Raw genomic sequence first — 57,284 nt, 5'->3', positions numbered from 1 at the left:
ATGGAGTCCTTGCCCGTGCCGAGCCAGGAACCGGACGACATCAGGTCCCAGAAGCCGGTCGAGTTGTCGCCGCCACCGGAGGTGTCGTAGTGGTCCGGCAGACCGAGGTCGTGGCCGTACTCGTGGGCGAAGACGCCGAGGCCGCCGTTCTCCGGCTGCATCGTGTAGTCGCCGACCCAGATGCCGGTGTCACCGATCTGCGTGCCGCCGGCCTTGTTGTCGGCCGGGCCGGTCTTGCCGGCGTCGGTGCCGTAGGCGTACCAGCGGTGGGCCCACAGGGCGTTCTTGCCCTGGACGCCGCCGCCGGCCGACTCGTCCTCGCCCGCGTGGACGATCTGGAAGTGGTCGATGTAGCCGTCGGGCTCGTTGAAGTTGCCGTCGCCGTCGTGGTCGTAACGGTCCCACTGGTCGTACTTCGACAGGTCCGCCTTGATCTCGGCGTCCGTCTTGCCCTTGGCCTTCTGGTCGGCGACCCAGGCGTTGACGCCGTCGCGGACGGTGTCCCACACGTTGGCGCAGTTGGTCTGGCCGCAGTAGTTGGAGCCGTAGCGGGCCTCGTTGTACGGGACCTTGACCCAGTCCGAGACCTCGCCGTCGACCGAGTAACGGCCGGACGAGGTGCGCTCGTAGAAGGTCTTCATGGAGTGCTTCGGCTTGCCGGCCTTGTCCTTGCCGGTGCCGAAGTACAGGTCCTGGAAGTGCTGCTGGTTGTAGTCCGCCTGCCAGGCCGTCGAGTTGTCCTTCGCACGGTCGGGCTGGGCGATCTTGTTGTGCAGCGGGCCGGGCTCGCCACCGTACTTCGGCTTGAGGTCGGTGGTGTCGTCGTCCTTGCGGTCGACCAGGGTGGTGTTGTCCACCTTGTCGCCGAACTCGACGAGGATCGTGAAGATCTTGTCGGTCTTCTCACGGCCGAGCTCGACGTACTTCTTGTTGTCGAGCTTGACGACCTGGGAGCCGTTGCGCTTCTCGACCTTGGTCTCGCCGTTGAGCACCTGCTCCACGGCGGCCTTGCGAGCCTGCTCCTGCTGCTTGCTGAACGGACCGTCGAGGTCGTGGTCGACCGCGGTCTTGTCAATCGCGTTGGCCCGGGCCGCGGCGCTGGCCGCCGGCTCCGGGGTGTGCGAGTCGGCCCAGGCGGTGCCGAACGTCGAGGCGGTGGCGGCGGTGGCCGCGAGCACTACGACGACGGCGGACGCGCTGATCGCCCGTCGCTTGTTGGTCACTTGTTTCGTCCTCCCCAGGGCGCGCTCGACACCGGTCGGATCTATGTGGGGTGTCCGCCCGGGCGGAAGCGCGCGTCACAAGTGACGACATTCGACCGGAGTTGAAGAAGAAAAGACAGATCTTGACTTGGGCAGGTCAACTGCACTATGCGGGAGCGGATTTCCGATAGTCGAACATCGAACGAATTCGGGGTGAGCGCCGACAAGGTCCGGGCGAGGCGCGGAAGGGGCGCACGCCAGGCCCGGCGCTGGGCCGTGCGCCCCTGCGCCCCCTGTGCACCGGCTCGCGCGACCCGTGGGTTAGGTCACGCTTACTTACGGTTCCGCTCGGGCATCCACCGTCATAGAGTCGTCCGTTGCCACGATCGCTCCGAGGGACGGTACCCGTCATGCGCCCGAACGTCGTGAACGTCACCCAGGTCGCCTACGGTTCGGCCACCGTCGTGCTGTCGACGGCCGCCCTGCTGCTGCTCTCCGGCACGACCACGACACTCGGCATCGCGGCGGTCTGCGCCGCGGGGCTGATGCTGGGACTGCTGGTGGCGGTGACGATGCCGGTACGGGCGCGCGCCGTCAAGACTCCCGGCGCGGCCGGATCCCCGCACGAGGAGATCCGGGTGCCGGCCGCACCGGTGGGCGCGGGGGCGGACACCCGGATCGGTTCGTAGTCCGGCGCTACTGCGGTACGGACACGACGACCGTCTTGGCGGCCTTGTCGTGCAGCCCCTGCTTGTACGGCTTGTCCACGAGGATCAGGATGAGCAGGAGCAGCGGCCACAGACAGGCGCAGCAGATCAGCGCGGGCAGCCAGAGCACGAGCGCGCGGACGAGCGAGGTGCTCATCGGCGGCGTCGACCCGTCGTTGAGCATCGCGACGCGCAGCTTCATCCACTTCTTGCCGAGGGTCTGACCGTGCTGCGTCGCGACCATGACGGTGTCGTACGCGACGTACGCGACGATCGTGAGCAGCTGGAACGCCAACTGACCGCCGCCGTTCAGGCTGTTGACGGTGGCGTCGAAGTTGTCGCTGTTGGTGGCGCGCTTGTAGACGTCGAACGGGATGCCGATGAGCGCGAGCGGCACGGCGATGATCAGCCAGTCGATGATCCGGGCGACGATCCGGCGCCCGGAGTCGGCGAGCGGGGGCATGCCGGCGAGCGGGTCCGGACCGCCGTAACCGTAACCGCCGTCGCCGCCGTACGGGGGCGGGGGCGGGGGCATGTTGTCGTACGGGTTGCCGGGCGGTGGCGGGCCGCCGGGCGGTGTGCCACCCGGTGGTGGACCGCCCAGTGGTGGACCGCCCGGCGGTGGGCCTGGCGGCCCCGAGGGCCGCTTGCTGAACGGGTCGTCCTCGGGCGGCGGACCCGGGGGCGGAGGCGGCGGCTGATCGTTGCTCATGGGGGCAGTGCATCCCGCCCCCATGGCCCCCGCAAGGAATCGCCGCCCGTTCGGGGGACGGTGCCCGGGCAGCCGCTACCGGGCCACGAAGGTCCTGGCCGCCTTGTCGTGCCAGCACTGCCGCCACGGCCGGTCGAACAGGCACCACAGCACGTTCAGCACCCCGACCCCGAGCAGCCCGAGCACCCCGTACACCAGCCACCGCCGCAGCGCGGCGCCGAACGTGGGCGGCTCGTGCGCCTCGATGTCCCGCACCTGGATCCCGCACACCTTCTTCCCCAGCGTGCGCCCCCACTTCGCGGTCGGCACCACCTCGTACACGACCCCGAGCACGAAGAACGCGGCCAGCACGATCCCGAACTGCACCGCCGTCGTCGAGTCGACCAGCCACACCTGCACGGTCACCCCGGACTGCCGCGCCGCCTCGATCTTCTCCTCGATGTGCGCGAGCGCCGCACTGACGAAGGGATACGCCACGGCCCCCACGGCCGCGCCGAAGACCACCCCGTCAACGACACGCGCAAGCAACCGCCGCCCCATCCCGGCAGGCCGCGCGGCCGCCTGCTCGCGAGCGGCGGAGGTGAAGACGTCGTCGACGGGGGGCTTCCAGGGGACGACGGGGGGCGCAGCGGAGTCGGGAACTTGACCGGACGGCCCTTGGGGGGTCCAGGGGGCGGGGGCGTGCGGGGCGGGGGCGTGCGGGGCGGCGGACTGCGGGGCGGCGGCGTGGGGGGCGGCGGCGTGGGGGGCTGCCGCCTGCGGGGCGGCGGCGGGCAGGGCCGCGCCCTGCGGGGCAGTGGCCGGATTTATGGGCATCCCGCCGAGCCGCGCGGACGCGGCGGCGGGGCCCGCGGGCTGCGAGCCGGCGGAGGGCCAGGCGGGCGCCGCCGGGGCGGCGTTCGCCTCGGAGCGCGGCGAGGCGGTGCCGGACCAGGGCGCGGGGTGCCCCGGCCCACTGCCTTGGCCAGGCACGGAAGCCGCGCCTTCGGCCGCGGGGCCTCCCGGCGTCGCGGCCGGGGTGTCGCCGGAGCCCTGGACGCCGTTGCCGGCTGCGGAGGCCGCACCGGGCCCCCGGCCGCCGAAGTCGGCGGAGCCGCCACGTACCGCCGCCGAGTCGGCGCCGGCGGACGATTCCGGGGCCGCGGAACCGGTGACGGCGGGGCCTGACGCCTGCCCGCCGGGCGGAGTCGCGCCACGCGCGCCGTCGGTGCCGGCGCCGGGCGCAGGCCAAGCAGGGGACCCGGCAGCGCCGCCGGGCGTACGACCGTCTGAAGGCGTCCCGGCCCCGGCGTCGTGGACCGAGCCCGCCCCACGGGCGCTGCCCGTGCCGGCGGTTGCCTGCTCGGCGCCACTCCCGGCGGCAGGCCAAGCAGGCGCCCCGGCCGCGCCGGTGGCGGCAGCGCCGCCGGGCGTACGGTCGCCGGAAGGCCCGCCCGCGCCGGTCTGCGCGTCGGCCGCGGGCCAAGCCGAAGCAGCGTCAGCAGAAGCACCCGATCGGGTGTCGGTCGACCCACCGGCAGCAGGCCAGTCAGGCGCAGCGCCGGCCGCCTGGCCCAGCACGGCCGGGTGTGCCGCGTCGGTGTCGGCAGGCGCGGCCGGCTGTCCGGCACCGCCGCCGGCCGAAGGCCAGCCCGCGCTCGCCGCGCGCGGGTCCGTCGCGTCCGGGCGTCCCCAGGAGACGCGTTGGTCGCGGTCGCCGCCGAAGCCCGTCTGCTGGGAGGTGGAGGCCTGCCAGGCCGAGGCCGCGGGGGCCTCGTCCAGGAACATGGGGCCCGTTTCCTCGACCGAGGGGACCGAGGGGGCCGGCTGGGGGGCGGCGGCGGAGCGCGGCGCGCCGGGGAGGGCTTCGCCCTCCTTGGGGGCCGGGCGGCTGGTGCCGGGGACCCACGCGTTGCCGTTCCAGAAGCGGATGTACCCCGGAATGGACGGGTCCGGGTAGTAGCCCGCCTGCGGTACGTCTCCGCCGCCTCCTGGAGGAGTAGCCACTGCCCCGACTCCGTTCCGTCACAACGCCTTGATCCGCGCGGGCCGCGCCCGCGGCCCAGGGAGGACAGTAACGAAGAACGACCCCGCTGGGACAAGGAGCCCACCAGAAAGCCCGCCTTCGGGGGACACCCTCACGAAATCGTCACCCAGAGTGATCCTCGGGCCCCCGCCTACCCCCGTAGACCGGCCCCACACTCACGCCGGAGCCGCTCCAAAAAATTTCCCAGAAACTTTTCCGAAGTCGCGTAATGGATCCGCCCGACGCCCCTCTCTCCCAGTGAAGGCCCACCCATGGGCCCCACCCAGAGAGGCCACCCGCCATGCAGAACACCGACAACAACAACGTCGTCGAGCGCGAGCTCGAGCTCAAGCTCGTCCTGTCCCCCGAGCGCTCCGTCCCCGTCCCCGCCCGCCTCGCCTACCGCACCGACGACCCGTACGCCGTCCACATCACCTTCCACATCGGCTCGGACCACCCGGTCAACTGGACGTTCGCGCGCGAACTGCTGGTGGAGGGCGTGTTCCGGGCGTGCGGGCACGGGGACGTGCGGATCTGGCCGACGAAGGTCGACGGGCGGAACGTCATCCTGATGGCCCTGTCCTCCCCCGACGGCGACGCCCTCCTGGAGGCCCCGTCCGCGCAGGTGTCCGCGTGGCTGGAGCGGACCCTGCGCGTGGTGCCGCCGGGCACCGAGACCGAGCAGCTCGGCATCGACGACGGTCTGGCCGAGCTGCTCGCCACCACCGTCCTGGCGGACGAGCTGTGGCTGCGCGACCCGTGGCCGTCGGACGAGTCCGCGGACGGCGACCTGTGAGCAGGGACTCAGAAGAGCTTGCCCGGGTTCAGCAGACCCAGCGGGTCGAACGTCTTCTTGATCCCGCGCTGCAGCTCCACGCCCACCGGCCCGAGCTCCCGCGCCAGCCACTCCTTCTTCAGCACGCCCACCCCGTGCTCGCCGGTGATCGTGCCGCCGAGTGCGAGGCCGAGCGCCATGATCTCGTCGAAGGACTCCCGCGCCCGCCGCGACTCGTCCTCGTCGGCGTGGTCGAAGCAGACGACGGGATGGGTGTTGCCGTCGCCGGCGTGCGCGCAGACGCCGATGGTCAGCGCGTACTTCTCGGCGATCGCCGCCGTGCCCGTGAGCATCGCGGCGAGCTTCGTACGCGGCACGCACACGTCGTCGATCATCGTCGCGGGCTTGATGGTCTCCAGGGCGGTGAGCGAGAGCCGCCGGGCCTGCAGGAGGAGTTCGGACTCGGCGACGGAGTCCGCCGGCACGACCTCCGTCGCGCCCGCGGCCCGGCACAGCTCCCCCACGGCGGCGAGGTCGGCGGCCGGGTCCGGGGTGTCGAAGGCGCACAGGAGCAGCGCCTCGGTGGTGTCGGGCAGGCCCATGTGGGCGAGCTTGTTGACGGCCCGGACGGTGGTGCCGTCCATCAGTTCGAGGAGCGACGGGGTGTGGCCGCGCTCCATGATCGTGCAGACGGCCGCGCACGCCGCCTCCGCCGACGGGAACTCGGCGGCGAGCGCGAGCTGGGCCGGCGGCTGCGGCTTGAGCGCGAGCACGGCCCCGACGACGATGCCGAGGCTGCCCTCGGAGCCGACGAAGAGCCGGGTCAGGTCGTATCCGGCGACGCCCTTCGCCGTGCGCCGGCCGGTGCGCAGCAGCCGCCCGTCGGCGAGGACGACGTCGAGACCGAGCACGTACTCGGCGGTGACCCCGTACTTCACGCAGCACAGCCCGCCGGAGGCCGTCCCGATGTTGCCGCCGATGGTGCATGTCTCCCAGCTGGAGGGGTCGGGCGGGTAGGAGAGGCCGTGTTCGGCGACGGCCCGCGAGAGCACGGCGTTGACGACGCCCGGTTCGACGACGGCGATCCGGTCGACGGGGTCGATCTCCAGGATGCGGTCCATCCTGACGAGCGAGAGCACGATGCAGCCGTCGGAGGCGTTGGCGGCACCGGACAGGCCGGTGCGGGCGCCTTGCGGGACGACGGGGACGCGCAGTTCGGTCGCGGTGCGCATCACGTGCTGGACCTGTTCGACGGTGCGCGGGAGCACGACGGCCGCGGGGGTGCCGGCCGTGCAGAAGCTCGCCATGTCGTTGGCGTAGGAGGCGGTGACGTCGGGGTCGGTGAGCACGGCCTCGGCGGGGAGCCCGGCCAGGAGCAGTTCGTGGAGCCTCTCGTGAAGATCGTCCATGCGTCCAGCCTGGCACCCGGGGCCATCGGTGTGAACCCGCCGTCGCCCGTGGCTCGTGTGCTCTTCGTACAGCGGCGTACGGGCGCACAGTGTGCGCCATGAGACCCGAGAACGTGTCGCGGACGGTCCTCGCCTCCGGCGTGGGCGCGGTGCTCGCGGCGACGGCGCTGCTGTACGTGCCCGAGCTGGTCGGCCGGACCCCGGAGCGGCCGCCCGGAGCGGCCGAGCGCGCGACACACGCGGCGAACGCGGGGGCCCAGGCGGCGCTGCCCGATCTGGTCGCGCTGATCGGCGACCGGGAGACGTGGCTGCGGGCCCATCCGGATGACGCGGCGTCATGGGCGCTGCTCGGCGCGGCCTATACGGAGCGGGGGCTGCGGCGCGCGGACCCGGCGGACCTGCCGCGGGCCGAGCGGGCCCTGGAGCGCTCCCTGAAGACGAAGAGCGCCGGGAAGGCCGGGAACGCGGGGAACCTGGACGCGCAGGTGGGCATGGCGGCCCTCGCGAACGCGCGCGGCGACTGGAAGTCGGGCAAGGAGTGGGGCGAGCGGGCCCGGAACGCGGACCCGAAGCGCTGGGCCGCGTACCCGGTCCTCATCGACGCGTACGACGGTCTCGGCGACTACGCGGCGGCCCAGAAGGCGACCGAGGCGCTGGCCGAGCTGCACTCGGGCTCGGCGGTCAGCGCGCGTTCGGCGCAGCTCTACCGCAACCTCGGCTGGCGCGAGGACGCCGGCGCGGCGGCCCTGGACGCGGTGGCGCTGGCGGAGACGGCCCCGGAGAAGGCGGCGGCGCTGTCCCGGGCCGGCGATCTGGCGTGGGAGCGGGGCGAGCCGAAGGAGGCCCTCGCGCAGTACGCGGCCGCGCTCGGTCTCGTAAAGGATCACGGGCCGTCGCTCGCGGGCCGGGCGCGGGCGCGGGCGGCGCTCGGCCGGACGCAGGAGGCGGTACGGGACTGGCGGGCGGCCCTGGAGCGGCTGCCGCTGCCGGAATACCTCCTGGAGGCGGCCGAGCTGGACGAGTCGCTCGGCCTGGACGGGGACGCGCGGGCGCTGTACGAGCGGCTGCGGACCACGGCGTGGCCGGGGGCGGAGGTCACGCTCGGTCTGCTGGACGCGGACCACGGCGGCGCGGCGCGGACGGCGGACGCGGTACGGCGGCTGCGGGCCGCGTGGGCGGGCGGGCACCGTTCCGTACAGGTGGCGGACGCCCTCGGCTGGGCGCTCTTCCGGTCGGGCGAGCCGAAGGAGGCGCTGGCGTACGCGAAGAAGGCCACCGACGAGGGGCTGCGCAGCGCGCTGTTCGCCTACCACCGCGGGGAGATCGAGCGGGCCCTTGAGGACTACGGCCCGGCCCGCCGCCACCTCGCGGAGGCGCTGCGGATCAACCCGTACTTCTCGCCGCTGCTCGCGCCGCGCGCTAAGGAGTCCCTGGCGGCGCTCGGCGATCCGCCGGACGAGCTGCCCAAGGACGTACGCCCCGAGAAGGACGTGCAACCGGAGAAGGACGCCCAGCCGGAGACGAACGCGGAGCCGGAGCGTCCCGGGAAGCCTGGCGTTCCGAAGAAGCCCGGCATGTAGGGCATGCAGGCGGCGTCCAGGTGGTGGGTGCCCCGGGCGGGCCCCCCGTACCCGCCCGGGGCGTGGCAGGGGCCCGGCCCGGTGCTGTCACCCGGGTCGGGCCCCTGCCGTGCGAGGTGGCTGGGAAGCGGCAGCCGTCAGAGGTTGCCGCGCTTCTCCTGCTCGCGCTCGATCGCCTCGAACAGGGCCTTGAAGTTGCCCTTGCCGAAGCCCATGGAGCCGTGGCGCTCGATCATCTCGAAGAAGACGGTCGGGCGGTCCTGGACCGGCTTGGTGAAGATCTGCAGCAGGTAGCCGTCCTCGTCGCGGTCGGCGAGGATCTTCAGCTCGCGCAGGGTGTCGATCGGGACGCGGGTGTCACCGACCCACTCGCCGAGCGTGTCGTAGTACGAGTCCGGGGTGTCCAGGAACTGCACGCCGGCGGCGCGCATCGCGCGCACCGAGGCGACGATGTCGTTGGTGGCGAGGGCGATGTGCTGGACGCCGGGGCCGCCGTAGAACTCCAGGTACTCGTCGATCTGCGACTTCTTCTTCGCGATCGCCGGCTCGTTGATCGGGAACTTCACCTTGAGGGTGCCGTCCGCGACGACCTTCGACATCAGCGCCGAGTACTCGGTCGCGATGTCGTCGCCCACGAACTCCTTCATGTTCGTGAAGCCCATGACCTTGTTGTAGAAGCCGACCCACTCGTTCATCTTGCCGAGCTCGACGTTGCCGACGCAGTGGTCGATGGCCTGGAAGGTCCGCTTGGCCGGCGGCTCGACCATCGGCTGGGCGGCGACGTAACCGGGGAGGTACGGGCCGTCGTAGCCGGAGCGGTCGACGAGGGTGTGGCGGGTCTTGCCGTACGTGGCGATGGCGGCGAGGACGACGGTGCCGTGCTCGTCCTTGAGCTCGTACGGCTCGACGAGGCCGGTGGCGCCCTGCTCGACGGCGTGGGCGTAGGCGGCGCGCGCGTCCGGCACCTCGATCGCCAGGTCGATCACGCCGTCGCCGTGCTCGGTGACGTGGTCGGCGATGAAGCGGCCCCACTCGGTGGTGGCCTTGATGACGGAGGTGAACACGAAACGGGCGGAGCCGTTGGTGAGGACGTAGTTGGCGGTCTCGCGGCTGCCGTTCTCCGGTCCGGAGTACGCGACCAGCTTCATGCCGAAGGCCGTGGAGTAGTAGTGCGCGGCCTGCTTGGCGTTGCCGACGGCGAAGACGACCGCGTCCATACCCTTCACCGGGAAGGGATCGGCCTCACGCGCGGTGGAAGTGGTGTGATCGATGGTCTCAGTCATGTGATGAGCGTCCCGCCGGTCTGCAGGCTGCGCAATAGTTTCTTGTTCCCCTGGTCAATCTGCCCAGCGACCGGCCAGTATGAGCGGGCGTCTTGTACATGCTGACCATCGGGAGGCCGCCGTGGCGATCGATCATCTGGACGGACGGCTCATCGTCCTCCTCGCGAAGGAGCCCCGGATCGGGGTCCTGGAGGCGTCACGACGGCTCGGCGTGGCGCGCGGCACGGTCCAGGCACGGCTCGACCGGCTCCAGTCGAACGGAGTCATCCGCGGCTTCGGCCCCCAGGTCGATCCGGCGGCCCTCGGCTATCCGGTCACGGCCTTCGCGACCCTGGAGATCAAGCAGGGCCAGGGCGCCGACGTGCGCGGACATCTGGCGACCGTGCCCGAGGTCCTGGAGCTGCACACGACGACCGGCCACGGGGACATGCTGTGCCGGCTCGTGGCCCGCTCCAACGCCGATCTCCAGCGCGTGATCGACCGCGTGGTCGGCTTCGAGGGCATCGTCCGGGCCTCGACGGCGATCGTCATGGAGAACCCGGTCCCGCTGCGGATCATCCCGCTGGTGGAACAGGCGGCGGAGGACCAGCCGCCGCGGTGAGGCCGCGGTGGCCGGGCGGGCACCGCTCCCGGAAGTTGCAAAGAAGTCTCTGCAAAAAACCCTTGCAGAGGGTTCTTTGCAACTCTACTGTGGAGTCATGCCCGAGAAGCCCGAACCCGAAGTCGGTCCCGTAGCCGGACACGAAGAGCGGCAGCCCGACCCCCGCGTGCTGGACCCGCGCTCCCTGCGCGGGCTCGCCCACCCGCTGCGCATCCAGCTGCTGCGCGCCCTGCGCCACCACGGCCCCGCCACCGCCTCCCAACTGGCCGAGCGGCTCGGCGAGTCCAGCGGCGCCACCAGCTACCACCTGCGCCAGCTCGCCGCCCACGGCTTCATCGAGGACGCCCCGGACCGCGGCAAGGGGCGGGAGCGCTGGTGGCAGGCGGTGGCGGGCGGCACGAGCTTCGACGAGGCGCTGTACAAGAACCCCGACCCCGAGGTCCAGGGCGCCATCGAGGTCTATCTCCACGAGATCGCGAACATCCACACGCAGGAGCTGAACACCTACCTCGGCACCCGCCACCAGTGGGCCGACATCTGGGTGGGCGCCTCGGACATGAGCGACTTCACGCTCCACCTGACGCCCGAGCGGCAGAGCGAGCTCAACGAGAAGATCCACGACCTGATCAAGGAGTACAGCACGGCCGCCGACCCGGACGCCGCCGACGTGCAGCGGGTCCGCATGCACCTGCACGCCTTCCCCCAGCACGGCGCGAACTGACCGCCCGACCGCCACCACGACCGGAAAGGCCACATCCATGCACGCCGACGTCCACCTCGCACTGCACCGCCTGACCGCCACCGAACTCCAGCAGTCCGCGGCCACCGCCGCGCCGACCACTCCCGTGCGCGTCCAACTGGGGTGGAGGCTCGTCGAGTTCGGCCTCAGGCTCGCCGTCGCCGAGCCGCAGGGCATAACCGTCCGCGCTGCCTGACCGCGCCGAACAAGCCGAACAAGCCGAACGAGCCGACGAGCCGACGAGCCGACGAGCGAACGAAACCGGGGGGACTTCACCGTGCGCTCACGCACCCGATCACACACCCGCACAGACACCCGCGAAGACACCCGCACAGACACCCACTCACGCACTCCACTGGCGAGCGTCCTCGCCGCCAACGCCATCTCCATCAGCGGCAATTCGCTCACCCTCATCGGCGTCCCGTGGTTCGCCCTGGAGACCACGGGAAGCCCCGGCAAGGCCGGTCTCGTCGCCTTCTGCGCCGCCGTGCCCGTCGTCGTCTCCGCGATCGCCGGCGGGCCCGTGCTCGACCGGATCGGCCGCCGCCGGGTCTCCGTCGTCTCCGACCTGGTCTGCGCGCTCGCGCTCGCCGCCATCCCGCTGCTCAACGGGGCCGGGCTGCTGCGGTTCTGGATGCTGTGCGCGCTGATGGGCGTCACCGGCCTCTTCCACGCGCCCGGCGAGACCGCCCGTCATGTCCTCGTCCCCGACCTCGCCGAGCGGGCCGGCACTCCGCTGTCCCGCGCCGCCAGCCTCTACGACGCCGTGTCACGCGGCGCGAGGATGACCGGCGCCGCCGTCGGCGGCCTGCTCGTGGCGCTGATAGGCGCCGACACGGTGCTGTACGTGGACGGTGCCACCTTCCTGGTCTCCGCGCTGCTCGTCCTGGCGGGCCTGCGGGGCGTCCCGGCGGCCGAACCCCTGCGCGACGCACCCGCGTTGAACCTCGCCGCCTACCGTGCCGACCTGCGCGAGGGCTACTCCTTCCTGCTGCGCACCCGGCTGCTGCTCGCCGTCGACCTGATGGTGATGGTCACCAACGGGCTCGCCCTGAGCTGGAGCGCGGTGCTCCTGCCGATCCACGCCCGCGAGGAGCTGGGCGGCTCGGCCGCGCAGGGCCTGCTGGTCGCCGTCTTCGGCGGCAGCGCCCTCGCCGGTGCGCTGCTCTACGGCGCGCTGGGCCACCGCCTCCCGCGCCGGCCGGTCTTCACCGCGGGTTTCCTGATATCCGGCGCGCCGATCATCACGGCCGCGTTCACCCACACCGTCGCGCCGATGGTGGTGGCGGCGGTGCTCGGCGGGCTCGGTGCCGGGGTGCTCAACCCGATCCTCACCACGGCCTTCTACGAGGTGGTGCCAGAGGAACTGCGCAGCCGCGTCGGCGGCGCCAGCACGGCCGCCGTGCTGCTCACGACCCCGCTCGGCGGGCTGGCGGCCGGCTTCCTGGTCGAGAGCGTGGGCATCACGGGGGCGCTGCTCACGGTCGGCGGGGCGTTCGTCCTGGCCACCCTGTCGCCGCTGCTGTTCCCGGTCTGGCGCGAGCTGGACGCCCCCGCCTCGGCCGCCGCCTCGGCCCGCGCTTCCGGCCCGGCCTCCGGCCCCGCCAAGGCCTCCGGCCCTAGCAGCTCGGGACCTTCGACTCCTGGCCCTGCTCCAGAGCCCGCAGGGACGACACCGCGTCGCTGAGCTCGGTGACCGGGACGAGCCGCAGCCCCTTCGGCAGCTCCGACTGCGCCTGGGAGCACTCGTCCTTCGGCACCAGGAAGACGGTGGCGCCGTCGCGCGCGGCGGCCTGCGTCTTCAGGGACACCCCGCCGACGGCGCCGACCTTCCCGTCCGGCTCGATCGTGCCCGTACCGGCCACGGTCCGGCCGCCGGTGAGGTCACCGCCGTCACCGTCACCGTCGATCTTGTCGACGATGCCGAGGGAGAAGAGCAGTCCGGCGCTGGGGCCGCCGACGTCGGCGAGGTGGAGGTTCACCTTCACCTTCTTCGGGTCCAGCTTCAGATAGCCGAGGGCGGCGAGGGTGGCCGCGTCCTGCGACTCCTTCATCTGGCCGAGGTTGTGCTGCTCGATCTCCTTGTCGGACTGCCCCGGCGGGTAGACGGAGGCCTTCGGCAGCACGGCCCGGTCGGTGCGGAACCAGGCGTCGGTCACGTCCCCGAGATCGATGGACGCGGACGGCCCGGTCGCCAGGATCGTGGTCATCCGCAGCTGTCCCTCGGTCGGCCGGACCGGGGCACCGGAGACCGTGATCACCTCACGGCCCTGGTCCTTGCCGAGCACGTCGGCGGTCGAGCCGGGCTGCGCGATCGAGAACGGCAGCGGCGCGAGCCCGGCGACGGCGAGCAGCGCGACGACGGGCACGGCACAGAACGCGAGGGCACGGGTGCGCGGGATACCTGCGAGACGGGAGAGCACGCCCCCAATCTACTGGGCGCCCGCCCGGTGGCCCGCTAGGCCGCCGGGCGGGCCCTGGGGCAGCCGGGCGGGCCGGGGCAGCCGGTGGGCGAAGAAGGCGCCGACCCGGTTCCGCAGCGCCGCGACGGTCACGGCCGGGTCGGCGGTGCCGACGAGCGCGGCGCGGGTGGCGGGGGTCACCAGGCCGGCGCTCTGGAGCTGGGGCACGAGGGCCGCGTAGTCGGTGAGCGCCCAGTGGCCGGCGCCCGTCAGCAGGGCGCGGGTGCCGGGGATGCCGGCCCAGGAGCGTTCGATGCGGGCGGCGCCGTCGAAGCCGTCGGTGCGGAGGAGCAGCAGGGGCCGGTCGAAGTCGTGGAGGGAGCCCTGGGGGTCGAGGCCGTCCAGGTCGAGATAGCCCTCCAGGTTGGCGACGGCGCGGACGCGGCGGTCGCGGAGGGCGGTGTGGACGGCGGCGGTGCCGCCGGCGGAGTGCCCGTAGATCCCGACGGCGGGGGCGTCGGGGAAGTGGCGAGAGAGGAGGTCGGGGCGGTGCCCGGGAAGGAGGCCGGAGAGGAGGCCGGGGAGGTGGTCGAGGACGAGGCGGAGGTCGGCGACCCGGGTGTCGATCATGGTGCGGAAGGTCGCCGGGTCCGGTTCCCCGCGCAGCGCGGTGACCCGGATCCCGCTCGGCAGCTCCACCTGGCTGGCGTCGCCCGGGTGGTCGACGAGGACGACGATCCGGCCGTGGCCGGCCAGGTCCTCGGCGAGAAGGGTGCCGAGGGTGCGGGAGTCGCCGCCGCCCGGGCTGTAGAGCAGCACGGGCCAGGGCCCGGGCAGCGGGGGCGCGTCCAGGTGCCCGTGGGTGAGGACGGCGCCCCAGTCGACCGCGCCAGCCGCGGGCAGGCCGGGGTGGACGAGCGGTGCCAGTTCGGCGAAGACCTGGGCGGCGGCCGGGGTCAGCTGCGGGACGCGCGGGCAGCCGCGGACGGTGCGGGCCGGGTAGAGGACGGTGAGCATCACCTCGCGCGGGCCGCCGGCCCAGGGGTCGGTGCGCGAGGGGTCGGTGAGGTGGACGGTGCGCAGGCCGACGGGGTGCGGGCCGGTCGGCGCGGGCAGCCGGAGCTCGGGAAGCCGGGGCGCGGGGGCGGCCTGCGCGATCCCGGGCAGGAGGGCGGCGGCGGTGCCGAGCAGGGCGCCGGTGAGGACGGTGCGCCGGGAAGCCATGTGCCGGGAAGCCACCCGCCGAGAGTTCGTGCGTCGAGAAGTCATGCAAACATCGTCGGAGCGGGGCCCTTGCGGCGCGAAGGTTCAGGGCCTGCCCGAAAGGCTGGCGGAAGACGGGGAGTTGTGCCGGTGCTGCGCATCCACTTCACGGCGGACGACTTCGCCCGGGTCCGCTTCGCGCCCCGCCCTGCCCCGCTCCAGGAACTGCACGCGGCCCTCGCGACGGCCGTCGCGCCCCGCCCGGACCCGCTGTTCGGCCGCTGGCGCGGCCGGGTCCTGCGCACCCTGCCGGCCGCCGCCGAACCGCTCGCCGACCTGGTGCCGGCGGGCCGCCCGCCGTCCTTCCTCGACGTCCTCGGCGACACACTCGGCGACGGCTTCGACCGCATCCGCGCGACGGGCCCGGAGGTCGTCCGCGCCGAGCTGGCGCGGGTGTACGGGGCGGGGCCCGGCTCCCTGCCCGTACCGCGCTGGGTCCGGGGCCTGTACGCGGGCGAGGAGGCGTCCTGGCAGACCGTGCGCCGGGCCCAGCGGGCCGCGTACGAGACGGTCCTCGCCCCGGTCTGGCCGCTGATCCAGGACCTGCACCGCGAGGAGTTCGCCCGGCATGCCCTCACGGTCGCCGAGCACGGCCTGGCCGCCGCCCTGACGGCCCTCGCGCCGGACGCCCGGCTGGACGGCGCCGTCTGGGAGTGGCCGGCCTCCCCCGGACCTCGTCCGGGCGGACCCCCGCCGACCCGCGACGTCCACCTCGCAGGCCGGGGCCTGGTCCTCCTCCCGACCTTCCACCACCCGGCGGGCCCGCTCCTCCAGGACCTCCCGGCCCGCCCCGTGGTCCTCACCTACCCGGCGGGCCCCGGCCTCCCACCCGTACCGGAAGCCGAGGGCGACCCCGACGAGCCCCTGGCGGCGGTCCTGGGCCGCACCCGCGCGCACCTCCTCCGCCTGCTCACCGAGCCCCACACCACGTCGGCGTTGGCACGGGCACTCGGGGTGAGCAATGCGACGGCATCGGCGCATGCGGGGGCGCTGCGGGCGGCGGGCTTGGTGACGACGAGGAGGACCGGCAGGTCGGTGACCCACGAGCGGACGTCGCTCGGCGCCCTCGTTGTGGGCATACGTTCCGCAGGGGCGGAACGGGTGGGCACAACGCCACGGCGGACGTCGGCCGTGACAACTCGCCCCGCCCCGACCACGTAACCCTGGCAGCCGCGCGCTCTAGCGCAACGCGTCGGCGACCTCCCGGGCCGCGTCCACGACCCGCGGCCCCACCCGCTCCGGCACCGCGTCCGCGAGCATCACCACGCCCACGCTGCCTTCTATGCCGGTGACGCCGACGAGGGGCGCGGCGGCGCCGCTGGCGCCGGCTTCCAGCTCGCCGTGGGTGAGGGTGAAGCCGGGTTCGATGAGTTCGCCGGCGCGGGCCGCGAGTATGGCGCGGCCGGCGGCGCCGCGGTCGAGCGGGTGGCGGAAGCCGGCCCGGTAGGCCACGTGGTAGTCGGTCCAGGTGGGTTCGACGACGGCGACGGCGAGCGCCTCGGCGCCGTCGACGAGGGTGAGGTGGGCGGTCGCCCCGATGTCCTCGGCGAGGGAGCGCAGCGCGGGCAGCGCGGCCTCCCGCACGAGCGGGTGCACCTGCCGGCCGAGCCGCAGCACGCCGAGCCCGACCCTGGCGCGGCCGCCGAGGTCGCGGCGTACGAGGGCATGCTGTTCGAGCGTGGCGAGCAGACGGTAGACGACGGTCCGGTTCACCCCGAGTCGGTTGGACAACTCGGTGACGGTCAGGCCGTGGTCGGTGTCGGCTAGCAGTTTGAGGACCTTGAGTCCCCGGTCGAGCGTCTGGGAGGTTTCCGCGGTCACGACGCCCTCTCCTTCGGAGTGAGTGACAGCGGACTCGTACGAAAGCTGCGGCACCGGTCCCATCGGCGACGCACGTCAGAGGCCGCCGGCAGGACGGGGCACACCGGCTGCGCTCCGCGGCGGCGCTGCCACGGGGCGTTTGCTTGAGCCGGGACAGTAGCGACCTGTCCCGCTCAGCGGAAGACCTCGTCCAGAATCCGGGCGCGTGCGACCGGATACGGGCGGTTCGGGACCTAAGTCGGCTGAACACGGGACTTTGGCGGACAAGGGCGCCCGGTTCGTCCCCGTAGCGTGGGAGGTGTGCCCGGTTCCGACCGTGGGGGCCGGTTCCGGACATGGCCGAGGCCCGTACGCCGCCTGCGTACGGGCCTCGATTCCGTTATGCGCCTTGTGTCCGGGGGTGGTTCGGGAGCAGCTCGGGAGCGGTTCCGAAGCGGCTCGGGAGCGGCTCAGGGACGGCTCGGGAAGGGTTCCGGAGCAGCCCTGGAGCGGCTCGGGAGCGGCTCGGGAGCGGCTCGAGGACGCCTTGGGAGCGGCTCGAGAACGCCTTGGGAGCGGTTCACCGCATGCGGGTGGCCCACTCCTGGACCTTCTTGATCCGCTCGCGGATCTGTCCGGCGGTCGCCTCGGCGCTCGGCGGTCCGCCGCACACCCGGCGCAGCTCGGTGTGGATCACGCCGTGCGGCTTGCCGCTCTGGTGAACGTACGCACCGACCATCGTGTTGAGCTGTTTCCTCAGCTCGAGGAGCTCCTTGTGGGAAACGACGGGGCGCCGTTCCGCGGGAAGCTCCAACAGATCGGCCTCGGTGTCCGGCTTCTTGCGGCTGTGCGCGATCTGCCGGGCCTGCCGTTTCTGCAGCAGGAGCTGCACCTGGTCGGGTTCGAGGAGACCGGGAATGCCCAGGTAGTCCTGCTCCTCCTCGCTGCCGGGGTGGGCCTGCATGCCGAACTCGGCGGCGTTGTAGAGCACGCGGTCGAAGACGGCGTCGGACTCGAGGGCCTCGAAGGGCAGCATGTCCTGCTCGCCGGTGTCCTCGTCCTGCTGCTTCTCCGCCTCGGCCAGCTCCTTCTCGGACTCGGCGTACGGGTCCTCCTCGCCCTCCTTCTTCGGCCGGTCGAGGACGTGGTCGCGCTCGACCTCCATCTCGCTGGCGAAGGAGAGGAGGGTGGGGATGGTGGGAAGGAACACGGAGGCGGTCTCGCCGCGCCTGCGGGATCGCACGAAGCGGCCGACGGCCTGCGCGAAGAAGAGCGGAGTCGAGATCGTCGTCGCGTACACGCCGACGGCGAGCCGCGGCACGTCGACGCCCTCGGACACCATGCGGACGGCGACCATCCAGCGGTCGGTGCTCTCGCTGAACTCGTCGATCCGCCCGGAGGCGCCGGCGTCGTCGGAGAGCACGACGGTCGCCTTGGTGCCGGTGATCTCGCGGATCAGCTTGGCGTACGCGCGGGCCGAGTCCTGGTCGGAGGCGATGACCAGACCGCCGGCGTCCGGAATGGACTTCCGGACCTCGGTGAGCCGCTGGTCGGCGGCGCGCAGCACGTTCGGCATCCAGTCGCCGCGCGGGTCGAGCGCGGTGCGCCACGCCTGCGAGATCGCGTCCTTGGTCATCGGCTCGCCGAGCCTGGCGGCGATCTCGTCGCCGGCCTTGGTGCGCCAGCGCATGTTGCCGCTGTAGGAGAGGAAGATGACCGGCCGGACGACGTTGTCGTTGAGGGCGTTGCCGTAGCCGTAGGTGTAGTCGGCCGACGACCGCCGGATGCCGTCGTTCCCCTCCTCGTACGTGACGAAGGGGATCGGGTTGGTGTCGGAGCGGAAGGGCGTGCCGGTGAGCGCGAGCCGGCGGGTCGCCGGCTCGAAGGCCTCCAGGCACGCCTCGCCCCAGGACTTGGAGTCTCCGGCGTGGTGGATCTCGTCGAGGATGACGAGGGTCTTGCGCTGCTCGCTGCGGTTGCGGTGGAGCATGGGCCGCACGCCGACACCGGCGTACGTGATCGCGATGCCGTGGTACTCCTTGCTGAGCGGCCCGGCGCTGTAGTCGGGATCGAGCTTGATCCCTATCCGCGCCGCGGCGGCCGCCCACTGCTTCTTCAGGTGCTCGGTGGGTGCCACGACCGTGACCTGCTGCACCACGTGGTGGTGCAGCAGCCAGGACGCGAGGGTCAGCGCGAAGGTGGTCTTGCCGGCGCCCGGCGTGGCGACCGCGAGGAAGTCACGGGGCTGCTCCTGGATGTACTTCTCCATCGCGCCCTGCTGCCAGGCTCGCAGCTTGTTGGCGGTGCCCCAGGGGGCGCGGCCGGGGAAGGCGGGAGAGAGGTGATGGGAGGAGGTAGCGGTAGTAGTCACGATCTCCGGTTCGACGCTCGTCCAGATATGACAACCGGGCCACCTTACCGGTGCGACTGCCGCGAGCGGCTATGGAAAAGCCCGTGCCGCGGCACCGTGAGAGAGTCCTCACACTGCTCGGGAACCGTCTCCCGGACCGTCTTCCGAACTCTCTTCGGGTCCCCTTCCTGGCCGTCTTCCGGACTCTCCTCGGGTCCCCTCCCGGACCGTCTTCCGGACTCTTCTCGGGTCCCCTCCCGGACCCCCTTCCGGACTACCGCCCGGACCCCGTTCCGACCCCCTTCCGGACTCCCGCCCGGACCCCGTTCCGGCCCCCTCGCGCCCCCTGGTGAATCCCTCCCGAAAGCCCTCCTTACAGCCCTCCCGACAGCCCTCTCAAGCCCTCCGCGATGGCCGGGATGTCCGCCACTTCGCCACTCGCCACGCCCACGACCAGCGCATACGCCCGCTCCTGGCCACTGCCGCCGAGATGCCCGAGATCGACTCCGTTGACGGCGAGGAAGGTCGCCGCCGAGAGCCAGGCGGCGCGCTTGTTGCCGTCGACGAAGGGATGGTTCGAGGCGATGGCGTGGAGGAGGACGGCGGCCTGCTCGTGGAGGTCGCGGTACGCGCTCTCGCCGTACATGCGCGCCCGGGGCCGGTGCACGGCTGATTCCAGGAGCCCGGGCGCGCGGAGCTCGGGCACGCCGTCGCCGGTGAAGGCGATACGGGCGATGTCGGCCACCTCGGCGACGGTGAGGAAGCGGGTGGTGTCGCGGGACGTGCTCATTCGCCGAGCCTCCTCAGCAGCGGGGCGTGCCGGAGGGCGAGCCGCATGGCCTCGTGCCGTACGAGCGTGGCTTCGAGGTCCAGGTAACGCTGGACGGCCTCGCCGACGAGCTCTTCGGCGGAGAGGCCGCGGGCGTCGGCGAGGTCGGCGAGGGCGGCGGTGTCGTAGGACTGGACCATGCGCCGACGGTAGGCGGGGGCGCGGGGCCGGGGCGAAGGATTTTCGACGGGAGCAGTCGCGGCGGCTGGGATCCCCCCGGATTGAGCCGCGGGGGCGCCTGGCATCACCCGGGGTCAGGGGCTCGGGATGCGTCCGCTCCGCAGCCGCGTCGCGACCCACGCGCCGGCCGCCGCGACGACCGCCATCGGTACGAAGACGGCGGCGAAGGCCGCCGGGTGCGCGCCGCCCCCGGCTCCGGCTCCGGCCGCCGCGCCGTCGACGGCGTGCCCGACCGCTCCCCCGCCGAGCGCGGCGAAGGCGGCTCCGCCTGCCGCGAGCAGCAGGACGTTGGACAGGCCGTCGGAAATCTGGAGGGCGGCGGAGTTCGCGCCGGTCTCCTCCGGCGTGGAGAGCTTCAGGAGCAGCACGCTCGTGGAGGCGATCGCGATGCCCATCCCGAAGCACCCGAAGGCCCAGGCCACGGCCACCACCCACACCGGCACGGCCTCGATCAGCACGCTCGGCGCGGCGAGGATGCTCAGCGCGACGAGCACCATGCTGCCCGCCACGAGCCGCTCGCGGTACGGCTCGGTGCGCGGCCGGGACTGCACCCACGAACCGAACGCCCAGGTCAGACCACCGACGGCGAGCGAGAACCCGGCGAGCGTGGGGCTGAGGCCACGCTGGGTGACGAGCATCAGCGGGACGAAGGACTCGGCGGCGATGAAGGATCCGGCGGCGACCCCGCGCAGCAGGATCACGGACGGCAGCCCGCGGGCCGCGCGGTACGTGCCGCGCGGCAGCAGCCCCCGTACCGCCGGCACGAGCAGCGCCGCGCCGGCCGCGGCCGGCAGCAGCGAAAGCCAGCGCAGCTCCTGCCCGGCGTACTGCAGCAGCGCCGCGCCGAGCGAGATCCCGAGCGCGAGCCGGATGCGCCGCGCGTCCCACCCGGGCACGGGCGCGCCGGGGTCGGCGGGCCCGGAGGCGGTCCGCCGTATCGCGGGCAGCGCGAGCGCCAGCGGGAACACGACCAGGACCGGGATGCCGACGAACACCCACCGCCACCCCAGCTGCTCGGTGATCGTCCCGGCGGCCAGCGGCCCGACGACGGACGGCACGACCCACCCGGCGGCGATCGCCGCCATCATCGCGGGCCTCAGGTGCTCCTCGTACGCCCGGCTGATCACCACGTACAACGCCACGATCACCAGGCCGCCACCGAACCCCTGCACGGCCCGCCCCAGGATGAACATCCACATCGCCCCGGCCGTCCCGGACAGCAGCAGCCCCGCCGCGAAACAGCTCATCCCGACCGCGAGCGGCGCGAGCGGCCCGCTCCAGTCCGACCACTGCCCCGCCAGCACCATCCCGAACAGACTCGTCGTGAAGTACGCCGAGAACGCGAACGCGTACAGCGACACCCCGTCCAGCTCCCGCGCCGCCACCGGCATCGCCGTCCCGACCGCCGTCGCCTCGAACGCGATCAGCAGGACGACGGAGACGATCCCGATACTGAGCGCCCGATGAGCCCGGTCGAGCACGGATCCGCCGCCGGTGGGGGCGGGCGGCGCGGCGGCGGGGGCGGCGGTCGGCGCGACATCGGTGTCGCGCGGTTCGAGGGCGCTCATACGCCCCAGAGTAAGGGCCGAACGCGTCAATGACCCCTGTCCGTGGTCGCAGCCCCGCTCCCCCGATGGTCGTAGGACCGGGACGCCGCCCCGCCCCCCTGTGAACGCCGTATGGCAGTCGCATTGCAGCCCGAGCGAAACCGTTGAGCCGCCGGGCGCCCCCCTCGTAACGTCTTTCTCGTCACCACAACGACCGTGTGCCCGAATGGTCAGGGGCTCGCCTGCAAAGCGAGTTACGTCGGTTCGATTCCGATCACGGTCTCGCGAGACGGGGGCGGCTCTCCAGAGGAGAGCCGCCCCCGTTCGTTGTCTTTCCTTGCTACTTGGGTGTGAGGACGGGGCGGTCGAGGAGGCCGGCGTTGTTCCGGCAACCGAGCTTCTTGACGACGGCGAGGGTGACGGAGTGGAGGATGGTGAGGTTGGCTTCGCGGACAGCGGGGGTGTCGGGAAGCTTGGACCGGTTGAAACGGAGCATCCCGATGATTCGGGCGTGTTCGTCCTCGGATCCCTTGAGCTGGGGGCTGGAACATTCGACGAACAGGTAGGCCGCCTTCGGTCCGGACTGCGCCTCCTTGCCCATGACGTAGGGATGCAGGTTGATGGCCTGGGTGTCGCCGAACAGTTCGTTGTCGCGATAGCGACCGAAGGAGATGTCGATCCGGTCCTGGTTGCCGGGAACCTGAACGTTGCACATCGCCCGACTCGGTGTCCGTCTCCATCCTTCGGCGTGGTCCTCGGTGAGTTGCTGCACCACTCGGTCCAGACCACCTCTGGGATCATGGACGAACTTCGCGGTCCCCAGCACCCTCTGAAGGGCACGGGCCCCATCGGGTGAGAGCGTGTCGTCGCACTGCTGCGCGGCTGTCGTACGCCACTCCTCAGGTTGCTCGCCACCGCCGCAGGCCGTGGCGAGGAGGCCCACGGCCAGCATCGAGGCGATGCGCTTGATCATTCGCCGTGTGGAAGTCCTCGCCATCGCCGCGTGATCAACTTGTCTGCGGAGCATTGCCGACCTTTCCGGCGAACGAATTGCCATCCGAATAGCCAATGCTCACGGACTCGATGAGGTCCTGCTCGAGGTCGCCGCTCACATGCGAACGGTGCTCCTCGATGAAGCGCGACATCGGCGAGTCGGCGCTGTGCCTGCCACCCAGGTAGACAGCCCTCTTGTCCTCGTGGAGCTTGTCCTCCGAGGACTCCTTGTGGTCGTCCACGGACTTGTCGGACCAGTCTCCGATGACCTGCCCCGCCAGCGTTTCCATGGCGCCGGAGCCAGTGTCGACCGCGAGCGGGACGACGATCGCCGCGGCCCCCGCCGCAGCGGCTGTGGCCGGCAGGAAGGCCACACCCGCTGCGATGGCGGCCGTGGTGCCGAACTCCACCCAGGCCGCCTTCTTCTCCTGCTCCTTCTGGTAGTCCTCGAGGGCCTTCGCGCCCTCGGCCTCGATCTGCTTCGCACGAGAATCGTCCAGCAGCCCTTGCAGGTAGCCGCCAGTGCGCACGGACTCTCGGGCATTCGCTTCGTTGATACGTCCGTCAGCCCCGACCTGGTCCTCCAGCACGCTGGTGGTGTAGAGGCGCTCAGCCGTGGAGATCGTGGCGTAGGCGTCCGGATGTTGGCCCAACGCGCTCAGGAAGTTGATCGCACCCTGCTGCCCGAACCCCGGGTGAAGCGCCAAGTCCGCGTGTGGCGCATAAACGCTTGATGGTTTGTTGTCCGTCAGAGCCCAGTTGAGGTCGTCGACATAGCCGGCAGCCATGTTGCCCAGGCTGTCCGCCATCGAGGACTGGTATTTCTTGAGGAGCCCTGCGTCACCGCCGTACTTGTCGACGACACTGGCCATGATCTGAGCCGTTGTCGCGTCCCTATTGAGCTCGGGCCTCGGGTCGTCCCACGCGTGCCCCAGCGTCGCCGCCTCCAACGCGTGACCCAGGGCATCGGGCGTGTAGTCCGCCGATTTCTTCATGGCATCTGGGTCGTGGCCGTCGATGTCGGGGAAGAACTCGTACTTCTCGTTGGCGAAGAAGTCGAGGTAGTTCCCGATGTCCTTGCCATCCTTGTCGTGGCCGAGGCTGAGCGTGCCGCCGACACTGCCGTCCCTCTCGTACGCCGTCGGCTCGGCCGAGAAGAACTCCTTCGCCGCCTCCGGGCTGTGCCCCAGCGCCTCCAGCATCGGAATCACCGGGTCGAACCCGGCGCCGTTCACCCCCGACGGGTTGAACGGGTCCGGGACCCAGCCGAAGTTCATCTTCTGGCTGCTGTCGAAGAGATGCGGCTCCTTCGCGTGCAGCTGCGTCACATGCTCGGCAATCGGTACCAGGAACTTCGGGTCGTAGTCCCCGTACCGCATGATCCCGCCGAGCAGCTGGTAGCCGTACGGCGGGCAGCTGTCGTACTTGGCGAGCGGGATGCGCTCCGCGCCGAGCCTCCGCATCTCGGTGGACCAGTGCTCGGTCCACCGGTCGCCGCCCTGCGTCGCCGTGGCGAGGTTGAGGCCCAGGTTCTTCTGCAGCGCCTGGACGTCCGCCAGGCGCTGCTTGTCCAACCGGCCCGTGTCGTCGTCGCACGTGTCGGTGGACAGCTGGCCGAAAAACGCCAGCGCGCCCTTGGGGCCGAGGCCGCCGTAGAACGCCCGGGAGAACTCCTTCGAGCCCTTGTTGTCGCCGAGCAGCTCGTTGAGCCGCACCAGCTCCTCGTGGGAGAGGTCGCGGCCCTTTCCGGCCAGGTCGACCGCGCGCTGGGCCTCCTCGGCGTCCAGGCTGGTGTACTTCGGCGCGCTGAAGTCGTGCTTGTCACGGGTGATGTCGGCGCGGAGGGCGTTCGCGCAGGCGACGTCGGCGTCGTCGCAGTTCTCGAGGATGGCGTCGATGCGGTGGCGCAGCGCCGCGATGTCGGCGCGCTGCTTGCGCAAGGCTTCGGCATGGACCTCGTCGTAGTCCGCGACCGCGTCCTTCGCCAGCGCATACGCCGCTTCGACGGTCCCGTCGCTCTTCACCACCAGGCCCTGGTGCGGCGCATCCGTCTCGACGATCTTCGTGAGGTCGTCCTTTGCTTTCCTGAAGGTCTGGTAGCCGTCCTGGAGGACCTTGTGGATGCCGTCGGCCGCCTTTGCCGCGTCCGCGAACTCCTTGGCCATCTTGGCGATGAAGGGCTTCGTCACCTCGGCGTTCACGCCGCGCCAGTCGTCGTCCCGGGCCTTGGCGGCCATCGTCGTGCGGGCGTCCTCGGCGAGCGTGTCCAGCTTGGCCTTTATCTCGGACCAGCGGTCGGCGGCGGCCTTCATCTTGTCGAGCGGCGCCTGGTACACGTTGTCAAAGGTCAGCACGGTGTGCCCCTCCCCGCCGGCTTACTTGAAGTACTCGCTGATCTTGGACACGGCGAGGGCCGTTCTGATCTCGTCGTCGTCCTTGGCGTGCGCCGCCGCGCTGTAGTCCAGGTGGTTGGAGATGTGCGCGCACGCGTCGAGCAGGGTGCTGAGCTGGGAGGACCAGGTCTCCTGGACCTCCGCCATCGCCGAACCCGTCCGGAAACCGTTCCTGGACAGCCCGCCCGCGGCCTCCGCCGTGTCGCTGCCCGCGTGCTTCCCGTCCTTCAGCAGCCGCCCGTGCAGCTCGTACGCGGCATGCCCGATCGCGCCCAGATGGTCCTGCCGCACCTTGAGGTCGGCCCCGCCGCCGCCCACGGGACCCGCGGGCGCCTGGTTCAGCCGCATGCTCACGCGGGCCGCGGCGGCGCTGCGCTCAGCGGCCCATTCCTCGTCGAACGACACGATTCCCCCCGGCGGTTACGCGCGTGGCTCGGTGGCTCGGTGGAGTCTTCCCTTCCGAAGGGCCGGAGTTTACTCATGCACACGAGGTGGGCGAGTCACCGACGTCAAGAACCGGCCTGCCAGGAGAGGACGTTCACCAAACCATCGACGGTCAGCCGTGATGCAACGCAGTCGCGGTGGGCACCGGCGGTGCGTCGTCGTAGCCGCAGTCGGAATCGTTACTGCGGCGCCCGTCAAACACAGCCGGCGGTGGTCGACCACCGCCGCGGCAACACACCTGACCGCATCGTCCAGGCGAGAAGGCGTGTACTCCGGACGTGTACCTGGTCGTCGCAAGACAGGCGCTTCAGCTTCGTCATGAGCCCGCCGCCGGCGTCGGCTCTGTGGGCTTGTCCTCGCCGCCGGAACAGGCGGTCGCAGACAGCAGCACGAGAGCGAGCGACGCGAACGCCTGTACCCCGGACTTGTACCAGGCAACCTTCGCAGCGGCTGTGCCCTCCGGTACGGGCTCCCCAGCGCCGCTCGAACACCCGACGAGCAGCACCACCGCGCAAGCCACACCGACGACACACCACCTGAGCGCCTGCCTCACCTCAGCGCTTCACTGCGGCCGGGACGCCGTCGACCAGTTCGGTGTTCTGGCAGCCGAGCTTCGCGGCCATGGCGCGGGCGGCGGCGTTCAGCACCGTGATCTGGTGGACGGCCGTGTCCTGGCTGCCCGCAGAGGTCTCATTCAACCGCTCCAGCTCGGCGGCGACAATGAGGTCTCTAGCCGGCCCAGGCGTACGGCAGTTGAAGAGGATCTTGGCGTAGCGGTTCGAGGACTCCGCCTCGGCGCCGGTGGCGAAGGACCGAAACGTCTGGTCATCGCGGGAGTGCGGGATGACCAGGGCCTCCCGGAAGACGATGTCGAGGGCGGACTCGCTGTCCCCCGCCTTCCGCAGGCGACAGAACGGGCTTCCGCTCGCCATCTCCTGCGGTGACAGCTTGCCGTCCGCCTCTTGCAATGCCTTCAGCGTGGCTTCCGGCTCCGACCGGTCGTCCGAGAGACCATCGCCGCCGACCAGTGCGGTGAGCGCCGCCAGCGTCGGCCCGCTCTTCGCGAAGCCGCCGCAGACCTCGGTGGCCGAGCGCCCTTCGGCCGCGGTGTCGTGCCCACCGGGGCCGGCGCCGTCGCCGCTGGAGCACGCCGTCAGCGACACGAGCGCAAGGCCGAGGATGAGGGCTGGCCTCAGCCGCCCGCTCAGGGGAGACCTCATGTCACCTTGCCGTCCTTCTTCTCGTCGTACGGGTCGGGCAGGGAGTCGTCCCTGACGTGCCCACGGCTGTCCTTCACGTACTTGGTCAGCTCTTCTTCAAGGTAATTGGCGTCCGCCGTACTCCACCCGTCAGCTCGCGCGTACGCCTGGCCGGGCATCAGCGCGTTCTGCTTACCCGTGTTCAGGGCCTCGTCCTTGAGGTCGTCCGACTTCTTCTTGAGGAGGTCGTCTTCCTCGTACTTCTCCGCGATGTCGTCGGCTTCCATGCCGATCAGCGTCGTCACGGCACCGCCCACGGTCTCGGCGGCCAGCGGCACCAGCGCGCCACCCGCTCCTCCGGTGAGCGCCGCCACGCCGCCCGCCGTGACGGCGCCGACGCCGAACTTGACCCATTCGGTGGTACGGCCGACGGCCTTCTTGTGCTCGTCGGAGTCGATCGCGTACTGCTGGTCGATCTGGTCCATCCGCGCCTTGTCGAGGATCGCGTGCGTCTCTGCACCGATCCTGAGGTTGGTCTTGGCATCGGTGAGATCGAGCTCTCGGGCCGGCCCTGAACCGGGCTTCGGTGCAACTTCGTCCATGACACTCGTGGTGTAGAGGGACTGCGCAGCAGACAGCGTCGCGTGTCCGTTCTCGCTCTGCGCGACAGTCCCCAGGAAGCTGACTGCGTCCTTCCGGTTCCAGAGCAGCGAGTCCTCGAACTCCTTGCCGAACCGCGGCTCACCCTTCTCGTTGTCCCGCGCGCCAAACGGCGAGTGCGGCATCTCCTGGGTCGACGTCTCGTTCTCCTGCTCCAGCGAGCGGTTGAACTCGTCGATGTACGCCGCGCCCATCTTCCCCAGGCTGTCGTCGATCCCCGGCTGCCGGTGCATGTACTTCGGGTCGCTTCCGTACCGCTCCACGACCTTCTGCATGACCTCCGCGTTGTCCTTCGTCCGTACGTCCTTCAGGCCCTCAGGGTCCGCGTCGTACGCGTGGCCGGTCGTCGCCGACTCCAGGGCGTGGCCGAGGGCGTTGTAGCCCGGCTCCTTCGACATGTCGCCCTTGTCGGTGAGCTCGTCGGGCCACTTGCGGTCCTTGGAGAAGTAGTCGAAGGCGTTGAGCTTCTTGTCGTCGGAGGTGTTGTCGGGCGTGAGGTCGATGTCGCTGTTGAAGAAGTCCGTCGAGGCCTTGGGGTTGTGGCCGAGGGCCTCCATCAAGCCGATCATGGGGTCCTGGCCCATGTCGCCGCCCTGCCAGTTGACGTGGTTCATCATGCCGCCGGTGGTGGCCCAGGCGCGGTCGGCGGGGAGGCGGCCGTCGTAGGTCATCTTGCGTTCGGTGGCGACGAGGCTGTTGCCGTAGTCCTTGAGGAACTTGTCGTCGAACTCGCCGACGCGCATCAGGCTGCTCATCACCTGGAAGCCGTACGGGTGGGTGCCGCGGGTCTGGATGGGCTCGGCGCCGGCCTTGATCAGGTCGGCCTTCCACTGCTCCATCTCCGGGCTGTGGGAGTGGGTCGCGGAGGCGAGCGTGAGGCTCCAGTTCTTCTGGAGTTCGGCCAGCTTGTCGCGGTGGTCGATGCCGAGGCGGGAGCCGTCGCTGGGGTCGCCCATGTCGGCCCAGTACTGCATGCTGCCCTTCGGCCCGACCTCCAGGGCGAACCGCTCGGCGAAGTACGGGTCGTCCGCGTTCGCCTTGAAGAGCGCGTTGAGCTTGTCGATGTCCGCCGGGGAGGCGTCGTCGCCCTTCTTGTAGATCTCGTACGCGGCCTTGGCGTCCTCCGCGTCCTGCGCCTTCGACGCCGCCTTGAGCGAGTCGTAGCTCGTGTCGGAGAAGTTGTTCTTGTCGCCGCCGACCAGGCCGCGCAGGGCGCGCGAGGCGACGTCGTCGGCGTCGTTGGCCTTGTCGAGGGCGGACTTGATCTCCGCGCGCGTCGCGTCGAAGTCGGCCTCGGTGGGCTTGGGGCCGTCGTAGTGCTCCGAGCGCCTGTCGGGGTGGATGAGATAGCCGACGGTGCCGTCGGCGTCGATGCGGATGCCCTTGGCCGGCGCGCCCTCGACCACCTTCTCCAGCGCGCTCTTCGCCGCCTTGAACTCGCTGCTCGCGTCCCGCAGGACGTTGCGGATGCTGGTGGCCTCGGTGAGGGCGTCGCCGAACTCCTTGGCGGTCTTGCGTACGAACGCCTGCGTGACGCCCGCGTTCTCGCCCTTCCAGTTCGCCTTGTCGGCCTTCACCCGCAGGCCGTTCTCCGCCTTCTCCTTCGTCTTCTCCAGCTTGGTCACCGTCTCCGACCAGGCCGTGACGGCCTCGTCGAGACCGCCGAACGTGGCGTGCAGCAACTGATCGAACTTCAGCATCTGAATCCCTCACCAAGGGCCGGGCGGGCGGCCGCGGCTTACTTGAAGTGGTCGTTGATCAAGGACACGGAGAAGTTGGTGACCAGCTGCTCCTCGTGGTTCACGTGCGTGATCACGGTGTCTTCGAGGTGGTTGTGGATGTGCGCGCACGCGCTCAGCAGCGTCTCCGCCTGCGTGCGCCACGTGTCCCACATGGTCCACATCGCCGACCCGGTCAGGAACCCGTCCTTGTCCAGGGCCTTCGCCGCCGTGTCCGTCTGCGCGCCGGCGTGGAACGCGTCGGCCTCGAACCAGTGGAACAGCTCCTGTGCCTCGTTGCCGACCGCCTTCAGGTCGGGGGCCGTCACGACGTAGTCGTCGCCACCGCCGCTTCCGCCACCGGGACCGTCCGGCACGCTGTTCAGCCGCATGGCCGCGGCCTCGCGCAACTGGCGCCACTCTTCGTCGAACGACATGCTTCCCCCGCGTGTGCTTCAGCTTCACATCAGCAAGCGTGTTGGGCTACGGAACGCGGCAATCCTAGTGCAGCAGGCCCCAAGTGGAAGCGCCTTCACGATCACCGGCCGATCACAACCAGTCCCGCTCGCAAATCCGGCAACTGCGCACATACGGAAGGGAGGTGGGCCGGCCGGTGGCAGGCAGACGGGTTCGTCGCACCGCGACCGCAGCCCGCGCACAGACGGATACAGCGTGAACCGTCCCCTCGTCAGGGCTTGGATAGGCTCCCTCTGCTCGGGGCGCACTACAGGGGGATCGCACATGGAACAGCCGTATCGTCTCGTCACCCGCCTGGATCCGCCCCACACCCCCTCACCGCCCCCCTGCCGACGCTTCGTCGCGCGGTCCACGGATCAGGGCACGGACCGTACGGTGCTTCTCACGGTCTCCCTCCCCGGCACCGACCCGACCCTGTTCCGGGCGGAGGCCGAGGCGGCACAGCGCCTGTCTGCCCCATGGACCTTGCCGGTGACGGAGATCGGAAGCGCTGGCGCCGGCGGAGGCGCGTGGTACGCCACCCCCTACGTCCCCGCGCTTCCCCTCCCCGTCGCCCTGGCCGTGCACGGTGGCCCCTTGCCGGAGAGGACGGTCCGGGTCATCGGCGCGGCCCTCGCCGAGACCCTCGTCGCGCTGCACGCCCACGGCGTCACGCACGCGGGAGTGTCCCCGGCGGCCGTGCTGCTCACGGCGGACGGCCCGCGGCTCACCTGTTTCGGCGCGGCGCGGACGACGGACCGCAGTGAGACGGCCGACCGCATCGAGACGACTGGCCGCGTCGAAGCCACCGACCCCATCGATCGGGAGGCGCAGGCCCCGGAGCGGGCGACGGGCGGGCTGCCGCGGCCGCCGGGCGACATCCACGGACTCGGGACGGTGCTCGCGTACGCCGCGACCGGCCACGCCGTCCCGGAGCGCGACGAACTCCCGCCCGCCCTGCGCCCCACGATCAGCGCCTGCCTGACCCGCGACCCGGCACACCGGCCGGACGCCGCCGCGCTGTTCCCGGCGCTCGCGCCGCCGACCCCGCACGGGACGGTGCTCGGGTCGGCGTCGTCGCTGCTCGCACCGGGCTGGCTGCCGGCCCGCGTCGTGGCGGCGCTGGCCCACCAGTCCGCGGCGCTGCTCTCGGCCGAGCTGACCGAACCCCACCGGACCTCGACCCCGAACTCGACCCCGAGCTCCACCTCGAACTCCACCCCGAGCCACACCCCGAACTCCACCCCGAACTCCCCCCGGAACTGACCCGGAACTGACGATGCTCTCGCCTCTCACGCACGACGACCCGTCGGCCATCGCCGCGTACCACCTGCTCGCCCGGCTCGGCTCGGGAGGCATGGGCACGGTCTACCTCGCCCGGTCGCCGGGCGGTCGTACGGTCGCCCTGAAGACCCTGCACGCCCGCCTGGCCGCCGACCCGGCGTCCCGCACCCGCTTCCGCCTGGAGACGGACGCGGCCCGCGTCATCGGTGACCGGCACGGTGCGGCCGTCTTCGACGCGGACCCGCTCGGCGAGACGCCGTGGCTGGCCACGGAGTACGTCCTCGGCCCGCCCCTCGACGAGGCGGTGGCTCTCGCGGGCCCGCTCCCCGAGCCGACGGTCCGCGCCGTGGGCGCCGCACTCGCCGGGGCGCTGCGGCAGCTGCACTCCTCCGACGTGGTGCACCGCGACCTGAAGCCGTCCAACATCCTCGTCACGGCCCACGGCCCGAAGCTGATCGACTTCGGCATCGCCCGTGCGGCCGGCGACGACCGTCTCACCAGCACGGGCACGGCGGCCGGCACCCCCGCGTACATGTCGCCGGAGCAGGCCTCGGGCCAGGAACACACCCCGGCGGGAGACGTGTTCGCCCTGGCCGGTGTCCTGCTCTTCGCGGCAACCGGCCGCGCGCCCTTCGGTACGGGCGCCCCGGCGGACCTGCTCTACCGCGTCCGCTACGCCGACCCCGACCCCGAGGCCCTGGCCGCCCTCCCACCATCCCTCCGCCCTCTCCTCACCTCCTGCCTGGCCAAGGACCCGGCGGCACGCCCGACCACCGACGCGCTCGTCGCCGAACTCCACGACGGCCACGGTGAGTTCGCCGACCATCTGCCGGCCCCCGTGCTCACCGCCATCGCCCGTCGCGCCACCGACGTATGGCACCCCCTCCCGGCCCGGCTGCCCGCCCCGGCGGAGGATCCGTACGCACGGACGGCGGCCGCGTCGCCAGCGCCTTCCGCGTCCCGCACGGCGCGTCTCTCCCGCCCGGCGCGTCTCTCCCGCCGCGGTTTCCTCGCTCTGGGCGGGGGCGCCGTGCTCGCCGCCGGCACCGGAGCGGGCGTCTGGGCCTGGCAGCGCGAAGAGCCCCGCCCCCAGCCCGAGCTGCCGACCGCTCCCCCGCTCGGCCCGGCCCCGGCCTCGCTGTGGAGCTCGAACATGGCCACCCCGAGCGAGGACGAGCGCGCCTTCCCGATGGTCGTCGGCGACCAGGTCGCACTGGTCGCCGGGGTGGGCGTCGTGTTCAACGACGTGGCATCCGGCCAGACCAACGGGGTCTGCTCGGTGGAGACGACCCCCTGGACCGCCGTCTCCGACGGCGACGCCGTACTCGTCGTCCCCCGCAAGACGGAGGCCGTCCACCACGACCTGGTCGTGCACACCGCCGACGCACAGCGGTACCGGCTGCGGCAGCCTGGCATCAAGGTCAGCGGCCTCAACGCCAACATGGCCGCGACCCAACTGCTGTGTGCCGCCGACGGGGTGCTCTACCTGGCCGGCGCGACCGGCACCCGGACGGCCCCGGGCTCCCATGTCCTCCTGGCCGTCGACACCCGCACGGGCAAGGAGTTGTGGCGCACGGCGTTCGGCACCCCCACGAAGGACGACCGCCGGATGGTCGCGGCCGCGGCGGTCCGCGGGAACCGGCTGCTCACGTTCGAGGTGGACAACGAGTTCGGCGACACGACCCGGCTCGCGGCCCGCGACACGCGGACCGGGGCGGTCCGCTGGCAGAAGGACCTCCAACTGCCCCACAAGGCGGCCGCATCCAGCCTGCCCTGCCTGGACGAGACCCATGTCTACGTGGGCGGCGCCGACCTCTCGGCGTACCGGCTCGACGACGGCACCGCGACCTGGCAGCAGCGGATCGCCGGGACGATGCCGTTCTCCGCGCCCGCGCTCCGGGACGGGACGGTGTACTCCGTCGCCGAGGGTGGTGCGTACGCCGTGGCGGCGGACTCCGGGACGAAGCTCTGGCAGGAGCGCGCCGCCGCGACCGACCCCGCCCTCCCCACCACCGATCAGTGCCTCGCGGTGGGCCCGGGGCAGCTGTTCTACCGGTCGGAACTCGGCCTCACGGCAGTGGACCTGAAGAGCCGGCGCCGGTCCTGGGTCTATCGGACGGATGCCGACCACCTCGTGGAACTGCGGGGCAAGGGGCGGATGTTCGGAGTCGGACAGGGCTTTCTGATCGCCCTGCCGCTGAAGTGACGACGACCATGACAGGACGTGACACCCCGTGAATCCCCTCGGCTTCGGCGACCCGCTCCGGCTCGGTCCGTACCGGCTCATCGGCGTGCTGGGCGAGGGCGGCATGGGCAAGGTGTACCTCGCCGCCGGAGCGGACGGCCGCCCCGCCGCGGTCAAGGTCCTGCGCCCCGAACTCGCCCACGACCACCACCTGGCCCAGCGTTTCGTACGGGAGGCGCGCACCGCCCAGGCGGTCACGAGCCCCGGCGTGGCGCAGGTCCTCGGCTCGGAGATGGACGGCGGGCGGCCCTGGATCGCCACCGAGTTCCTGGCCGGCCCCACCCTCGACCAGGCCGTCGACCGGCACGGTCCGCTCGACGAGCCGACCGTACGGGCGCTGGCCGCGGCGCTCGGCACGACCTTGCGGGACATCCACGCGGCGGGACTGATCCACCGCGACATCAAACCGGCCAACATCGTGCTCACCTCGGACGGCCCCCGGGTGATCGACTTCGGCATCGCCCGCCCCGAACACGGCCTCACCCTCACCACCACCGGCCAGATCCCGGTCACTCCCGGGTACGGAGCCCCCGAGCAGGTGCTCGGCCGGCGGGTGACAGGGGCCGCGGACGTCTTCTCCCTGGGCGCGGTGCTCGCGTACGCCGCCACGGGCCGGAGGGCGTACGACGGACCGCACGTGGCGGCCGTGCAGTACGCGGTCGTGCACGAGCAGCCGGACCTCACCGGCCTGCCGCCCGCCCTGCATCAGCTGATCGCCCCCTGCTTCCAGCACGACCCGGCGCTGCGCCCGACGCCCGAGCAGATCGCCCAGGCCTTCGGGCCGGACCGGAAGGCGCGCGACGTGTGGCGCCGGGGACCGTTGCGGGAGGAGGTGAGGCGGCGGGAGGCCGAGGTCCGCCGGCACACCGCGGCGGCCGCCGCGACCGCGGTGGAGTCCGCCCCGAACCGGCGCCGATTCCTCGCGGTCTGGGGTGCGGGCGGCGCCGCCGTCCTGGCCGGCGGCGGAGGCACCGCCTGGTGGCTGGGCGGCCGGGAGGAGTCCGCGCTGCCGCCGGCGTCCGACGCCCCGGACGCCCCGCTCCTGGAGCAGGTGAACGCGGGCATTCGCCCCACCCCCCTCTGGGGGCCGCTCGACGCCGCCGCCCCGGGCCCGCTCCCGGCCCCGGTGGTGCTGCGGGACGTGGTGATCCTCGCGGCACGGGACGGTGGGCTCACGGCCCTGAAAGTGGTCGACGGCTCGACCAAGTGGACGCTGCCGAGGCTGTCCGCCCGCGCCCGGCAACTCGCCGTGAACGAGGACGACTTCGCCGCCGCCGACGAATCCGGCAGGCTTGTCGTCCACAACGCCTCCACGAGCGCCGAGCGATGGTCGGTGCCGGACGCGGACGTCGCGTTCCTGCTCGCCGCCGCGCCCGAGGGCATCTACTTCCTCACCGCCAAGGGGCAGCTGCGCGCCGTCGACACCGCCACGCGGCGGATCCGCTGGACGGTCGCCTCTGACGAGAGCGCCGGGGACACCACGGGCCCGCTCGCGGCTGTGGGCCGGGGCCGTCTCGTCCTCTCGGGAACGGGCGGCGACCTCACCGTTGTGGACACGGTGACCGGCCGGACGGCCTGGCAGGTGAAGGCCCAGTCGACGCGGCCCCTCCAGCCGGCCGTCGAGAACGACACGGTCTACCTCGGCGGCCGCACTCTCACCGCCCGTACCCTCACCACCGGCGAGCGGCTCTGGGCGCTGGACGGCCACGGCGAGTGGGGCCCGCCGGCCCTCGACCCGGCCGGCCTGACGGTGACGAACGGAGGCCTCGCCTACCGCTACCAGAAGGACGGCACCCGCGACGAACTGTGGATCGTCACCCTGAACAGCCCCTACCCCTCCCAGCAGCCCCCGGTCTCCCAGGGCGACTGCATCTGGGTGATCGAGGGCGACTCCGGGACCGCCGGTGTCTCCGGCCTCTCCAGGTCCCGCAAGGACCGAGTCTGGACGTACGAACCCGGGAACTCCGGGCCCTGGGCGATGACGGCGGCCGGGAACCGGGTGTTCCTCGTCAGCAGGGGCAAGGTGGTGGCGATGCCGACGTTCTGACGGGCATCGCCTCAGCCGGTCACCACCGCCGCCTGCGGCCTGATCGGCAGCCGGTTCACCGGCCGTCCCGTCGCCGCCCGTACCGCCGCCGCCACCGCGGCCGGCGAGGTCACCACCGGGACGGCGCTCGCCGGCTTCGCCCCGAAGGGGGCCACGACGTCGCGCTCCTCCACCAGCTTCACGATGCGGATGTCGGGGGCGTCCAGGGCCGTCGGAAGTGCGTAGCCCGTCAGGTCGGGGTGGCGGACGAGGCCACGGGAGGTGCGGAGGTTCTCGGTGAGGGCGGCGCCGACGCCCTGGGTGACGCCGGCCTCGATGCGGGTGGCGAGCTGGGCGGGGTTGAGGATGCGGCCGACGTCCTGGGCGACGGCCATCTCGACGACGCGGACCGCGCCGAGCTCCACGTCGACGTCCACGACGGCGCGGATCGCGCAGAAGGCGAGGCCGACGAAGGCGTCGCCCTGGCCGGACTCGTCGAGCGGCTCGGTCGGGTGGGGGCGGCACTGGGCGGTGGCCCAGAGTTCCTTGCCGGCCATGGCCTCGGCGACCGTCGTGGACAGGACGCCGTCGTACGAGGTGATCTTGCCGTCGTTGATCTGGAGCAGCTCGGTCGACATGCCGAACTTGTGGGCCAGTGGCTGAAGAAGCTGCGTGCGGACCATCTTCGCGGCGCGTTCGACGGCGCCGCCCGAGACCCAGGTGTGCCGGCCGTGGGTGGCGGGGCCGGCCGGGGGCTGGTCGGTGTCGACGGGGGCCACGAGGACCTCCTCGACACCGAGGGTCTCCTGGACGATCTGGCGCGCGAGGGTGGAGAAGCCGGAGCCGGTGTCGACGGCCGCGCAGATGACGGTGGCGACGCCGTCGAGGACCCGTACGGTGGCCGTGGAGACCTCGTCGGTGCCCTCGGCGCCCAGCATGTGCACCATGCCGATGGCGTAGCCGACACCCCGCCGCACCGCGCCGGGTTCGCCCGCGCCGTCCGGGCCGCCGGGCAGCAGCCAGTCCTCCTCCGGGGAGTCCATCGGGAGGTCGGGGAGCGGGAAGTCGCGTACGGCGGCGAGGAGTTCGGCGACCGGGGCCGGGCAGGTCACGGTCTGGCCGGTCGGCAGGATGTCGCCGGTCGCCAGGACGTTGCGCATCCGCAGCTCGGCCGGATCCACGCCCACCCGGGCCGCCAGCTTGTCCATCTGCGCCTCGTACGCCGCGCACACCTGCATCGCGCCCTCGCCCCGCACATGGCCGGACGGCGGGTTGTTGGTGCGCATCGCCCAGCCCTCGACGAAGGCGTGCGGGACGACGTACGGGCCGCAGGCGAAGGAGACGGCGGCGGCGAGCGACTCGGCCGACGAGTCCGCGTACGCGCCGGCGTCGAGCAGGATCTGCGCCTCGACCTTCACCAACCGCCCCTCGGCGTCCGCGTGGTGGCGGTAGCGCAGCAGGGTGGGGTGGCGGTGGGCGTGGCCGAGGAAGGACTCCTCGCGGGTGGCGGTGAGCTTGACCGGGCAGCCGGTACGGAGGGCGAGCAGGCCGAGCGGGATCTGGAAGCCCGGGTCCTCGCGGTCGCCGGTGGCGCCGGGGACGCCGGTCACGACAACCTTGACCTGCTCGGGCGGCAGGCCGAAGCAGGCGGCGGCCAGGTCGCGATCGGTGTGCGGGTCGGTCGAGGCGGTGTAGAGCTCGACGCCGCCGTCGGGGCGCGGCACGGCGAGCGCGGCCTCGGCGCCGACGGGGGCGGTGTCCTGCCGGCCGATCCGGTACAGGCCCTCCACGACGACCTCGCCGGTCGCGTCGGGGTCGCCGAAGCGGAGCGGGATGTGCCGGATCAGGTTGCCGTCGGGGTGCAGCGGCGGCGCGGCGAACGCCTTCTCGGGGTCGGTGACCGGCTCCAGGACCTCGTACTCGACCGCGATGGCGGCGGCCGCGAGCCGCGCCGTGTCGGGGTGGTCTGCGGCGACGGCGGCGATGGCCTCGCCGTGGTGGCGGACCAGGTCGGCGGCGAAGACCGGACGGTCGGCGACCTGGCGGCCGTACGTGGCGGCGCCGGGCAGGTCGGCGTGGGTGACCACGGCCCGTACCCCGGGCATCTCCGCCGCGGCCGAGGTGTCGATCGACAGGATCCGGGCGTGCGGGTGCGGGGAGCGCAGGATCGCGGCCCACAGCAGGCCCTCGGCCCACAGGTCGGCGGCGTACGGGTAGGTGCCCTCGGTCTTCGCGCGCGCGTCGGCCTGCGGGAGCGACACGCCGATGCCCAGACCGGCGACACCCGGACCGTCGAGGCCCGGACCGGGGCCGGGACCCACCCCGGCGCCCAGGCCGGAATCCACCGCTTCCGTGGTCGTCGGGTCGCTGGTCACGCGATGCCTCCGTCGTGCGGGTGAGGGATCTGGTGCGGGATACGGGCGCCGGCGTCGTCGCCGAACAGCGACACCTCCGGGTCCTCGCCCTCGGCGGCCTCGGCCCCGCGCGCGGCGACGACCTCGCGCACGGCGTCGAGCACGCCCCGGTAGCCGGAGCAGCGGCACAGGTTGCCGCACAGCGCCTGCCGGGTCTCCAGCTCGGTCGGGGCGTGGTTGCCCTCGAGCAGGTCGTGGACGGTCATGGCCATGCCGGGGATGCAGAAGCCGCACTGCACCCCGCACTTGGCCAGCGCCTTCTGCACGTCGGACGGCTCGCCGTCCACGGCCAGGCCCTCGACCGTCCGCACCTCGCTCCCGGCCGCGGTCGCCGCCGGCACCAGGCAGGAGGCCACGAGCCGGCCGTCGACCTGCACGTTGCACGCGCCGCACTCGCCCTGCGAGCAGCCGTCCTTGGCCCCGGCGAGCCCCAGCCGCTCGCGCAGCACATAGAGCAGCGACTCGCCGATCCACGACTCGGTGACGGGGCGGTCGGCGCCGTTCACGCGCAGCACGTAGGAGATGTGCGGGTGCTCGTCGCTGTCGACGGTGCTGTCCGGAGCGAAGACCTCCGCCACGACGGCGGGTGCGGGTACCTGCTCCGGAGCCGCCACCGGCTCCGACTCCGGTACGAACTCCGGCGCCGGCTCCACGGCTTCCTGCACGGGCACGGGTGCGGGTTCGCGTACGGGTACGGGCTCCGACGCAGGCTCGGCCACGGGTACGGGCTCGGCCACGGGCTCCGGCTCCTGCACCGCCCACGGCGCCGGCGCGCCCCCCGGCAGCGTGGCCGGGGCGTCGCCCGTGTACTGCGCGAGCCGGGAGGTCGTGTACTCGCCCGAGTCCTCCAGCGCCTCCGCGCCGTCCTCGATCGTCGGGATGCTCCAGGAGGCGGTCGGGGTGTCCACGGCCGGACCCGGCCACACCGGCCTGTCCTCCGGCGCCAGCGGGGTCAGCGGGGTGATCAGCGGCGGCACGTACCCGTGCCCGGGCGCCTCCAGCGGGACGCCGTCCAGCATGAAGTCCGGCGGCAGCTGCACGAAGGCCGTGGCATCGCCGTCGTACCCCTCGCTCTGCGGGATCGGCTCCCAGCCGCCCGCCTGCCCCGTGCGGTCCTCGTGTGCGTCGCTCACGACAGCGCCCTCCCCAGTGCCCGTCGGGCCAGCGCGGCGACCGTGCGCCGCAGGTGCAGTACGCCCGGGGGCAACGGCTCGTCGCCCTGCGGGTCCGGAACGCAGGCGGCGCCCACGTACTCGCCGAACGCGGTCAGCGCCTCCGGGGCCAGGCCCCGCTCGCCGTCCCAGTCGATCAGGGAGGCGATCCACTGCTCGGCCTCCAGCGGCCGCAGCGGCATCGGCGCGATCGCGCCCACCGCGCAGCGCACCCCGCGGCGCGCCGGGTCGAGGACGACGGCGACGGAGGCGGTGGCCCGGGCCGGGCCGGTGCGGCCGGTGGCCTTGAGGAAGACCTGCGGGGCGTGCAGCAGCGGCACCCGGACGAAGGCGACCAGCTCGCCGGGGGCCAGCATGTCCCGCCCGGCGAGCAGGTGGCTCACGGGCAGCTCGCGGCTGCCGAGCGGGCCGACGACGACGAGGTCGGCCTCCAGGGCGGCGAGCACGGGCAGCGAGTCGCCGGTGGGCGCGGCGGAGACGACGTTGCCGCCGAGGGTGCCGGCGTTGCGGATCTGCGGCGGGCCGGCGACGCGCGAGGCGGCGGCCAGGGCGGGGATGAGGGCCGCGAAGTCGGGGCGGCCCATGCGGGCGTGGGTGAGGCCGGCGCCGAGCAGCGCGTGGCCGTCCTGGTACTGCCAGCCGCGGATCTCGTTGATCCGGCCGAGGCCGACCAGGCCGGCGGGGCGCAGCCGGCCGCGGTTGACGGCGGCCATGAGGTCGGTGCCGCCGGCCACGGGAACGGCGGCCGGCATCTCCGTGAGCGCCGCCACGGCCTCGTCGAGCGAGGCGGGCAGCGTCACGGAAGGCGTCACGGACCGCGCCGTGTGCGGTGCCGTCTGTGGTGCGTGCGTGGTCAACCCGCTGCCCCTTCCCGGTGTCCCCGGAGATCCCCGACCGTCCCGGCTGTCACGCCTGTGTGGGCGTACCGTACGTGCTCACCGCCCGGACGTGGAAACTCTGGCACATCTTCCGAGCCGTACGTCGCGAGGGTCCGCGAAGGACGGTTCCGTCCGGGACGCGAGGGGAACTCCCGTGAGTGACGGTAACTTCCCTTTTGCCGCGTGTGGGTGAACCCGGGGCGATAGCTACCTCACACGCGCGCCTCTTGCGCTCCCGCGCTCCCTCACCTGCTCGGGGGCGCCCCGTCGAGCGGACGGCCGGGGACGCCGGGCCGGCGCTGCCAGGGGCGGGGTCCGGCGGGCGGCCGGTAGTCGACGCCGAGGGCGTCCAGGCGCAGGTAGTGGGCGTTCATCCGGCGCTCGAATCCGGCCAGGTCGCGCGCCTCGGGCGCGGGCAGCCGGGACCAGGCGACCTCGGCGAAGGCGGCGAGCCGCGGATAGGTCTGGTAGTCGACGCGGGACCGGTTCTCCATCACCTCGGTCCACACGTTGGCCTGGGTGCCGATGACGTGGGCGGCGGCCTGGGGCGCGAGGCCGGGCGGCACGGGCTCGAAGCGGTAGACGTCGGCGAGGGTCCGTACGTATCCGATGGGCATCGGCTCGTCCTCGCCCGGCGCCTGACGGTGGTCCAGGTACACGTGCTGCTCGGGGCACATGACGACGTCGTGGCCCGCCTCGGCGGCGGTGACCCCGCCCGCGTACCCGCGCCAGGAGGACACGGTCGCACCCTCCGCCAGGCCGCCCTCCAGGATCTCGTCCCAGCCGACGAGCCGGCGGCCGCGGTCCGCGAGCCAGCGGTCGAAGTGGCGGATGAACCAGGACTGCAGGCCCTCCTCGTCGCCGACGCCGAGCTCCTCGATGCGGGCCTGGGCGGCCGGGGAGGCGCGCCACTGGTCCTTGGGACACTCGTCGCCGCCGACATGGACGAAGGGCGAGATCTCCGCCGGGAAGAGGTCGAGCACCTCCTCGAAGACACCCTCGAAGAAGCGGAGCACGTTGTCAGTGGGGGCGAGTACGTTCGGATTGACGCCCCAGGTGTCCCAGACGGAGAGGGCGGTGGTGTCGATGACGTCGGTGTTGCCCAGTTCCGGGTACGCGGCGATGGCGGCCTGCGCGTGTCCCGGCAGGTCGATCTCGGGCACGACCGAGATATGCCGGTCGGCGGCGTAGGCGACGATCTCGCGGATGTCGTCCTGCGTGTAGTAGCCGCCGTGCGGCGTGTCGTCCCACAAGGGCGAGGCCCGGTGCCCCCACTTGCTCCGTGCCCGCCACGACCCGACCTCGGTGAGCCGCGGGTGGCGCTTGATCTCGATGCGCCAGCCCTGGTCGTCGGTGAGGTGCAGGTGCAGGACGTTGAGCTTGTGCGCGGCCATCAGGTCGAGCTGCCGGAGGACGTCGTCCTTGGGCATGAAGTGGCGGGCGACGTCGAGGAGGAGGCCGCGCCAGGCGAAGCGGGGTTCGTCCTCGATCGTCTGCGCCACCAGGGCGGCGACGGGCCGCTTCCTGACGGGCGCCTTGCGGAAGGCGTCCGGGCCGAGGAGTTGACGGAGCGTCTGGGCGCCCCAGAAGACCCCGGCCGGGCCGCCGCCGGTGATCTCGACGACCTGGTGGGCCAGGACGTCGAGCCGGTACGCCTCGGGGGCGAGGCCGTCGTCGAGGCGCAGCCTGATGCTGTTCGTCGCCGTCTCGCCGGCCGCGTCGCGCAGCGGCAGCGCGAAGGCGGCGCCGAGCACCGTGCGCAGCCAGCGTTCGGTGGTCCCGGTCCCGGGCGCGGCGTCGAGCGTGGTCCGCCGGTCGAGGACGAAGCCGCAGCGGTACGGGCCCTCGACGCGTACGGGCGCGGGGATCAGGTCCGGTTCGGAAGCCACACGGGTGAGGCTAGGGGCGGACCACGATCACCCACAAGAGGTCTGGACCACCTGAAGCCAAACGGCCCCCACTCCGTGTGCCGAAGCACGCCGGACGAGGGCCGCCCCCGGACCGCGGCGAGGCGGCCCGGACGGCTGACGCCGGACTACTTGTCGCCCTGGCCGCCCTTGTCCTTGTCCCCGCCGGAGCCCATGGACTCGTAGATCTCCTTGCACATCGGGCACACCGGGTACTTCTTCGGGTCGCGCCCCGGTACCCAGACCTTGCCGCACAGTGCCACCACGGGAGTGCCGTCGAGGGCACTCGCCATGATCTTGTCCTTCTGGACGTAGTGGGCGTAGCGCTCGTGGTCGCCGTCACCACTGGAAACCTGCGGCGTCGGCTCGACGAGGGTTCCCGTACCTGCCCCGCGCTCGGGCTCGAGAGTGCTCATGGGGCCAAGGGTACTGAAAGCGCGGGGCCTCAGTTGAGCGACGGGTCGTCCGGGTACGTGGCGACCATCGCGAGCTCGCCCCGCTGGCGGCGCAGGACCTGGCGCCAGAGGGTGTCCGGGCGGGGTGCGGAGACGTCGCCGGGCTCGGACTCGACCACGTACCAGGCGCCGTCGCGGAGCTCGGTCTCCAGCTGGCCGGGGCCCCAGCCCGCGTATCCGGCGAAGATGCGCAGGGCGCCGATGGCCGGGCCGAGCAGCTCGGGCGGGGCCTCCAGGTCGACCAGGCCGATCGCGCCGTGCACCCGGCGCCAGCCGAGCGGGCCCTCGTCGCCGGGGATGACGGCGATGCCGAGGGCGGCGTCGAGCGAGACGGGGCCGCCCTGGAAGACGACGCCGGGCTCGCCGGCCAGCGCGGCCCAGGGTGCGAGGATGTCGCCGACCGTGACGGGCGTCGGGCGGTTGAGGACCACGCCGAGGGAGCCCTCGTCGTCGTGGTCGAGCAGCAGGACCACCGTGCGGTCGAAGTTGGGATCCGCCAGGGCGGGTGTCGCGACGAGCAGCCGGCCTGTGAGCGAGGACACCTCGGTCATGCGACACATGATCCCGCATCTTCGGCGATCGCGGGGGTTGTCCGGCCGGGTCCGGGGTAGGCGTGCGCCGTCCCGGTCCGGCCCGGCTCCGGGAAGCGGAACGGAGGCAAGTGGACGGTGACGCTCCGCAAGACCACGGAGACGGAGGGTGTTGTGCCTCATTCATTACGTTCGCGGGGCCCCCTCGGCCACACAATCGGGGTCTGATCGCCCCTTACCCTTTTCTCTGGCCACCCGACCGACGACCCGGAACGCGAGATCCATGACCGGCACAGACGATGTCCTGCTTGTCCACGGCGGAACCCCGCTGGAGGGCGAGATCCGCGTTCGCGGCGCGAAGAACCTCGTGCCCAAGGCGATGGTCGCCGCCCTGCTCGGCAGCGAGCCGAGCCGACTGCGCAATGTGCCCGACATCCGTGACGTCCGGGTGGTCCGCGGGCTGCTCCAGCTGCACGGCGTGACGGTCCGCCCCGGCGAGGAGCCGGGCGAGCTGATCATGGACCCGACGCACGTCGAGTCCGCCAACGTGGCCGACATCGACGCCCACGCCGGCTCCTCCCGGATCCCGATCCTCTTCTGCGGCCCGCTGCTGCACCGCCTCGGCCACGCCTTCATCCCGGGCCTGGGCGGCTGCGACATCGGCGGCCGGCCGATCGACTTCCACTTCGACGTGCTGCGCAAGTTCGGCGCGACGATCGAGAAGCGCGCGGACGGGCAGTACCTGGAGGCCCCGCAGCGGCTGCGCGGCACCAAGATCGCCCTCCCGTACCCCTCCGTCGGCGCCACCGAGCAGGTACTGCTCACCGCCGTCCTCGCCGAGGGCGTCACCGAGCTGTCGAACGCGGCCGTGGAGCCGGAGATCGAGGACCTCATCTGCGTGCTGCAGAAGATGGGCGCGATCATCGCCATCGACACCGACCGGACCATCCGGATCACCGGTGTCGACAAGCTCGGCGGCTACAACCACCACGCCCTCTCCGACCGCCTGGAGGCGGCCTCCTGGGCGTCGGCGGCGCTCGCGACCGAGGGTGACATCTACGTCCGCGGCGCGCAGCAGCGCTCGATGATGACCTTCCTCAACACGTACCGGAAGGTCGGCGGCGCCTTCGAGATCGACGACGAGGGCATCCGCTTCTGGCACCCGGGCGGCTCGCTCAACGCGATCGCCCTGGAGACCGACGTGCACCCCGGCTTCCAGACCGACTGGCAGCAGCCGCTGGTGGTGGCCCTGACCCAGGCGTCCGGCCTGTCGATCGTGCACGAGACGGTGTACGAGTCGCGGCTCGGCTTCACCTCGGCGCTGAACCAGATGGGTGCCCACATCCAGCTGTACCGGGAGTGCCTGGGCGGCTCGGCCTGCCGTTTCGGCCAGCGCAACTTCCTGCACTCGGCGGTCGTCAGCGGCCCGACCAAGCTGCAGGGCGCCGACCTGGTCATCCCGGACCTGCGCGGCGGCTTCTCGTACCTGATCGCGGCCCTCGCCGCGCAGGGCACCAGCCGGGTGCACGGCATCGACCTGATCAACCGCGGCTACGAGAACTTCATGGAGAAGCTCGTCGAGCTGGGCGCCAAGGTCGAGCTGCCGGGCAGCGCGCTCGTCTGACGCTCGTCCAGCGCTCGTCTAACGCTCGTCCAGGGCTCGTCCAGGGCTCGTCCAGGGCTCGTCCAGGGTTCGACCAGGCGGACAGGCTCCAGGGCCCCGCAGACGGACGAACGAAAGGGCGGCCACCCCCTGACAGGGTGGCCGCCCTTCTGCTTGCCTCAGGCCGCCTCTACGGCCTCGGCGCGCTGCCTACAGGCCTTACTTGCCCTTGGCGGCTTCCTTGAGCTTGGAGCCCGCGGAGACCTTCACGCTGTAGCCGGCCGGGATGTTGATCGGGTCGCCGGTCTGCGGGTTGCGCGCGGTGCGAGCGGCACGGTGGGTGCGCTCGAAGGTCAGGAAGCCGGGGATGGTGACCTTCTCGTCGCCCTTGGCGACGATCTCGCCGGCGATCTCGGCGAAGGCGGCCAGCACGGCGTCGGCGTCCTTGCGGGTCACCTCGGCGCGGTCGGCCAGGGCGGCCACCAGCTCACTGCGGTTCATTTCTTTACTCCCGTGTTTCTTCTTGCCTGTGAGGCGGGTTGCCTGTGAGGCGGGCCACGCGGCGGGGCCGCATGATGGGCACTGCGAAGCCGATGCTGCCAGGGCCCTCGGACACTCCCCGGACCCGGGTCTGGTGCCGGACCCTCGCGCCCAGACCGCATCCTGCCCCCACCAGCGGCGGGAACGCCAATCCGGCACCCTCCGGGGTCACACGAAAAGCGCCAGTGGCCCGCACTGGTGACGTTGCGTCGACTCCGCGCGAACGGTGCGGAGCCGAACTACCACCCTAAAGGCGGGTTTGGGGTGCGGCGACTCGCGACACGCTCGGCGGCACCCGCACGGGCACCACGCCGCCACCGCACCCCGGGGAGCCTCAGACGCCGTTGACGCCGTTGTTCGCGCCGGCGCCCGCCGCCTTGGCCGCGTTGCGCACCGCGCCGGCGACGGCGCCGGCGACCTTGTCGTTGAAGACCGACGGGATGATGTAGTTCGGGTTCAGCTCGTCCTCGGTGACGACGTCGGCGAGGGCGGTGGCCGCGGCCAGCATCATGTCGGTGTTCACCGTGCGGGACTGGGCGTCGAGCAGACCGCGGAAGACACCCGGGAAGACCAGCACGTTGTTGATCTGGTTCGGGAAGTCGGAGCGGCCGGTGGCGACGACGGCGGCCGTCTGGCGGGCGATCGCCGGGTCGACCTCGGGGTCCGGGTTCGCGAGCGCGAACACGATCGCGCCCTCGGCCATCGCGGCCACGTCCTCGCCGCCGAGCACGTTCGGGGCCGAGACGCCGATGAAGACGTCGGCGCCGACGACGGCCTCCTTGAGGGTGCCGGTGACGCCCTCCGGGTTGGTGTTGTCGGCGATCCAGCGCAGCGGCGTGCCGGCCGCGGCGTCCACCAGGTCCTCGCGGCCCGCGTGCACGACGCCGTGGATGTCGGCGACGACGGCGTGCTTCACGCCGGCCGCGATGAGCAGCTTGAGGATGGCCGTACCGGCGGCGCCGGCACCGGACATGACGACCCGTACGTCCCCGATGCCCTTGCCGACCACGCGCAGCGCGTTGGTCAGCGCGGCGAGCACGACGATCGCGGTGCCGTGCTGGTCGTCGTGGAAGACCGGGATGTCGAGGGCCTCGCGCAGCCGGGCCTCGATCTCGAAGCAGCGGGGCGCGGAGATGTCCTCCAGGTTGATGCCCGCGAAGCCGGGGGCGATGGCCTTGACGATCTCGACGATGGCGTCGGTGTCCTGGGTGTCCAGGCAGAGCGGCCAGGCGTCGATGCCGGCGAAGCGCTTGAAGAGGGCCGCCTTGCCCTCCATGACGGGCAGGGCGGCCTTGGGGCCGATGTTGCCGAGGCCGAGGACGGCGGAGCCGTCCGTCACGACTGCGACGGAGTTGCGCTTGATGGTGAGGCGGCGGGCGTCCTCGGGGTTCTCGGCGATCGCCATGCACACCCGGGCCACACCCGGGGTGTAGATCATGGAGAGGTCGTCTCGGTTGCGGATGGGGTGCTTGGACGCCATCTCGATCTTGCCGCCGAGGTGCATCAGGAACGTACGGTCCGAGACCTTGCCGAGGGTGACGCCCTCGATCCCGCGCAGCTGCTCGACGATCTCCTCGGCGTGGGCCGTGGAGGTCGCGGCGATGGTGACGTCGATGCGCAGCTTCTCATGGCCGGACGCGGTGACGTCGAGACCGGTGACGGAACCGCCGTGGGACTCGACCGCCGTGGTGAGCTGGGAGACCGCGGTTCCGCTGGCGGGAACCTCCAGCCGGACCGTCATCGAGTACGAGACGCTGGGCGCCGTTGCCATGGCCGTATTCCTCTTTCCCTAGCTTCGTTGCTACGCCGACCGGCTGGTTGCCCGGCGGCGCCCTCCGATCGTCGCACCTACCTGCCGGTAGCAGGTAATACGGTCTTTTCGTTTTCGGAAAGTAGTTTCCACCATACGAGAGACGGTGCGGAAACAGAAGGGCCGCCCGGGAAGCGACCGGGTGAAGCGATCGGGTGAAGCGACCCGGAGAAGCGACCGGGAGGAGCAGCCGGGAAACGGAAGAGGTCCCCGTCACCCGAAGGTGACGAGGACCTCTGCAAGCAAGTGACACCGACCCGCCATGCTCGCCTCGCGGCAAGTGGTCCCTCTGAGGGACGAAGGTTGGGCCCGGGGGCTTGGATCGAGCCGGTGTCACGACAAGGCTAACAAACCACCCGCGAACGTGATTCCTCCGGCGGGGGTTGACTTGAAATCAGTCCCGCAGGAGGTCCGGCACGCCGTCCGCGTCCGGCAGGTCCCGGTCGCCCGAGATCACCGTGAGCGCCTGCGTCGACCGGGTGAGGGCCACGTAGAGCACCCGCAGACCGGCCGGCGACTCGTCCGCGATCTCCGCGGGCGAGACGACCACCGTGGCGTCGTACTCCAGGCCCTTCGCCTCCAGCGAGCCGAGCGCCACCACCCGGTCGCCGAGCCCGGCCAGCCAGCCGGCCGCCTCCCGGCGCCGGTCCATGGCGACGACCACGCCGACCGTGCCGTCGACCTCGCCGAGCAGCCGCTCCGCCTCCGACCGTACGGTTTCGGCCAGCTCGCCCTTCTCGGCCACGGGTACGAAGCGGGGCTCGACGCCCGTGGAGCGCACCGCCTTCGGCGCCTCCTTGCCGGGCATCGCGAGCGCGAGCACCTTGGCGGCGAGCTCGGCGATCTCGGCCGGGTTGCGGTAGTTCACGGTGAGCTCGAAGCGGCGGCGCGGCCGGGTGCCGAGGGCCTCGTCGCGCGAGGCGGCGGCCTCGTCCGGGTCGGACCAGGAGGACTGGGCCGGGTCGCCGACGACCGTCCAGGTGGCGTGCCGGCCGCGGCGGCCGACCATGCGCCATTGCATGGGCGTGAGGTCTTGGGCCTCGTCGACGATGACGTGGGCGTACTCGGTGCGCTCCGCCGCGAGCCGTTCGGCCCGCTCGCGCTGCGTCTCCTCCCGTACCGGCATCAGCTCCTCCAGACCGGTGAGCTGGTCCAGCGGGTCGTACTCGCGCTTCTTGCGCGGCCGGGCCGGCGTGCCGAGGAGCGTGGCCAGTTCGTCGAGGAGCGCCACGTCGTGCACCGACAGGCCGGGGCGGCGCAGCGAGCGCGCGAGACGGCGCACCTCGCCCGGGTTGAGCACCCGGCGCGCCCAGCGGCCGAGGCGCCTCTCGTCGGCCATGGCGTCGAGCACCAGGCGGGGGGTGAGTTCCGGCCACCAGGCGTCGAGGAAGCCGAGGAAGGAGTCCTCGGTGGACACGTCCTCGTCGAAGGAGGAGCGCAGTTCGGCGGCGAGCTCGGGGTCGCTGTGCCGGCCGGCGGCGCCGGACTTGGCGTACAGCGCGTCGAGCAGCAGCCGGCGGGCGCGCGGACGCAGCAGGTTGACGGGCGCGGTGCCGCCGAGCACGTTGTGCCGGATGCGCCTGAGCTCGTCGGCATCCAGCTCCAGGCGGCGGCCGAAGGCGACGACGCGGAGCAGGGTGGGCGTGCCGGCCGGTGCCTGGGGGGTCTCGTCCTCGTCGCCGTCCTCGCCCGCTTCCCCGATCGCGAGCTGCGTCTGCGTCTGCGTCTGCGTCTGCATCTGCGTCTGCGTCTGCGTTCTGGGCGCGGGCGTCTCCAGGGCGCCGCGGGCGGCCTTGCGCAGCACGGCGAGCATCCGCGACGAGCCCTTGATCCGGGCGACGGCCGGCTCGTCATACGCGTCGGCCTCGACGCCGTCGACCAGCGAGCCGAGCGCCCGGATGGCGACCTGGCCCTCCTCGCCGAGGGAGGGCAGCACGCCCTCGGTGTACGAGACGAGCAGCGGGGTCGGCGAGACGATCAGGATGCCGCCCGCGTAGCGGCGCCGGTCCTGGTAGAGCAGGTAGGCGGCGCGGTGCAGGGCGACGGCGGTCTTGCCGGTGCCCGGCCCGCCCTCGACGTACGTCACGGAGGCGGCGGGCGCCCGGATGACCAGGTCCTGCTCGGCCTGGATGCTGGAGACGATGTCCCGCATGGTGTGGCTGCGGGCCCGGCCGAGCGCGGCCATGAGGGCGCCGTCGCCGATGACCGGCAGCTCGCGCCCGTCGAGCGTGGCCTTCAGTTCGGGGCGCATCAGGTCGTCCTCGACGCCGAGCACCCTGCGGCCCTTGGAGCGGATGACCCGGCGCCGCACGACCCGGCCCGGGTCCACGGGCGTCGAGCGGTAGAAGGGGGCGGCGGCGGGGGCGCGCCAGTCGATGACGAGCGGGGCGTAGTCGGAGTCGAGGACGCCGAGGCGGCCGATGTGCAGGGTCTCGCCGATGTCCGCGGTGCTGTCGGGGCGTACGGCGTCGTCGGCGGGCTCGACGGAGGTGTAGGCGCCGTCGGGGCCCTTCTGGCCGTCCTTGCCGTAGAGCAGGTCGATCCTGCCGAAGAGGAAGTCCTCGAACTCGTTGTTCAGCCGGTTGAGGTGGATGCCGGCCCGGAAGACCTGGGCGTCGCGTTCGGCGAGGGCGCCGGGCGTGCCGACCTGGCCGCGCTTGGCGGCGTCGGTCATCAGGAACTCGGCCTCGTGGATCTTCTCCTCGAGGCGGCGGTAGACCTGATCCAGATGTTCCTGTTCGACACCGATCTCACGGTCTCTGACCGTGTCGACGGCTTCCTGCGCGGCCACCTCGGGCCCCCTTCTGACGTGCACTGGGCAGCCGTCGAGCGTACGCCACCAAGGGGCGATATGTCAGGGGCGGGCCCCTTCTCGGCGGGCCGCCGCGCTGTGGTCGCGGTTCTCCAGCCGGGCGGCGCGGTGCCGGGCGACCCTGGCGCGGTTGCCGCAGGCCTCGCTGGAGCACCAGCGGCGGCGCCGGCCGCGCGAGGTGTCGAGGTAGCAGCGGCGGCAGCCGGGACCCTCGCAGCGGCGCAGCAGGGCCCGGGCGGCCGGGTCGGTGAGCAGGTCGACGGCGTCGCGGGCGACGGCGGCGAGCAGGGCACGGCAGTCGGGTTCGCGGCTGAGGGTGCGGACGAGACGGCCGGAACGGGTGGGTACGGCGCGGGGCGCGGGCGGCGCGGCCGCGGCGGCGAGGGCGTTGAGCAGTTCCAGCGCGGCGGGCCGCACCGGGCGGCCCTCGACCTGGGCGGTGACCAGGTCGGCGACGCAGTCGCGCAGCTCGCGGAAGGCGCGCAGCCACCGGCTGTCGAGGGCGCGCAGGCGGACGGCGGGCGGGACGAGGCCGGCGGTGCGCAGGAAGCGGGCGAGGGTCTCGGGCCGGTCGAGGGGTTCGGCGGCGAGGTCGAGGCAGACGCGTCCGGACACGAAACCCGCCGCCCGAGAAGCCATGCCCGCCACCCCTCCCGCCTCGCCGGACCCGTCGTCGGACTCGCCATCAGAGTGCTACCGGGAGCCGGGAGTGGCCAGGGGGCGCGCGCCCGGCAGTGGCCGGGGAGGGGCGGAAACGGCCGAAAATGAGTCGGCCCGGGCGTACGGGGGAGCCGCCCGGGCCGACTGGAAACCGAACGGCTCGGGGGGTTGCCGTCCGGTCGTCAGTGGAGTCCTCGCAGGTCAGCGCGAGGCACCGCCAGCATGAACGTTGAACGGTTTAATATCTACGAGCCGTTTTTCCTACGAATTCGCACACGGGAAAATCAGGACAAGACACAAAGCGCAACGTACACGCACAGGCACAGGGGGTGTGGTGAACAAGACGGCGCTACGGGCTCTCCTCAAGGAGCGCCGCGAGCTGATCGCCCCCGAGGCGCACGGCCTCTCCCGGCCGACCGGCCGCGGCCGGCGCGCCCGCGGCCTCTCGCAGCAACAGGTCGACGAGCTGACGCTGCGCGCGGTCGACACGTACAACCGCCTGGAGACGGGCCGCTACCCGAACCCGCCCGCCGACTACCTCCGCCAGGTCGCCCGCCTCTTCGGCCTGAACGAGCAGGAGTGGGTGTCGCTGTGCCGGTACGCGGGGATCGGCGACCCGCCCGGGCCGCTGCACGCCTCCTCGGGCCTGGAGGTGCCCGGGGTGTGGCAGGAGGCCGTCGACGGCATCTCGCACATGGCGTACGTCACCGACGCCTCCTGGAACCTCCTCGCGCACAACCGGCACTTCGCCGACATGTACCCGGGCGGCCGTGCCCCGGCGAACACCATGCGCTGGATGCTCCTCGACAAGGAGGCCCGCGACACCACCCTCATCGACTGGCGGCACGGCTGGGCGCCGCTGATCCTGCCCCAGCTGCACGCCGCCATCGCCGCGCGCCGCGACGACGAGACGCTGGCGCGGATCGAGCGGGAGGTCCGGGCCGACCCGGAGCTGGGCCCGCTGTGGGAGGCGGGCGGCGCGCACATCCACCCGGACGGCGACGAACGCCCGATCCACCACGCCCTCCTGGGCCGCGGCCACGTCACGATCTGCGCCGCCCAGCCGCTCACCGCGCCGGGCGCCCGGCTGATCATCATGATCTTCCGCCCGGGCCTCCAGAAGGCCCACGCCCGCGCCCCGATGCTCCGCGCCCGCGCCTCGGAGGCCTAGGCCGGAGGCCTAGGCCCGCGGCGGCGGGTCGTCGTGCAGGATCCGCTGGAAGAGGTGGTGGTCGCGCCAGGCGCCGTCGATGTGCAGGTAGCGGGGCGCGGTGCCGATCCGCTCGAAGCCGCACTTGGCGAGGACCCGCTGGGACGCGTGGTTGTCGAGGAGGGTGGACGCCTCGATGCGGTGCAGGCCGAGCTCCTCGCGGGCGGCCCGGCAGACCTCCTCGGTCAGCGCGGTGGCCAGGCCCCGGCCCCCGTACTCCGGGTCCACCCAGTAGCCGAGCGAAGCGCTGCGGAACGGGCCGAGGGCGATCCCGGAGAGTATCGCCACACCCGCGACCCGCTCGCCCTCGGGGAGTTCGTCCACCGCGAACCAGCGGCGGGCCCCGTCGCCGAGCCGCTCGGCCTGGCCCTCCGGGGTGTAGTACGTCTCGGGGCGGTACGGCTCCCAGGGCCGCATGTACGCGCGGTTGCGCGACACGGCCGCGGCGAGCGCGGCGGCGTCGGCGGGGGACTCGGGGCGTGCGGGTCTGATCCGTACGGTGCTCATCCGCGTACCGTAAAACGCCCGCGCGGCCCGGCGCGACGCGCTAACGGCCCTCCTCGGCCCCGTACTTGGTGTCGGCCACCGGGTCGAGCGCGAGCCGGTAGCCCCGCTTGACCACGGTCTGGATGAGCTTCGGCGTGCCGAGGGCGGTACGCAGCCGGGCCACCGCGGTCTCCACGGCGTGTTCGTCGCGGCCCGCGCCCGGCAGGGCGCGCAGCAGCTCGGCGCGGCCGACGACCCAGCCGGGGCGGCGGGCGAGCAGCCCGAGCAGGGCCATCCCGGCGGGTGGCACCGGGCGCAGCGCGCCGTCGACGAGGACGGCGTGGCCGCGGATCTCGACGCGGTGGCCGGCGACCGGCAACACCCGGGCCCGGGCGGGAAGTTCGCGGCAGAGCAGCTGGACGAGCGGGCCGAGCCGGAAGCGTTCGGGCTGGTGGGTGTCGACGGAGAGGGCCTGCAGCGGCAGCGCGGTGACCGGGCCCACGCACACCGCGAGCACGTCGTGCCGCAGCGCCGTCACCAGCTCGTCGAGCAGCCCGCGCTCCCGGGCCCGGTCGATGAGCGAGGCGGCGGCCGGGGCGCTGGTGAAGGTCACCGCGTCGAGGGCGCGGGCCACGGTGGCGTCGAGGAGCCGGTCGAGCGGGCCGAGGTCCTCGGGCGGCATCCAGCGGTAGACGGGGACGGGCACGACCTCCGCGCCGCCCTCGGTGAGCGCCTCCACGAAGCCGGGCAGCGGCTCGCCGTGCAGCTGGAGCGCGATGCGCCGGCCGGCGACGCCCTCGCCGAGCAGCCGGTCGAGGACCTCCGCCATCGACTCGGAGGACGGCGACCAGGACTCGGTGAGCCCGGCCGCCCGCACCGCGCCCTTCACCTTGGGGCCGCGGGCGAGGAGTTCGACCCCGCGCAGCCGGTCGAGGAGCGCCTCGCCGAAGCCCCAGCCGTCGGCCGCCTCGACCCAGCCGCGGAAGCCGATCGCCGTGGTGGCGACGACGACGTCCGGGGCGTGGTCGATGAGGTCCTTGGTGGCGGCGAGGAGCTCGGTGTCGTCGGCGAGCGGCACGATCCGCAGCGCGGGGCCGTGGACGACCGCCGCGCCGCGGCGGCGCAGCAGCGCGATGAGTTCGTCGGCGCGCCGGGCGGCGGTGACGCCGACGGTGAACCCCGCGAGGGGCCCCTGCTCGCCCGGACCCTGCGGCTCGCCCACGACCTGCTCGCCCACGACCTGCTGCTCGCCCACGCCCTGACCGTCCATGCCGTGCTCATCCCCTGCCTGGCTCGTCCATGCCCGCCGACACTGCCGGGCCGGGATGTCGGTCCGGGTTCACCCGTATTTCCTGGTCGTTACGGCCCTCCGGGACCACTGTGACGCATCCCTCGGCTCACACCCCGGCGGCGTCGCGCGCCGGCAGGGCGTCGGCCGCCGTGTCGGGCACGGGCGGGACGGTGGACGGCCGGCGAAGGTATACCGCCCAGGTGACGCCCATGCACGCCGCGTAGAAGACGAGGAAGGCGACAAAGGCGCCGGTGCCGGAGCCGACGGTGCTGAACGACTCCCGGAAGGCCAGGTTGATGCCGAGGCCGCCGAGCGCGCCGACCGCGCCGATGAGCCCCATGGCCGCGCCGGACAGGCGCCGGCCGTGCGCCTCGGCCGCCTCGCCGCTGAGCCCCTTCTCGTAACCCTGCGCGAGGAAGATGGCCGGAATCATCTTGTACGTGGAGCCGTTGCCGAGGCCGCTGAGCACGAACAGGGCGACGAAGCCGACCAGGAACACGGCGAGCGACCCGGCGACGGAGGCGTAGAGCACGACCCCGGCGGCGAGGGCCATCGCGGCGAAGGTGGCCAGGGTGATCCGGGCGCCGCCGTGCCGGTCGGCGAGCGCGCCGCCGACGGGCCGGACGAGCGAGCCGAGGAGCGGGCCGATGAAGGTGAGCGAGGCCGCCTGGAGCGGGGTGCGCCCGAACTGGGTCTGCAGCACGAGCCCGAAGGCAAAGCTGTAGCCGATGAAGGAGCCGAAGGTCCCGATGTAGAGGAACGCCATGATCCAGGTGTGCCGCGCCTTCACGGCCTCCCTGGCGGCGCCGGTGTCGTTCTTCACGGGCGCCAGGTTGTCCATGAACAGCGCGGCGCACACGGCGGCGACGACGATCAGCGGCAGGTAGACGCCGAGCACGATCCGCGGGTGCAGGGCGCCGGCGGTGCCGATGACGAGCAGGCCGACGAGCTGGACGACGGGTACGCCGATGTTGCCGCCGCCCGCGTTGAGTCCGAGCGCCCAGCCCTTCTTCCTCAGGGGGAAGAAGGCGTTGATGTTGGTCATGGAGGAGGCGAAGTTGCCGCCGCCGACGCCGGTGAGCGCGGCGACGAGCAGGAACGTGCCGTACGAGGTCCCCGGCTCCATCACCGAGTACGCGAGGCCCGTCGGCAGCAGCAGCAACAGCGCGCTGAACACCGTCCAGTTGCGGCCGCCGAAGCGGGCGACGGCGAAGGTGTACGGGACGCGGACGACGGCCCCGACGAGGGTCGCGGTGGCGATCAGGAAGAACTTGCCCGCCGGGTCGATCCCGTACCGCGGCCCCATGAAGAGGACCATGACCGACCACAGGCTCCAGACGGAGAAGCCGATGTGCTCGGAGAGCACCGAGAACCACAGGTTCCGGCGAGCGGTCCGTTCCCCCCGCTCCTGCCAGAAGGTCTGGTCCTCCGGCTCCCAGTGTTCGATCCACCGGCCGCCCATGTCGCACCTCCGCGCTGTCGGTTCCCTTGTCCGACCGACGCTAGGAAGGCCGCGTTTCCGGGGGCGGCGCCGTGAGGTGACGGGGACGGAACCTTGCTCTCACCCGGAGCGCGGGGCCGCTGTGAGCGCCCCCGGGACCGCCCCCAGCGCTTCGCCTTCCGGCAGCCACGAGCCGGGCGGCCGCTCGCCCCACCCTTCCTCGGCGCCGGTCTCGGCGGCGGCGCGGCGCAGGGCGTCGAGGGCGGGGTGGCGCAGGCCCTTGCGCCAGACGAGGCTCACCGGCGACAGCGGTACGGGGTCGACCAGGGGCCGCAGGACGCTGCCGGGCATCGGCGGGAAGTCGACGACGGCGAGGACCGGGGTCGGGGCCTTGGCCATGACCCGCCGGAACTCCTCCCTGCCGACGACGAGCGGCGCGGGCGGCGCGACCCGGATGCCGCGGCCCTCGAAGAGCCGGGCGGCGAGGTCGGTCCACTCGGGGGTGCGGTCGTTGCCGGCGCCCGCGTAGACCTGCCGGCCGGCGAGCGCGTCGAGCGGGACTTCGGCGAGGCCGGTGAGCGGGTCGCCCTCGGGCAGCAGCACGGCCATCGGCTCGTACCGCACGAACTGGGCCTCGACCCGGGCCCGCAGCTCGGGCGCGAGCCCGCCGTACCGCCCGAAGGAGGCGTCGAGCCGCCCGGTGAGCATCTCCCGTACGGCGCCGGTGAGTCCGCTCTCGTAGCGGGCCATCAGCTCGAGGTCCGGGGCGAGTTCGCGGGCGCGCGCGAGCACCCGTTCGTGGGCGAGGCCCGCACTGTTGAGGTCGACGAGCAGGGCGCGGACCTCGCCGCGGAAGGCGTCGGCGAGTTCGTCGTGGGCGGCGAGTACCTTGTGCGCGTACGGCAGGAGCCGTTCGCCGTCGGTGGTGAGCGTGACCTGCCGGGTGCTGCGGACGAACAGCTCGGCGCCCAGGTCGCGTTCGAGCCGCCGGATGTCGCGGCTGAGCGCCTGCTGGGCGACGAAGAGCCGGGCGGCGGCGCGGGTGAAGTGGAGTTCCGCGGCGACGGCGACAAAGGCGCGCAGCAGGCGGGGGTCGAGGTCGTTGACGGGGCTCACCGCCGCAGTTAACAACAGAAGTGCGTGAATGGCGACCGATTAGGTGTTGGACCGCCAGGGCCATGTCAACGGAACCTTGATCCATGCCGCCTCACGACCTGATGCTCACCCCCACCGGCCCGACCGTCGCTCCTCGCTACGACGCCCATGCCGCCCACCACACCCCTACCGAAGTCCGCCGCCCCGCCCGCCCCCGCAGGACCCCGGTCCGCGTTCGCCGCACGCCCACCAACCCCTACCTCCGCCTCTTCGCCCTCCCCGGCGCCCGCGCCTTCACCCTCGGCAACCTGATCGCCCGGCTACCCATGGGCATGTTCAGCGTCAGCGCCGTCGTCATGATCGCCGGCGCGTACGGCTCGTACGCCCTCGCCGGCGCCGTCAGCGCCACCGGCATGGCCGCCGGCGCGCTCATCGCGCCGTGGATCGCCCGGCTCGTCGACCGCCACGGCCAGGCCCGGATCGCGGTGCCCGCCACCGCCTACGCCGTCCTCGGCCAGCTCGTCCTGCTCCTCTGCGCCCACGCCCAGGCCCCGGCCTGGACCCTCTTCCTCACCACCGCCGCCACCGCGACCGCCCCCAACACCGGCGGCATGTCCCGCGCCCGCTGGGCGCACCTCCTCAAGGACGCGCCGGACGCCAAGGCCGCCCTGCACACCGCCAACGCCTTCGAACAGGCCGCCGACGAGCTGTGCTTCATGCTCGGCCCGGTCCTGGCCGCGTTCCTCTGCTCCTCGCTCTTCCCGGAGGCCGGCACGCTCGTCGCCGGCGTCCTCTTCCTCACCGGCGTCCTGCTCTTCGCCGCGCAGCGCGCCACCGAACCGCCGGTCGCCCCGCGCTCCGCCACCGCGTCCGGCTCACCGCTCCGCGCACCCGGCATGCCGGCGCTGCTCGCGGTCTTCCTCGCCACCGGCGCGATCTTCGGCTCCATGGAGGTCGTCACCCTCGCCTACGTCGACGGCCCGGCCGCCGGCCCCGTCCTCGCCCTCCAGGCGGCGGGCTCCTGCGTCGCCGGCCTGCTCTACGGCCGCGTCCGCCGCTCCCCCGCCCTCGCCACCTGCCTGGCGGCGATGGCCACGCTGATGACCTTCCCCCTCCTCGCCGCCACCCTCACCGGCTCGCTGCCCGCCCTCGCGGCCGCGCTGCTCCTGGCCGGCATGGCCACCGCCCCCACCATGGTCACGGGCATGACCCTGGTCCAGCGCCTCACCCCGCAGGCCCAGCTCAACGAGGGCATGACCCTGGCCGTGACCGCCCTCCTCGGCGGCATCGCGACAGGCTCCGCCACGGGCGGCTGGCTCGCCGAGCACGCCCCGACGACGACGTGGGGGTACCTGGTGCCGCCGATGGCGGCGGGTCTGGCGCTGGTGGTGTGCGCGGCGACCGGCACGGGCCGCCGCGCACAGCACTGACCTCGCCGATCGCGCTGATCAGCTCTGCCGCAGCGGACCCATCGGCGTCTGCACCCCGAAAGCGGTGGCCCCGCCGCCGACCCCGCCCGCACAGCCGTCCGGCTCCTGGGTGCCGAGCCCCCGCGCCGAGGGCTTCTCGGCCGCCCAGAACATGTAGCCGAGCAGCCCGGCCGTCGTCCCGGCCCCGTTCGGCGCCGCGCCGCGCGCCCAGTCCCCTGTCGCCTTCTGCAGCGAGTTCGCGTAGTCGGTGCACTCGGGCAGCGGGCTGCGCCCGTACGCGACGTAGAGCCCGGCCGTGAGCTTGGCGGGGGCGAGCGGGGCGACCGGCGGCGAGAACTGGGACTTGCCGTCGAGATGTTCCTGCCAGTTGGCGATGTGCGAGCTCGCCGACGTGGGCCGGGCGGGCACCATGGCGTTGGCGTAGTCGAGCACCGGCCGGTCGGTGCGCAGCCAGTCGGCGGTGGCCTTGCGGTTGAGGTCGATGAGCCAGCGGTCGCCGGCGGCGGTGTCGACGGTGAGCCGGGCGGCCGGGTCCGTGCCGCCGGCGTCGTACGCGTGCCCGGACCGGTAGGCGTCGATGAAGGACTGGAGCCCGGTCAGGTTCGGCGCGGTGTTCTGCTCGTAGTCGATCTCGATGCCGACACCGAGGTCGGCGGCGACGGCCGCCGCGTTCCGCCCCAGCTGCGCGGGATCCTCGGCGAGGGCGGCGTCCCAGGCGTCGGTGTAGGTGATGCCGCCGACGGAGAGC

At 72.6% G+C, this 57,284-nt stretch carries 47 protein-coding genes, 1 tRNA gene and 1 pseudogene (2 of these 49 cut by a window edge); 15 read left to right on the top strand and 34 right to left on the bottom strand.

The features are described 5' to 3' along the window. On the bottom strand, positions 1-1,223 hold the 5' portion of the coding sequence (locus ACIRSU_RS34335) for an immune inhibitor A domain-containing protein (protein ID WP_403800854.1). It extends 1,201 nt beyond the left edge of the window; only the first 1,223 of its 2,424 coding nucleotides appear in the window; its start codon is at positions 1,221-1,223; its stop codon lies beyond the left edge, outside the window. A gap of 389 nt (positions 1,224-1,612) precedes the next feature. Here ACIRSU_RS34335 and ACIRSU_RS34330 point away from each other — a divergent pair, with 389 nt between their 5' ends. Beyond that, positions 1,613-1,891, top strand: coding sequence for a hypothetical protein (locus tag ACIRSU_RS34330; RefSeq protein WP_403800851.1), 279 nt, complete (start codon positions 1,613-1,615; stop codon positions 1,889-1,891). Positions 1,892-1,898: 7 nt separating this feature from the next. Here the strand turns inward: ACIRSU_RS34330 and ACIRSU_RS34325 are convergent, their stop codons facing one another. The 3 genes and pseudogenes from ACIRSU_RS34325 to ACIRSU_RS34315 all read right to left on the bottom strand — a co-directional run. Beyond that, positions 1,899-2,621 carry an RDD family protein gene (locus tag ACIRSU_RS34325; RefSeq protein WP_403800848.1) on the bottom strand — a complete coding sequence of 241 codons (723 nt, stop codon included), beginning with the start codon at positions 2,619-2,621 and terminating at the stop codon, positions 1,899-1,901. 75 nt (positions 2,622-2,696) lie between these two features. Further along, positions 2,697-3,437, bottom strand: a complete 741-nt coding sequence (locus tag ACIRSU_RS34320; RefSeq protein ID WP_403801028.1) for an RDD family protein — start codon at positions 3,435-3,437, stop codon at positions 2,697-2,699. 1,050 nt (positions 3,438-4,487) lie between these two features. Beyond that, positions 4,488-4,607, bottom strand: a pseudogene (locus tag ACIRSU_RS34315) (DUF2510 domain-containing protein); the annotation flags it as partial. A 320-nt stretch (positions 4,608-4,927) separates the two neighbouring features. Between ACIRSU_RS34315 and ACIRSU_RS34310 the strand changes: the two are divergent. Continuing rightward, positions 4,928-5,422 (top strand): SsgA family sporulation/cell division regulator, encoded by a 495-nt coding sequence (locus ACIRSU_RS34310; RefSeq protein ID WP_403800845.1) that lies wholly within the window; start codon positions 4,928-4,930, stop codon positions 5,420-5,422. Between the two features lie 8 nt (positions 5,423-5,430). Here ACIRSU_RS34310 and ACIRSU_RS34305 read toward each other — a convergent pair whose 3' ends face one another. Continuing rightward, positions 5,431-6,810: an FAD-binding oxidoreductase gene (locus ACIRSU_RS34305; protein WP_403800843.1), complete on the bottom strand. Its 1,380-nt coding sequence runs from the start codon at positions 6,808-6,810 to the stop codon at positions 5,431-5,433. A gap of 98 nt (positions 6,811-6,908) precedes the next feature. On the opposite strand from ACIRSU_RS34305, the gene ACIRSU_RS34300 reads away from it, so the two are divergent. Beyond that, positions 6,909-8,390 (top strand): tetratricopeptide repeat protein, encoded by a 1,482-nt coding sequence (locus tag ACIRSU_RS34300; RefSeq protein ID WP_403800840.1) that lies wholly within the window; start codon positions 6,909-6,911, stop codon positions 8,388-8,390. Positions 8,391-8,527: 137 nt separating this feature from the next. Here ACIRSU_RS34300 and hppD read toward each other — a convergent pair whose 3' ends face one another. Next, positions 8,528-9,673 carry a 4-hydroxyphenylpyruvate dioxygenase gene (gene hppD, locus ACIRSU_RS34295; RefSeq protein ID WP_403800837.1) on the bottom strand — a complete coding sequence of 382 codons (1,146 nt, stop codon included), beginning with the start codon at positions 9,671-9,673 and terminating at the stop codon, positions 8,528-8,530. A gap of 121 nt (positions 9,674-9,794) precedes the next feature. Here hppD and ACIRSU_RS34290 point away from each other — a divergent pair, with 121 nt between their 5' ends. From ACIRSU_RS34290 to ACIRSU_RS34275, 4 genes are all read left to right on the top strand, one after another. Beyond that, the gene (locus ACIRSU_RS34290; protein WP_403800834.1) at positions 9,795-10,274 is read left to right on the top strand and encodes an Lrp/AsnC family transcriptional regulator; all 480 of its coding nucleotides are present in this window, start codon (positions 9,795-9,797) and stop codon (positions 10,272-10,274) included. A 97-nt stretch (positions 10,275-10,371) separates the two neighbouring features. After that, positions 10,372-10,995 carry an ArsR/SmtB family transcription factor gene (locus ACIRSU_RS34285; RefSeq protein WP_403800831.1) on the top strand — a complete coding sequence of 208 codons (624 nt, stop codon included), beginning with the start codon at positions 10,372-10,374 and terminating at the stop codon, positions 10,993-10,995. A 37-nt stretch (positions 10,996-11,032) separates the two neighbouring features. Next, the gene (locus ACIRSU_RS34280; RefSeq protein WP_403800829.1) at positions 11,033-11,209 is read left to right on the top strand and encodes a hypothetical protein; all 177 of its coding nucleotides are present in this window, start codon (positions 11,033-11,035) and stop codon (positions 11,207-11,209) included. A 159-nt stretch (positions 11,210-11,368) separates the two neighbouring features. Next, positions 11,369-12,700: an MFS transporter gene (locus ACIRSU_RS34275; RefSeq protein WP_403801025.1), complete on the top strand. Its 1,332-nt coding sequence runs from the start codon at positions 11,369-11,371 to the stop codon at positions 12,698-12,700. Here the strand turns inward: ACIRSU_RS34275 and ACIRSU_RS34270 are convergent. Together ACIRSU_RS34270 and ACIRSU_RS34265 are read right to left on the bottom strand one after the other, a co-directional pair. Then, positions 12,633-13,436: a S16 family serine protease gene (locus ACIRSU_RS34270; protein ID WP_403800826.1), complete on the bottom strand. Its 804-nt coding sequence runs from the start codon at positions 13,434-13,436 to the stop codon at positions 12,633-12,635. The genes ACIRSU_RS34275 and ACIRSU_RS34270 overlap by 68 nt on opposite strands. A gap of 9 nt (positions 13,437-13,445) precedes the next feature. Then, positions 13,446-14,639 (bottom strand): acetylhydrolase, encoded by a 1,194-nt coding sequence (locus tag ACIRSU_RS34265; protein ID WP_403800823.1) that lies wholly within the window; start codon positions 14,637-14,639, stop codon positions 13,446-13,448. 129 nt (positions 14,640-14,768) lie between these two features. Here ACIRSU_RS34265 and ACIRSU_RS34260 point away from each other — a divergent pair, with 129 nt between their 5' ends. After that, positions 14,769-15,839, top strand: a complete 1,071-nt coding sequence (locus tag ACIRSU_RS34260) for an ArsR/SmtB family transcription factor (protein ID WP_403800820.1) — start codon at positions 14,769-14,771, stop codon at positions 15,837-15,839. Positions 15,840-15,857: 18 nt separating this feature from the next. On the opposite strand, the gene ACIRSU_RS34255 is transcribed toward ACIRSU_RS34260, so the two are convergent. The 5 genes from ACIRSU_RS34255 to ACIRSU_RS34235 form a co-directional block, all read right to left on the bottom strand. Further along, positions 15,858-16,499, bottom strand: coding sequence for an IclR family transcriptional regulator (locus ACIRSU_RS34255; protein WP_403800816.1), 642 nt, complete (start codon positions 16,497-16,499; stop codon positions 15,858-15,860). 559 nt (positions 16,500-17,058) lie between these two features. Next, a complete protein-coding gene (locus ACIRSU_RS34250; RefSeq protein ID WP_403801023.1) occupies positions 17,059-18,852 on the bottom strand; it encodes a DEAD/DEAH box helicase in 1,794 nt (597 codons plus the stop codon). A gap of 349 nt (positions 18,853-19,201) precedes the next feature. Beyond that, positions 19,202-19,618: a type II toxin-antitoxin system death-on-curing family toxin gene (locus tag ACIRSU_RS34245; RefSeq protein ID WP_403800814.1), complete on the bottom strand. Its 417-nt coding sequence runs from the start codon at positions 19,616-19,618 to the stop codon at positions 19,202-19,204. Then, positions 19,615-19,797 carry a hypothetical protein gene (locus ACIRSU_RS34240; protein ID WP_403800812.1) on the bottom strand — a complete coding sequence of 61 codons (183 nt, stop codon included), beginning with the start codon at positions 19,795-19,797 and terminating at the stop codon, positions 19,615-19,617. Before ACIRSU_RS34240 ends, ACIRSU_RS34245 begins: the two co-directional genes overlap by 4 nt. Positions 19,798-19,911: 114 nt before the next feature. Then, positions 19,912-21,405: an MFS transporter gene (locus ACIRSU_RS34235; RefSeq protein WP_403800809.1), complete on the bottom strand. Its 1,494-nt coding sequence runs from the start codon at positions 21,403-21,405 to the stop codon at positions 19,912-19,914. 191 nt (positions 21,406-21,596) lie between these two features. Between ACIRSU_RS34235 and ACIRSU_RS34230 the strand changes: the two genes are divergently transcribed. Then, a tRNA-Cys gene (locus ACIRSU_RS34230) sits at positions 21,597-21,667 on the top strand. A 57-nt stretch (positions 21,668-21,724) separates the two neighbouring features. Here the strand turns inward: ACIRSU_RS34230 and ACIRSU_RS34225 are convergent. The 6 genes from ACIRSU_RS34225 to ACIRSU_RS34200 form a co-directional block, all read right to left on the bottom strand. Next, positions 21,725-22,357 (bottom strand): hypothetical protein, encoded by a 633-nt coding sequence (locus ACIRSU_RS34225; RefSeq protein ID WP_403800806.1) that lies wholly within the window; start codon positions 22,355-22,357, stop codon positions 21,725-21,727. A gap of 34 nt (positions 22,358-22,391) precedes the next feature. Then, a complete protein-coding gene (locus ACIRSU_RS34220; RefSeq protein WP_403800804.1) occupies positions 22,392-24,731 on the bottom strand; it encodes a hypothetical protein in 2,340 nt (779 codons plus the stop codon). 21 nt (positions 24,732-24,752) lie between these two features. Further along, the gene (locus ACIRSU_RS34215; protein WP_403800801.1) at positions 24,753-25,175 is read right to left on the bottom strand and encodes a hypothetical protein; all 423 of its coding nucleotides are present in this window, start codon (positions 25,173-25,175) and stop codon (positions 24,753-24,755) included. Positions 25,176-25,768: 593 nt separating this feature from the next. Then, positions 25,769-26,434 carry a hypothetical protein gene (locus tag ACIRSU_RS34210; RefSeq protein WP_403800798.1) on the bottom strand — a complete coding sequence of 222 codons (666 nt, stop codon included), beginning with the start codon at positions 26,432-26,434 and terminating at the stop codon, positions 25,769-25,771. Then, on the bottom strand, positions 26,431-28,773 hold the full coding sequence (locus tag ACIRSU_RS34205) for a hypothetical protein (RefSeq protein ID WP_403800795.1): 2,343 nt from the start codon (positions 28,771-28,773) through the stop codon (positions 26,431-26,433). The genes ACIRSU_RS34210 and ACIRSU_RS34205 overlap by 4 nt, the downstream gene beginning before the upstream one ends. A gap of 38 nt (positions 28,774-28,811) precedes the next feature. Next, entirely contained in the window at positions 28,812-29,228 is a 417-nt protein-coding gene (locus ACIRSU_RS34200) for a hypothetical protein (protein WP_403800792.1), read from the bottom strand. Positions 29,229-29,844: 616 nt separating this feature from the next. Here ACIRSU_RS34200 and ACIRSU_RS34195 point away from each other — a divergent pair. Genes ACIRSU_RS34195 through ACIRSU_RS34185 form a run of 3 tightly spaced genes read left to right on the top strand, consistent with a single transcriptional unit; the run spans position 29,845 to position 34,823 of the window. Beyond that, positions 29,845-30,513, top strand: coding sequence for a hypothetical protein (locus ACIRSU_RS34195; protein ID WP_403800791.1), 669 nt, complete (start codon positions 29,845-29,847; stop codon positions 30,511-30,513). Between the two features lie 13 nt (positions 30,514-30,526). Beyond that, complete coding sequence (locus ACIRSU_RS34190; RefSeq protein WP_403800788.1) at positions 30,527-32,737, top strand: PQQ-binding-like beta-propeller repeat protein; 2,211 nt, start codon at positions 30,527-30,529, stop codon at positions 32,735-32,737. 28 nt (positions 32,738-32,765) lie between these two features. After that, the gene (locus ACIRSU_RS34185) at positions 32,766-34,823 is read left to right on the top strand and encodes a protein kinase (protein ID WP_403800785.1); all 2,058 of its coding nucleotides are present in this window, start codon (positions 32,766-32,768) and stop codon (positions 34,821-34,823) included. Between the two features lie 11 nt (positions 34,824-34,834). On the opposite strand, the gene ACIRSU_RS34180 is transcribed toward ACIRSU_RS34185, so the two are convergent. The 6 genes from ACIRSU_RS34180 to ACIRSU_RS34155 all read right to left on the bottom strand — a co-directional run bounded on the left by ACIRSU_RS34180 (position 34,835) and on the right by ACIRSU_RS34155 (position 42,179). Then, complete coding sequence (locus ACIRSU_RS34180; protein WP_403801020.1) at positions 34,835-37,123, bottom strand: xanthine dehydrogenase family protein molybdopterin-binding subunit; 2,289 nt, start codon at positions 37,121-37,123, stop codon at positions 34,835-34,837. A gap of 50 nt (positions 37,124-37,173) precedes the next feature. Then, the gene (locus ACIRSU_RS34175) at positions 37,174-38,349 is read right to left on the bottom strand and encodes a 2Fe-2S iron-sulfur cluster-binding protein (RefSeq protein WP_403800783.1); all 1,176 of its coding nucleotides are present in this window, start codon (positions 38,347-38,349) and stop codon (positions 37,174-37,176) included. Continuing rightward, entirely contained in the window at positions 38,346-39,245 is a 900-nt protein-coding gene (locus ACIRSU_RS34170) for an FAD binding domain-containing protein (RefSeq protein WP_403800780.1), read from the bottom strand. The genes ACIRSU_RS34175 and ACIRSU_RS34170 overlap by 4 nt, the downstream gene beginning before the upstream one ends. A 266-nt stretch (positions 39,246-39,511) precedes the next feature. Continuing rightward, positions 39,512-41,155 carry a beta-N-acetylhexosaminidase gene (locus ACIRSU_RS34165; protein WP_403800777.1) on the bottom strand — a complete coding sequence of 548 codons (1,644 nt, stop codon included), beginning with the start codon at positions 41,153-41,155 and terminating at the stop codon, positions 39,512-39,514. Between the two features lie 146 nt (positions 41,156-41,301). Further along, the gene (locus ACIRSU_RS34160; protein ID WP_403800774.1) at positions 41,302-41,589 is read right to left on the bottom strand and encodes a DUF3039 domain-containing protein; all 288 of its coding nucleotides are present in this window, start codon (positions 41,587-41,589) and stop codon (positions 41,302-41,304) included. A gap of 29 nt (positions 41,590-41,618) precedes the next feature. Then, entirely contained in the window at positions 41,619-42,179 is a 561-nt protein-coding gene (locus ACIRSU_RS34155) for a YqgE/AlgH family protein (RefSeq protein WP_403800772.1), read from the bottom strand. 262 nt (positions 42,180-42,441) lie between these two features. Here ACIRSU_RS34155 and murA point away from each other — a divergent pair, with 262 nt between their 5' ends. Beyond that, a complete protein-coding gene (gene murA, locus ACIRSU_RS34150; RefSeq protein WP_403800769.1) occupies positions 42,442-43,782 on the top strand; it encodes a UDP-N-acetylglucosamine 1-carboxyvinyltransferase in 1,341 nt (446 codons plus the stop codon). 198 nt (positions 43,783-43,980) lie between these two features. Here murA and ACIRSU_RS34145 read toward each other — a convergent pair whose 3' ends face one another. The 4 genes from ACIRSU_RS34145 to ACIRSU_RS34130 form a co-directional block, all read right to left on the bottom strand. Further along, on the bottom strand, positions 43,981-44,262 hold the full coding sequence (locus tag ACIRSU_RS34145; RefSeq protein WP_389218793.1) for an HU family DNA-binding protein: 282 nt from the start codon (positions 44,260-44,262) through the stop codon (positions 43,981-43,983). A gap of 373 nt (positions 44,263-44,635) precedes the next feature. Next, a complete protein-coding gene (locus ACIRSU_RS34140; protein ID WP_403800767.1) occupies positions 44,636-46,072 on the bottom strand; it encodes an NAD-dependent malic enzyme in 1,437 nt (478 codons plus the stop codon). A 433-nt stretch (positions 46,073-46,505) separates the two neighbouring features. Further along, the gene (locus tag ACIRSU_RS34135; protein ID WP_403800764.1) at positions 46,506-48,902 is read right to left on the bottom strand and encodes a HelD family protein; all 2,397 of its coding nucleotides are present in this window, start codon (positions 48,900-48,902) and stop codon (positions 46,506-46,508) included. A 63-nt stretch (positions 48,903-48,965) separates the two neighbouring features. Continuing rightward, positions 48,966-49,562 carry an ABATE domain-containing protein gene (locus tag ACIRSU_RS34130; RefSeq protein WP_403800761.1) on the bottom strand — a complete coding sequence of 199 codons (597 nt, stop codon included), beginning with the start codon at positions 49,560-49,562 and terminating at the stop codon, positions 48,966-48,968. Positions 49,563-49,914: 352 nt separating this feature from the next. On the opposite strand from ACIRSU_RS34130, the gene ACIRSU_RS34125 reads away from it, so the two are divergent. Next, complete coding sequence (locus ACIRSU_RS34125) at positions 49,915-50,754, top strand: helix-turn-helix domain-containing protein (RefSeq protein WP_403800758.1); 840 nt, start codon at positions 49,915-49,917, stop codon at positions 50,752-50,754. Between the two features lie 9 nt (positions 50,755-50,763). On the opposite strand, the gene ACIRSU_RS34120 is transcribed toward ACIRSU_RS34125, so the two are convergent. The 4 genes from ACIRSU_RS34120 to ACIRSU_RS34105 all read right to left on the bottom strand — a co-directional run bounded on the left by ACIRSU_RS34120 (position 50,764) and on the right by ACIRSU_RS34105 (position 55,127). Then, positions 50,764-51,300, bottom strand: a complete 537-nt coding sequence (locus tag ACIRSU_RS34120) for a GNAT family N-acetyltransferase (RefSeq protein WP_403800755.1) — start codon at positions 51,298-51,300, stop codon at positions 50,764-50,766. A 40-nt stretch (positions 51,301-51,340) separates the two neighbouring features. Further along, complete coding sequence (locus ACIRSU_RS34115; protein ID WP_403800752.1) at positions 51,341-52,549, bottom strand: uroporphyrinogen-III synthase; 1,209 nt, start codon at positions 52,547-52,549, stop codon at positions 51,341-51,343. Between the two features lie 127 nt (positions 52,550-52,676). Next, positions 52,677-54,032 carry a nitrate/nitrite transporter gene (locus ACIRSU_RS34110; protein WP_403800749.1) on the bottom strand — a complete coding sequence of 452 codons (1,356 nt, stop codon included), beginning with the start codon at positions 54,030-54,032 and terminating at the stop codon, positions 52,677-52,679. 99 nt (positions 54,033-54,131) lie between these two features. Then, complete coding sequence (locus ACIRSU_RS34105; protein ID WP_403800746.1) at positions 54,132-55,127, bottom strand: LysR family transcriptional regulator; 996 nt, start codon at positions 55,125-55,127, stop codon at positions 54,132-54,134. Between the two features lie 83 nt (positions 55,128-55,210). On the opposite strand from ACIRSU_RS34105, the gene ACIRSU_RS34100 reads away from it, so the two are divergent. Then, positions 55,211-56,536, top strand: coding sequence for an MFS transporter (locus ACIRSU_RS34100; protein ID WP_403800744.1), 1,326 nt, complete (start codon positions 55,211-55,213; stop codon positions 56,534-56,536). An 18-nt stretch (positions 56,537-56,554) separates the two neighbouring features. Here the strand turns inward: ACIRSU_RS34100 and ACIRSU_RS34095 are convergent, their stop codons facing one another. Next, positions 56,555-57,284, bottom strand: partial view of a hypothetical protein gene (locus ACIRSU_RS34095; RefSeq protein WP_403800741.1) — the 3' portion only. Its footprint extends 350 nt past the window's final position; only the last 730 of its 1,080 coding nucleotides appear in the window; the start codon falls outside the window, past its right edge; the stop codon is at positions 56,555-56,557.

It is taken from the genome of Streptomyces sp. NPDC101160 (genome assembly GCF_044768205.1).
Lineage (GTDB): Bacteria > Actinomycetota > Actinomycetes > Streptomycetales > Streptomycetaceae > Streptomyces.
This window is presented reverse-complemented; position numbering and strand designations above follow the sequence as displayed.

Excerpts from the sequence above, each read along its gene's own strand:
- ACIRSU_RS34330 (WP_403800851.1), top strand. The coding sequence starts at position 1,613 with ATGCGCCCGAACGTCGTGAACGTCACCCAGGTCGCCTACGGTTCGGCC.
- ACIRSU_RS34325 (WP_403800848.1), bottom strand. The coding sequence starts at position 2,621 with ATGAGCAACGATCAGCCGCCGCCTCCGCCCCCGGGTCCGCCGCCCGAG.
- ACIRSU_RS34320 (WP_403801028.1), bottom strand. The coding sequence starts at position 3,437 with ATGCCCATAAATCCGGCCACTGCCCCGCAGGGCGCGGCCCTGCCCGCC.
- ACIRSU_RS34310 (WP_403800845.1), top strand. The coding sequence starts at position 4,928 with ATGCAGAACACCGACAACAACAACGTCGTCGAGCGCGAGCTCGAGCTC.
- ACIRSU_RS34305 (WP_403800843.1), bottom strand. The coding sequence starts at position 6,810 with ATGGACGATCTTCACGAGAGGCTCCACGAACTGCTCCTGGCCGGGCTC.
- ACIRSU_RS34300 (WP_403800840.1), top strand. The coding sequence starts at position 6,909 with ATGAGACCCGAGAACGTGTCGCGGACGGTCCTCGCCTCCGGCGTGGGC.
- hppD (WP_403800837.1), bottom strand. The coding sequence starts at position 9,673 with ATGACTGAGACCATCGATCACACCACTTCCACCGCGCGTGAGGCCGAT.
- ACIRSU_RS34285 (WP_403800831.1), top strand. The coding sequence starts at position 10,372 with ATGCCCGAGAAGCCCGAACCCGAAGTCGGTCCCGTAGCCGGACACGAA.
- ACIRSU_RS34280 (WP_403800829.1), top strand. The coding sequence starts at position 11,033 with ATGCACGCCGACGTCCACCTCGCACTGCACCGCCTGACCGCCACCGAA.
- ACIRSU_RS34265 (WP_403800823.1), bottom strand. The coding sequence starts at position 14,639 with ATGGCTTCCCGGCGCACCGTCCTCACCGGCGCCCTGCTCGGCACCGCC.
- ACIRSU_RS34245 (WP_403800814.1), bottom strand. The coding sequence starts at position 19,618 with ATGAGCACGTCCCGCGACACCACCCGCTTCCTCACCGTCGCCGAGGTG.
- ACIRSU_RS34240 (WP_403800812.1), bottom strand. The coding sequence starts at position 19,797 with ATGGTCCAGTCCTACGACACCGCCGCCCTCGCCGACCTCGCCGACGCC.
- ACIRSU_RS34235 (WP_403800809.1), bottom strand. The coding sequence starts at position 21,405 with ATGAGCGCCCTCGAACCGCGCGACACCGATGTCGCGCCGACCGCCGCC.
- ACIRSU_RS34225 (WP_403800806.1), bottom strand. The coding sequence starts at position 22,357 with ATGATCAAGCGCATCGCCTCGATGCTGGCCGTGGGCCTCCTCGCCACG.
- ACIRSU_RS34210 (WP_403800798.1), bottom strand. The coding sequence starts at position 26,434 with ATGAGGTCTCCCCTGAGCGGGCGGCTGAGGCCAGCCCTCATCCTCGGC.
- ACIRSU_RS34205 (WP_403800795.1), bottom strand. The coding sequence starts at position 28,773 with ATGCTGAAGTTCGATCAGTTGCTGCACGCCACGTTCGGCGGTCTCGAC.
- ACIRSU_RS34200 (WP_403800792.1), bottom strand. The coding sequence starts at position 29,228 with ATGTCGTTCGACGAAGAGTGGCGCCAGTTGCGCGAGGCCGCGGCCATG.
- ACIRSU_RS34190 (WP_403800788.1), top strand. The coding sequence starts at position 30,527 with ATGCTCTCGCCTCTCACGCACGACGACCCGTCGGCCATCGCCGCGTAC.
- ACIRSU_RS34160 (WP_403800774.1), bottom strand. The coding sequence starts at position 41,589 with ATGAGCACTCTCGAGCCCGAGCGCGGGGCAGGTACGGGAACCCTCGTC.
- ACIRSU_RS34155 (WP_403800772.1), bottom strand. The coding sequence starts at position 42,179 with ATGACCGAGGTGTCCTCGCTCACAGGCCGGCTGCTCGTCGCGACACCC.
- murA (WP_403800769.1), top strand. The coding sequence starts at position 42,442 with ATGACCGGCACAGACGATGTCCTGCTTGTCCACGGCGGAACCCCGCTG.
- ACIRSU_RS34145 (WP_389218793.1), bottom strand. The coding sequence starts at position 44,262 with ATGAACCGCAGTGAGCTGGTGGCCGCCCTGGCCGACCGCGCCGAGGTG.
- ACIRSU_RS34140 (WP_403800767.1), bottom strand. The coding sequence starts at position 46,072 with ATGGCAACGGCGCCCAGCGTCTCGTACTCGATGACGGTCCGGCTGGAG.
- ACIRSU_RS34130 (WP_403800761.1), bottom strand. The coding sequence starts at position 49,562 with ATGGCTTCTCGGGCGGCGGGTTTCGTGTCCGGACGCGTCTGCCTCGAC.
- ACIRSU_RS34120 (WP_403800755.1), bottom strand. The coding sequence starts at position 51,300 with ATGAGCACCGTACGGATCAGACCCGCACGCCCCGAGTCCCCCGCCGAC.
- ACIRSU_RS34115 (WP_403800752.1), bottom strand. The coding sequence starts at position 52,549 with ATGGACGGTCAGGGCGTGGGCGAGCAGCAGGTCGTGGGCGAGCAGGTC.
- ACIRSU_RS34110 (WP_403800749.1), bottom strand. The coding sequence starts at position 54,032 with ATGGGCGGCCGGTGGATCGAACACTGGGAGCCGGAGGACCAGACCTTC.
- ACIRSU_RS34100 (WP_403800744.1), top strand. The coding sequence starts at position 55,211 with ATGCCGCCTCACGACCTGATGCTCACCCCCACCGGCCCGACCGTCGCT.